This is a genomic window from Mesorhizobium sp. CU3 (assembly GCF_006442965.1).
Taxonomy (GTDB): Bacteria; Pseudomonadota; Alphaproteobacteria; order Rhizobiales; family Rhizobiaceae; genus Mesorhizobium.
Map to the genome: position 1 here is coordinate 55,933 of NZ_VFWX01000024.1, position 57,201 is coordinate 113,133.

At 64.6% G+C, this 57,201-nt stretch carries 52 protein-coding genes (1 of these 52 only partly in view); 33 read left to right on the forward strand and 19 right to left on the reverse strand.

Features of this window, described 5'->3' with window-relative positions; all coding sequences use genetic code 11:
- Positions 1–102: 102 nt before the first annotated feature.
- The 6 genes from FJ988_RS28220 (at position 103) to FJ988_RS28245 (ending at position 7,581) form a co-directional block, all read left to right on the forward strand.
- On the forward strand, positions 103–2,892 hold the full coding sequence (locus FJ988_RS28220; RefSeq protein ID WP_140822213.1) for a DUF2339 domain-containing protein: 2,790 nt from the start codon (positions 103–105) through the stop codon (positions 2,890–2,892).
- A gap of 140 nt (positions 2,893–3,032) precedes the next feature.
- Positions 3,033–3,551 (forward strand): RNA polymerase sigma factor, encoded by a 519-nt coding sequence (locus FJ988_RS28225; RefSeq protein WP_140822215.1) that lies wholly within the window; start codon positions 3,033–3,035, stop codon positions 3,549–3,551.
- Entirely contained in the window at positions 3,548–4,342 is a 795-nt protein-coding gene (locus FJ988_RS28230) for an anti-sigma factor (protein WP_140822217.1), read from the forward strand. The genes FJ988_RS28225 and FJ988_RS28230 overlap by 4 nt, the downstream gene beginning before the upstream one ends.
- Before the next feature lie 208 nt (positions 4,343–4,550).
- Complete coding sequence (locus tag FJ988_RS28235) at positions 4,551–5,648, forward strand: GNAT family N-acetyltransferase/peptidase C39 family protein (protein ID WP_140822219.1); 1,098 nt, start codon at positions 4,551–4,553, stop codon at positions 5,646–5,648.
- 4 nt (positions 5,649–5,652) lie between these two features.
- Complete coding sequence (locus tag FJ988_RS28240; protein WP_140822221.1) at positions 5,653–7,116, forward strand: RimK family protein; 1,464 nt, start codon at positions 5,653–5,655, stop codon at positions 7,114–7,116.
- A gap of 192 nt (positions 7,117–7,308) precedes the next feature.
- Positions 7,309–7,581, forward strand: coding sequence for a DUF3303 domain-containing protein (locus tag FJ988_RS28245; RefSeq protein ID WP_140822223.1), 273 nt, complete (start codon positions 7,309–7,311; stop codon positions 7,579–7,581).
- 34 nt (positions 7,582–7,615) lie between these two features.
- On the opposite strand, the gene FJ988_RS28250 is transcribed toward FJ988_RS28245, so the two are convergent.
- Positions 7,616–8,083: a RidA family protein gene (locus FJ988_RS28250; RefSeq protein WP_246688682.1), complete on the reverse strand. Its 468-nt coding sequence runs from the start codon at positions 8,081–8,083 to the stop codon at positions 7,616–7,618.
- Positions 8,076–8,996: a LysR substrate-binding domain-containing protein gene (locus tag FJ988_RS28255; RefSeq protein ID WP_140822225.1), complete on the reverse strand. Its 921-nt coding sequence runs from the start codon at positions 8,994–8,996 to the stop codon at positions 8,076–8,078. The genes FJ988_RS28250 and FJ988_RS28255 overlap by 8 nt, the downstream gene beginning before the upstream one ends.
- Before the next feature lie 85 nt (positions 8,997–9,081).
- On the opposite strand from FJ988_RS28255, the gene FJ988_RS28260 reads away from it, so the two are divergent.
- A complete protein-coding gene (locus FJ988_RS28260; RefSeq protein WP_140822227.1) occupies positions 9,082–9,999 on the forward strand; it encodes a fatty acid desaturase family protein in 918 nt (305 codons plus the stop codon).
- Between the two features lie 9 nt (positions 10,000–10,008).
- On the opposite strand, the gene FJ988_RS28265 is transcribed toward FJ988_RS28260, so the two are convergent.
- The 3 genes from FJ988_RS28265 to FJ988_RS28275 form a co-directional block, all read right to left on the reverse strand.
- A complete protein-coding gene (locus FJ988_RS28265) occupies positions 10,009–12,150 on the reverse strand; it encodes a bifunctional diguanylate cyclase/phosphodiesterase (RefSeq protein ID WP_140822229.1) in 2,142 nt (713 codons plus the stop codon).
- A gap of 65 nt (positions 12,151–12,215) precedes the next feature.
- Positions 12,216–12,854 (reverse strand): YfbR-like 5'-deoxynucleotidase, encoded by a 639-nt coding sequence (locus FJ988_RS28270; protein ID WP_140822231.1) that lies wholly within the window; start codon positions 12,852–12,854, stop codon positions 12,216–12,218.
- Positions 12,854–13,717 carry a folate-binding protein YgfZ gene (locus FJ988_RS28275; RefSeq protein WP_140822233.1) on the reverse strand — a complete coding sequence of 288 codons (864 nt, stop codon included), beginning with the start codon at positions 13,715–13,717 and terminating at the stop codon, positions 12,854–12,856. Before FJ988_RS28275 ends, FJ988_RS28270 begins: the two co-directional genes overlap by 1 nt.
- Before the next feature lie 77 nt (positions 13,718–13,794).
- Between FJ988_RS28275 and FJ988_RS28280 the strand changes: the two genes are divergently transcribed.
- Entirely contained in the window at positions 13,795–15,126 is a 1,332-nt protein-coding gene (locus FJ988_RS28280) for a dihydroorotase (protein ID WP_140822235.1), read from the forward strand.
- On the opposite strand, the gene FJ988_RS28285 is transcribed toward FJ988_RS28280, so the two are convergent.
- The 4 genes from FJ988_RS28285 to FJ988_RS28300 all read right to left on the reverse strand — a co-directional run bounded on the left by FJ988_RS28285 (position 15,123) and on the right by FJ988_RS28300 (position 17,556).
- On the reverse strand, positions 15,123–15,896 hold the full coding sequence (locus FJ988_RS28285; protein ID WP_181183702.1) for a hypothetical protein: 774 nt from the start codon (positions 15,894–15,896) through the stop codon (positions 15,123–15,125). The two genes, FJ988_RS28280 and FJ988_RS28285, sit on opposite strands and share 4 nt — an antisense overlap.
- Positions 15,897–16,097: 201 nt before the next feature.
- Complete coding sequence (locus FJ988_RS28290; RefSeq protein WP_040984202.1) at positions 16,098–16,355, reverse strand: hypothetical protein; 258 nt, start codon at positions 16,353–16,355, stop codon at positions 16,098–16,100.
- A gap of 359 nt (positions 16,356–16,714) precedes the next feature.
- Complete coding sequence (locus tag FJ988_RS28295) at positions 16,715–17,092, reverse strand: TIGR02301 family protein (RefSeq protein ID WP_140822239.1); 378 nt, start codon at positions 17,090–17,092, stop codon at positions 16,715–16,717.
- A 53-nt stretch (positions 17,093–17,145) separates the two neighbouring features.
- Positions 17,146–17,556 (reverse strand): NUDIX hydrolase, encoded by a 411-nt coding sequence (locus FJ988_RS28300; protein ID WP_140822241.1) that lies wholly within the window; start codon positions 17,554–17,556, stop codon positions 17,146–17,148.
- Positions 17,557–17,671: 115 nt separating this feature from the next.
- On the opposite strand from FJ988_RS28300, the gene FJ988_RS28305 reads away from it, so the two are divergent.
- On the forward strand, positions 17,672–18,433 hold the full coding sequence (locus FJ988_RS28305; RefSeq protein WP_140822243.1) for an SOS response-associated peptidase: 762 nt from the start codon (positions 17,672–17,674) through the stop codon (positions 18,431–18,433).
- A gap of 109 nt (positions 18,434–18,542) precedes the next feature.
- On the opposite strand, the gene FJ988_RS28310 is transcribed toward FJ988_RS28305, so the two are convergent.
- Entirely contained in the window at positions 18,543–18,698 is a 156-nt protein-coding gene (locus FJ988_RS28310) for a hypothetical protein (protein WP_140822245.1), read from the reverse strand.
- A 393-nt stretch (positions 18,699–19,091) separates the two neighbouring features.
- Between FJ988_RS28310 and cysS the strand changes: the two genes are divergently transcribed.
- The 7 genes from cysS to cimA all read left to right on the forward strand — a co-directional run bounded on the left by cysS (position 19,092) and on the right by cimA (position 25,297).
- Positions 19,092–20,543 carry a cysteine--tRNA ligase gene (gene cysS / locus FJ988_RS28315; protein ID WP_140822247.1) on the forward strand — a complete coding sequence of 484 codons (1,452 nt, stop codon included), beginning with the start codon at positions 19,092–19,094 and terminating at the stop codon, positions 20,541–20,543.
- A gap of 202 nt (positions 20,544–20,745) precedes the next feature.
- A complete protein-coding gene (locus FJ988_RS28325) occupies positions 20,746–21,138 on the forward strand; it encodes an endonuclease domain-containing protein (RefSeq protein WP_140822249.1) in 393 nt (130 codons plus the stop codon).
- Entirely contained in the window at positions 21,135–21,521 is a 387-nt protein-coding gene (locus FJ988_RS28330; RefSeq protein WP_140822251.1) for a VOC family protein, read from the forward strand. The genes FJ988_RS28325 and FJ988_RS28330 overlap by 4 nt, the downstream gene beginning before the upstream one ends.
- Positions 21,522–21,542: 21 nt before the next feature.
- Positions 21,543–22,028, forward strand: coding sequence for a GFA family protein (locus FJ988_RS28335; RefSeq protein ID WP_140822253.1), 486 nt, complete (start codon positions 21,543–21,545; stop codon positions 22,026–22,028).
- A gap of 2 nt (positions 22,029–22,030) precedes the next feature.
- On the forward strand, positions 22,031–22,507 hold the full coding sequence (locus FJ988_RS28340) for a GFA family protein (RefSeq protein ID WP_140822255.1): 477 nt from the start codon (positions 22,031–22,033) through the stop codon (positions 22,505–22,507).
- Positions 22,504–23,469, forward strand: a complete 966-nt coding sequence (pip, locus tag FJ988_RS28345) for a prolyl aminopeptidase (protein WP_140822256.1) — start codon at positions 22,504–22,506, stop codon at positions 23,467–23,469. Before FJ988_RS28340 ends, pip begins: the two co-directional genes overlap by 4 nt.
- A 211-nt stretch (positions 23,470–23,680) precedes the next feature.
- The gene (gene cimA / locus FJ988_RS28350; protein ID WP_140822258.1) at positions 23,681–25,297 is read left to right on the forward strand and encodes a citramalate synthase; all 1,617 of its coding nucleotides are present in this window, start codon (positions 23,681–23,683) and stop codon (positions 25,295–25,297) included.
- 13 nt (positions 25,298–25,310) lie between these two features.
- On the opposite strand, the gene FJ988_RS28355 is transcribed toward cimA, so the two are convergent.
- Positions 25,311–26,144: a sulfotransferase family 2 domain-containing protein gene (locus tag FJ988_RS28355; protein ID WP_140822260.1), complete on the reverse strand. Its 834-nt coding sequence runs from the start codon at positions 26,142–26,144 to the stop codon at positions 25,311–25,313.
- Positions 26,145–26,376: 232 nt separating this feature from the next.
- Here FJ988_RS28355 and rarD point away from each other — a divergent pair, with 232 nt between their 5' ends.
- Together rarD and FJ988_RS28365 are read left to right on the forward strand one after the other, a co-directional pair.
- Positions 26,377–27,318 carry an EamA family transporter RarD gene (rarD, locus tag FJ988_RS28360; protein WP_140822262.1) on the forward strand — a complete coding sequence of 314 codons (942 nt, stop codon included), beginning with the start codon at positions 26,377–26,379 and terminating at the stop codon, positions 27,316–27,318.
- Positions 27,319–27,374: 56 nt separating this feature from the next.
- On the forward strand, positions 27,375–28,061 hold the full coding sequence (locus FJ988_RS28365; RefSeq protein ID WP_140822264.1) for a glutathione S-transferase: 687 nt from the start codon (positions 27,375–27,377) through the stop codon (positions 28,059–28,061).
- 12 nt (positions 28,062–28,073) lie between these two features.
- Here FJ988_RS28365 and FJ988_RS31525 read toward each other — a convergent pair whose 3' ends face one another.
- The 3 genes from FJ988_RS31525 to FJ988_RS28380 form a co-directional block, all read right to left on the reverse strand.
- Positions 28,074–28,673: a CatB-related O-acetyltransferase gene (locus tag FJ988_RS31525; RefSeq protein ID WP_140822266.1), complete on the reverse strand. Its 600-nt coding sequence runs from the start codon at positions 28,671–28,673 to the stop codon at positions 28,074–28,076.
- A gap of 243 nt (positions 28,674–28,916) precedes the next feature.
- Positions 28,917–29,912 carry a transporter gene (locus FJ988_RS28375; RefSeq protein ID WP_140822268.1) on the reverse strand — a complete coding sequence of 332 codons (996 nt, stop codon included), beginning with the start codon at positions 29,910–29,912 and terminating at the stop codon, positions 28,917–28,919.
- A 136-nt stretch (positions 29,913–30,048) separates the two neighbouring features.
- On the reverse strand, positions 30,049–32,652 hold the full coding sequence (locus FJ988_RS28380) for an EAL domain-containing protein (RefSeq protein ID WP_181183704.1): 2,604 nt from the start codon (positions 32,650–32,652) through the stop codon (positions 30,049–30,051).
- Between the two features lie 328 nt (positions 32,653–32,980).
- Between FJ988_RS28380 and FJ988_RS28385 the strand changes: the two genes are divergently transcribed.
- The 4 genes from FJ988_RS28385 to FJ988_RS28400 all read left to right on the forward strand — a co-directional run bounded on the left by FJ988_RS28385 (position 32,981) and on the right by FJ988_RS28400 (position 35,637).
- A complete protein-coding gene (locus FJ988_RS28385) occupies positions 32,981–33,205 on the forward strand; it encodes a DUF680 domain-containing protein (protein WP_140822272.1) in 225 nt (74 codons plus the stop codon).
- Between the two features lie 216 nt (positions 33,206–33,421).
- Positions 33,422–34,393 carry an MBL fold metallo-hydrolase gene (locus tag FJ988_RS28390; RefSeq protein WP_140822274.1) on the forward strand — a complete coding sequence of 324 codons (972 nt, stop codon included), beginning with the start codon at positions 33,422–33,424 and terminating at the stop codon, positions 34,391–34,393.
- Between the two features lie 37 nt (positions 34,394–34,430).
- Positions 34,431–34,892, forward strand: a complete 462-nt coding sequence (locus tag FJ988_RS28395) for a tetratricopeptide repeat protein (protein ID WP_140822276.1) — start codon at positions 34,431–34,433, stop codon at positions 34,890–34,892.
- A gap of 238 nt (positions 34,893–35,130) precedes the next feature.
- On the forward strand, positions 35,131–35,637 hold the full coding sequence (locus tag FJ988_RS28400) for a DoxX family protein (protein WP_140822278.1): 507 nt from the start codon (positions 35,131–35,133) through the stop codon (positions 35,635–35,637).
- Positions 35,638–35,661: 24 nt separating this feature from the next.
- On the opposite strand, the gene FJ988_RS28405 is transcribed toward FJ988_RS28400, so the two are convergent.
- On the reverse strand, positions 35,662–36,912 hold the full coding sequence (locus FJ988_RS28405) for an ROK family transcriptional regulator (RefSeq protein WP_140822280.1): 1,251 nt from the start codon (positions 36,910–36,912) through the stop codon (positions 35,662–35,664).
- A gap of 188 nt (positions 36,913–37,100) precedes the next feature.
- On the opposite strand from FJ988_RS28405, the gene FJ988_RS28410 reads away from it, so the two are divergent.
- From FJ988_RS28410 to FJ988_RS28425, 4 genes are read left to right on the forward strand one after another with little or no spacing between them, the layout of a single operon-like run.
- Positions 37,101–39,665, forward strand: coding sequence for an ATP-binding cassette domain-containing protein (locus tag FJ988_RS28410; RefSeq protein WP_140822282.1), 2,565 nt, complete (start codon positions 37,101–37,103; stop codon positions 39,663–39,665).
- Positions 39,662–40,651 carry an ABC transporter permease gene (locus FJ988_RS28415; protein WP_140822284.1) on the forward strand — a complete coding sequence of 330 codons (990 nt, stop codon included), beginning with the start codon at positions 39,662–39,664 and terminating at the stop codon, positions 40,649–40,651. Before FJ988_RS28410 ends, FJ988_RS28415 begins: the two co-directional genes overlap by 4 nt.
- Positions 40,652–40,696: 45 nt before the next feature.
- Positions 40,697–41,698 (forward strand): rhamnose ABC transporter substrate-binding protein, encoded by a 1,002-nt coding sequence (locus FJ988_RS28420; RefSeq protein WP_140822286.1) that lies wholly within the window; start codon positions 40,697–40,699, stop codon positions 41,696–41,698.
- Positions 41,699–41,710: 12 nt separating this feature from the next.
- Positions 41,711–42,457: a glutamine amidotransferase gene (locus FJ988_RS28425; RefSeq protein ID WP_140822288.1), complete on the forward strand. Its 747-nt coding sequence runs from the start codon at positions 41,711–41,713 to the stop codon at positions 42,455–42,457.
- A 38-nt stretch (positions 42,458–42,495) separates the two neighbouring features.
- Here FJ988_RS28425 and FJ988_RS28430 read toward each other — a convergent pair whose 3' ends face one another.
- Complete coding sequence (locus FJ988_RS28430) at positions 42,496–43,431, reverse strand: AEC family transporter (RefSeq protein ID WP_140822290.1); 936 nt, start codon at positions 43,429–43,431, stop codon at positions 42,496–42,498.
- 116 nt (positions 43,432–43,547) lie between these two features.
- Between FJ988_RS28430 and FJ988_RS28435 the strand changes: the two genes are divergently transcribed.
- From FJ988_RS28435 to FJ988_RS28450, 4 genes are all read left to right on the forward strand, one after another.
- Positions 43,548–44,426 carry a LysR family transcriptional regulator gene (locus tag FJ988_RS28435; RefSeq protein WP_281407761.1) on the forward strand — a complete coding sequence of 293 codons (879 nt, stop codon included), beginning with the start codon at positions 43,548–43,550 and terminating at the stop codon, positions 44,424–44,426.
- Between the two features lie 573 nt (positions 44,427–44,999).
- Positions 45,000–46,520 (forward strand): efflux RND transporter periplasmic adaptor subunit, encoded by a 1,521-nt coding sequence (locus tag FJ988_RS28440; protein WP_246688685.1) that lies wholly within the window; start codon positions 45,000–45,002, stop codon positions 46,518–46,520.
- Positions 46,521–46,549: 29 nt separating this feature from the next.
- On the forward strand, positions 46,550–49,651 hold the full coding sequence (locus FJ988_RS28445) for a multidrug efflux RND transporter permease subunit (RefSeq protein ID WP_140822326.1): 3,102 nt from the start codon (positions 46,550–46,552) through the stop codon (positions 49,649–49,651).
- Positions 49,648–52,866, forward strand: coding sequence for an efflux RND transporter permease subunit (locus FJ988_RS28450; protein ID WP_140822296.1), 3,219 nt, complete (start codon positions 49,648–49,650; stop codon positions 52,864–52,866). Before FJ988_RS28445 ends, FJ988_RS28450 begins: the two co-directional genes overlap by 4 nt.
- Here FJ988_RS28450 and FJ988_RS28455 read toward each other — a convergent pair whose 3' ends face one another.
- Positions 52,867–53,637, reverse strand: a complete 771-nt coding sequence (locus FJ988_RS28455) for a pyrroline-5-carboxylate reductase (protein ID WP_140822298.1) — start codon at positions 53,635–53,637, stop codon at positions 52,867–52,869.
- Here FJ988_RS28455 and FJ988_RS28460 point away from each other — a divergent pair.
- Positions 53,588–54,181 carry a hypothetical protein gene (locus tag FJ988_RS28460; RefSeq protein ID WP_140822300.1) on the forward strand — a complete coding sequence of 198 codons (594 nt, stop codon included), beginning with the start codon at positions 53,588–53,590 and terminating at the stop codon, positions 54,179–54,181. The genes FJ988_RS28455 and FJ988_RS28460 overlap by 50 nt on opposite strands.
- A 40-nt stretch (positions 54,182–54,221) precedes the next feature.
- On the opposite strand, the gene FJ988_RS28465 is transcribed toward FJ988_RS28460, so the two are convergent.
- Positions 54,222–54,512: a muconolactone Delta-isomerase family protein gene (locus FJ988_RS28465; RefSeq protein WP_140822302.1), complete on the reverse strand. Its 291-nt coding sequence runs from the start codon at positions 54,510–54,512 to the stop codon at positions 54,222–54,224.
- A 112-nt stretch (positions 54,513–54,624) separates the two neighbouring features.
- Between FJ988_RS28465 and FJ988_RS28470 the strand changes: the two genes are divergently transcribed.
- A complete protein-coding gene (locus FJ988_RS28470; protein WP_140822304.1) occupies positions 54,625–55,521 on the forward strand; it encodes a LysR substrate-binding domain-containing protein in 897 nt (298 codons plus the stop codon).
- 77 nt (positions 55,522–55,598) lie between these two features.
- Here the strand turns inward: FJ988_RS28470 and FJ988_RS28475 are convergent, their stop codons facing one another.
- Positions 55,599–56,210, reverse strand: a complete 612-nt coding sequence (locus tag FJ988_RS28475; RefSeq protein ID WP_140822306.1) for a TIGR00730 family Rossman fold protein — start codon at positions 56,208–56,210, stop codon at positions 55,599–55,601.
- Positions 56,211–56,329: 119 nt separating this feature from the next.
- Here FJ988_RS28475 and FJ988_RS28480 point away from each other — a divergent pair, with 119 nt between their 5' ends.
- On the forward strand, positions 56,330–57,201 hold the 5' portion of the coding sequence (locus tag FJ988_RS28480; RefSeq protein WP_140822308.1) for a LysM peptidoglycan-binding domain-containing protein. The gene runs 820 nt beyond the window's last position; the window shows 872 of its 1,692 coding nt (coding positions 1–872); the start codon lies at positions 56,330–56,332; its stop codon lies beyond the right edge, outside the window.

Sequence of the window (57,201 nt, forward strand, 5' to 3'; positions counted from 1 at the left end):
AAACATGCTCGATCTTACCAGCCGGCAAAGCGCTGATTTGGATAGCCGTCTCATTGCCGTATTTGCCGGCGACAACTGGTTCGGTTTTGAGGGGAAACCGCCATGTTTTTCAGCCTGATCGCGATTGCCGCCGTCATCGCCTTGTTCGTCATCGTCTCGCGCCAGCAGAACCGCATTGCGCTGGTCGAGCGCGAGCTGGGCGCGTTGCGCAGCCTGGTGCTTTCCGGCGCAGCACTGCCCGCACCCAAGCCGGATGCGATCGCCGAGGGCGTGTCGAAGGACGCGGGAGAAGCCGTGGCGATCGCCGCCGCGCCAGCGACTCAGGCGATCGCGTCCGAGCCGGAGGCGGCAACGGCCGCCGAAGCCGAGATCGTAGCCGGACCCTGGAAAAAAGGCGAGGCGGCAGCGGCAGGCGCCGCTGAGCCCGGCAAAGCCGAGCCGGTGCCGGAACTTTCAGCCGAGGCCAAAGCGGCGTTCACCCGATCCGAGGCCGCCGAGAAAGCCGCAAGCCGGTCCGACGTCGAAACGGCGCTGGGCACGCGCTGGGCGGTCTGGGTCGGCGGCATCGCGCTGGCGCTGGGCGGCCTGTTCCTGATCCGTTACACCATCGAAGCCGGCATTTTCGGTCCCGGCGTGCGGCTCACTATGGCCGCTATCCTCGGCCTTGTGCTGATTGCCGGCGCCGAATTCATCCGCCGCACCGGCTTCAAGGTGCCGGTCCAGGGCGCCGCCGGCGCCTATATCCCGGCGATCCTGACTGGGGCCGGCGCTTTCATCCTGTTCGGCACTGTCTATGCCGCGCATGGCATCTACGGCTTCATCGGCCCGGCGCTAGCGTTTGGTCTGCTCGGAGCCATAGGCGTGGCGGCCATTGCCGCGTCCCTCGTGCATGGCTTGGCGCTAGCCGGCATCGGCCTTGTCGGCGCCATGGTCACGCCGGCGCTGGTTTCCTCCGAGGCGCCAAACCCATGGGCGCTGTTCGTCTATCTGGCCATAGTACTTGCCGCGACGGCCGCCGTCGCGCGCATCCGCGACTGGAAGGTGCTGGTCGCGGTGGCTTTCGCCGGCTGCGGCATCTGGACTATCCTTTACATGAGCGATGCGCCGGCCGCGAACCTCGCCGCCATCCTGTTCATCAGCCTGGCCACGCTCGCCGTGCTGGCCTTCCTCTGGCTCGCCGGACGCGACGATGCCGAGCCCGGTTTCGACTGGCCCTCGATCGTACCTGGTCTTTTCATTGCGTTGTGCGCGCTTGGCCTGTCGGTCGATCCGGTCTTTGCCCCGGCAGGCGATGGCTTGCACGGCGCGGTGCTGCTGGTTGCGCTGGTCGCCGTTGCGCTCTACCGGCCGCGCGCAATGCCCGTAGTCTTCGCTGCCGGCCTGGCAACGGCGATGATCTATCTCGGCATCATCCCGCCCACCACCGTCGGTGCCGATGCGCTGGATGTCGGCCTCGACGCCCACTCGCTGGCTTCGCCCGGCGCGCTGACGTTCCGCATCGGCATCGTGCTCGCCTTGGTCTTCCTTGCGGCCGGCTTCTGGGCGGCGCGCCGTTTTGTTGTCCTTGCCCCGATGCGCGCGGCCTGCTGGACGGCCTGGGGCGTGGTCGTGCCGCTGGTTGTGCTGACGGCGCTGTGGCTCACCTTCGGCGATATCGACCGCGACCTCGGCTATGCGCTGCCGGCACTGCTCCTGCTGCTCGCATTCGCGGCCGGCGGCGAATGGATTGCGCGCGGCGAAGAACCGCCGCTCGGCGGCGGGCCGGCCGTGTCCTTCGCGCTTGCCGGCGCCGGCCTTGCCGGCCTCCTGATGCTGCACATGGCCTTCGGCTCCGGCTGGACCACCGTGCTGCTCGGCGCCGCGGCCGTCGTCCCGGCGCTGGCGACGCGTTGGCGCTCCTATCCGATACTAGGCTGGATCGCGGTGGGTGCCGCTGTCGCCGTGATCGGCCGCGTCGCCTTCGACCCGACCATTGTCGGCGCGGCGGCGCTGTCGAAAACGCCGGTGTTCAACTGGCTGCTGCTGGGTTACGGCGTGCCGGCGCTGGCCTTCGGCTTCGCCGGCTGGCAACTCGCCCGCACCACCGACGGCAGGCCGCGCCTCGCCATGGAGGCGGCATCGGCGCTGTTCGCGCTGCTCACCATTGCCATGCTGGTGCGTCACGCCATGCATGGCGGCGTCATCGATACCGGCACGGTGACGCTTGCCGAACAGGCGATCTACACGCTGATCGCGCTCGGCGCCGGCGCCATCCTGGTCGCCCTCGACAGGCGCTCACCGAGCTCGGTGCTGCGCTATGGCTCAATGGCGGCCGGTGTCGCCTCGGCCGGCTTCATCGCCGTCCAGCATTTCGTGGTGCTGAACCCGCTGCTGACGGATGAATCGACCGGCACGATCCCGGTCTTCAACCTTCTGTTCCTGGCCTATCTGCTGCCGGCGATTGCCGCCGGCGCGCTGGCGCTCTATGTCCGCGACAAGCGCCCGAAATGGTATGCCGCGATGCTGGCGCTGGTCGCCGCGCTGCTTGCCTTCGCCTATGCCACGCTGTCGGTGCGCCGCCTGTTCAAGGGCGAGTTCATCGCGCTGTGGAGCGGGCTTGGCCAACTGGAGACCTACACCTATTCGGCGCTCTGGCTGGTCATCGGCGTCGCATTGCTCACCGCCGGCGTCTGGCTGAAATCGCAGGTGCTGCGCATCGCCTCGGCCGCGCTGATCGCCACCGCGGTGCTGAAAGTCTTCCTCTTCGACATGTCGGAGCTGGAAGGCGTGCTGCGCGCGCTCTCCTTCATCGGCCTCGGCGCCGTGCTGATCGGCATCGGTCTGTTCTACCAGCGGCTGCTGACGCGGGCGGCGAGGGAAAAAGTCGAAACCCCGCAGGAAACAACTGGATAGCCGGGAATAAATCCCCATCGGCTGGCGTTATCTCATCGCTTGGGCAACCGGAGCGGATGCGCCGCTTCGCGCTGACTGCTTGCGCCGCGCCGGCAACGCGCGTTTTATCGGGACGGAAAGCGACCTCGAAACAAGCGGTCATGGACGACAAGAAGGCAGCGATCCTGAGCGAAATACCGCGGTTGCGGCGCTACGCGCGCTCGCTGTTGCGCGACCGCGATTCCGCCGACGACCTTGTCCAGGACTGTCTGGAACGGGCGCTGATGCGGCTCGACAACTGGCAGACGGGAGAAAGCCCCCGGAGGTGGCTGTTTACGATTATGCATCACTTGTTCATCGACCAGATGCGCAAGGTCAACCGGCGCGGCGAGGCGGCGATCCTGCCTCTCGAAGCCGGTGAAGCCCAAGCCGCACCCGCCGATCAGGTCGAGACCATCGCCTCGCGCGAGATCATGGATGCCTTGCAGGCGATCAGCCCCGATCGCCGCGCGGCATTGGTGATGGTCGCCATCGAGGGCTTTTCCTACGCCGAGGCCGCCAACATTCTTGGCGTGCCGGCCGGCACGCTGATGTCGCGCATCGCGCGCGGCCGCGAGGAACTGCGTGGATTGCTCGACGATTCGGCGCGCCGACGCTCGATCAGGATTGTTGAGAAATGACCCGCCGCGATTTCTCCGAACGCGATATCCACATGGCCCTCGACGGCGAATTGCCGGGCGAGGAACGCATGGCCTACGACGCCTGGCTGGAAGCCAATGCCGAGATGAAGGCCAAGGCCGCGCGCTACACCGCCGATCGGGCAGCGCTTCGCTCGGCCTTTGCCGGCGTGCTGGACGAGCCCGTGCCGGCCAGGCTGCGCCAAGCGCTCCTCGGCGAGACGTCGGTCAAGGCAACTGCCTGGCGCTCGCGCTGGTGGCTGTCGGCCGCCGCTGCCGTGGTGTTGGCGGTCGGCGGGTTGAGCGGCTATGTCGCCGGCATCGACGGCATCGGCAAAACGGATAATGACGACGACCAGATCGCCGAGCAGGCGATCGCCGCCCATGTCATCTATGCCGCGGAGAAGCGCCACGCTGTCGAAGTGCCGGCAAGCGACAAGGATCATCTGCAGACCTGGCTGTCGAACCGCGTGGGGCTGAAGCTGGTGGCGCCGGATCTGGCGTCCGAGGGCTTTGAACTTGTCGGCGGCCGGCTGCTGCCGGCGGGCAGCCAGGGCAAGGCGGCGATGCTGCTCTACGAAGACGCCAAGGGCGAGCGTATCTCGCTCTTCGTCACCGCCGAATCTGCCGAGACAGCGAAGGGCACCTATATGGCCGAGACCGGCGGACCGGAGGCGGTCTACTGGCTCGACAAGGGCTATGCCTGCGCCGTCGTCGGCTCGCTGCCGCCCGAGCGCCTGTCGGCGGTCGCCAAGAGCGCATACGGCCAGCTTCTGGCCGGCATATCGAGCTGAACCGGCTGCGCTTTTTGCGCTGCCGGCTTCGCCTCGAAACCGCAATCCTGTTCAAACATTTCACGCTTTCTCGCCGTGGCGGAACCTGTCACAATTCGGCCCTATTCAAGGAGCGATAGCGCTTGATGGGATAGTGGTGTTTCGGTCGCTATCCGCTTTTGACCGGGGCCGTTTTCCGCAAATCCAATCGAGGTTCTCCCAAGCCCGCATGCCTGCCGAGATCCGCAAGGCCCGCGCGTCAGACGTCGATGACCTCGCCGCCATCGAGAAGGCTGTTTTCACCAGCGATCGCCTGTCGCGCCGTTCCTTTCGTCAGTTGATCGAGCGCGAGACGGCCAAGATGCTGGTGGCCGAAAACGACGGCCGCGTCGCCGGCTACGCGGTGGTGCTGTTTCGCAAGGGCAGCGGCGTGGCGCGGCTCTATTCCATCGCAGTCAGTCCGTTCTTCGGCCGGCTTGGCATCGGTCGCCAATTGCTGGACGCCGCCGAGGAGGCGGCTTTCGAGCACGACCGGCTGCTGCTGCGTCTCGAAGTGCGCGAGGACAATGACCGCGCCATCCGCATCTATGAACAGGCCGGCTATCGCAAGATCGGTCGCGAGCCCGACTACTACGAGGATGGCGCCACCGCGCTGCGCTACGAAAAGACGCTGCGCGGCGACACGCCGACGGCGACCGAGGTGCCGTTCTACCAGCAGACCTGCGAGTTCACCTGCGGCCCGTGCTGCCTTATGATGGCGATGGCCAATTTCGATTCTGGCTTCGTCCCCGATCCGGTGATGGAAATCCGCCTGTGGCGCGAGGCGACCACCGTCTTCATGATGTCGGGCCCAGGCGGCTGCGAACCTTTCGGCCTTGCCGTCGCCGGCTACGAGAGCGGGCTCGGGGCGGAGATCTTCGTTTCCTTCTACGGCGCGCTGTTCCTGCAATCGGTCAGGAGCGAGGACAAGCGCAGGGTGATGGAACTCGCCCAGGTCGATTTCCGCCGCCGCGCCGAGCTCTACGGCATCCCCGTCAACTATCGCCCCTTCGGCATCGACGACATCCGCTCAGCCTTGGGTGAGGGCAAGCTGGTCGTGGTACTGGTCAGCGGCTTCCTGATGTTCGGCAAGAAAGTGCCGCATTGGGTGCTGGCCATCGGCGACGACGGCGACCATATCCTGATCCACGACCCATGGGTCGAGGATGAGAGGCAGGAAACAATTCTCGATGCCGCGAACATTCCAGTGCCCTACGACATTTTCATGAATATGGCGCAGTTCGGCCGCGACGGGTTGCGGGCCGCCATCACTCTGGGAAAACGCTGAGACAATGACCTGGGTTATCCTCACGGGCAGGCAGAACGACATCGATCAGGTGGCCACGCCCCACAAGATCATCACCAACCGCGACTATCTCGCCCATCCGGCGCTATTCAGCGGCCAGCGGCCGAAGGTGATCAACCTGTCGAACAATTACGGCTATCAGAGCCGGGGCTACTATGCCTCGCTGCTTGCCGGCTCGCGCGGCCACAGGGTGATCCCCACGGTCGAGACGATGATCGACCTGTCGGAGCGCAAGCTCTACGAGCATGCGCTGCCCGAGCTCGAGCTCGCCCTGAACAAGTGCCGCAAGGATCTAGGCGGTGTTTTCCCGGGGAAGGTCGCCATCTTCTTCGGCATCGGCCCCTCGAAGGTCTGGGATCGTTTCGCCAGGCTGCTCTTCGACTGGTTCCGGGCGCCGGCGCTCGAGGTCCACATCAAGGACAGCGCCGAATGGGCTTCGATCCGCAAGATCGGTTTCCTGCCGCTGGCGCGCATGAGCGAGGAAGAAGAAAAATTCTTCCTGCAGTGCCTCGACACCTACACAAACCGCGAATGGCGCGACACCAAGGGCCGCACGCCGGCGCGCTATACCTTCGCGACGCTGGTCGATCCGCATGAGGAATTGCCGCCCTCGGAAATCTCATCCCTGCGCTACTGGGCAAGGATCGCCGAGAAGATGGGCGTCGAGGTCGAGCCGATCACCAGGAAGGATCTGGCCAAGCTCGCCAATTACGACGCGCTGTTCATCCGCGAAACGACCTCGATCTCCAACCACACCTACCGCTTCGCGCGCCGCGCCCAGCAGGAAGGCATGCCGGTGATCGACGACCCGCTGTCGATGATCCGCTGCACCAACAAGGTCTATCTGAACGAGCTGATGACCTACAACAAGGTGCCGGTGCCGCCGACGGTGATGATCGCCGGCACCTCCGACTTCGAGCTGGCGGCGCAGACGCTGGGCTTCCCGCTGGTGCTGAAGATCCCGGATTCCTCCTTCTCGCGCGGCGTCAAGAAATGCGAGAGCCTGGCCGAGCTGACCAAGCTCGCGACCGAGTGGCTGGAGGATTCCGATCTTCTGATCGCTCAGAAATTCATCCCCACCGAATATGACTGGCGTGTCGGCGTGCTGGGCGGCCAGCCGCTGTTTGCCGTGCACTATCTGATGGCGAAAAAGCACTGGCAGATCGTCAACCACAAGGCCAACGGCAAGCCGGACCAGGGCGGCATAAAGACCTTCACGCTGAAGCAGACGCCGCCGCATGTCGTCGAGACGGCGGTCAAGGCAGCCAAGTGCATCGGCGACGGTCTTTACGGCGTCGACCTCAAGGAGACCAAGGATGGCGTTTTCGTCATCGAGGTCAACGACAACCCCAATCTCGACCATGGCTGGGAGGATTCCGGCGAGAAGGACGAGCTGTGGGTGCGGCTGACGCAGTGGTTCCTGAATCGCCTGGAGCGGCCGGACAAGTAGCGGGCGGATAGGGGAACTGGAGAACTGGGGAATTGAGGAACTGAAGAATTGAGGAAGGATATGAGGATGTGAGGATGTGAGGATGTGAGAATGGATGGCTCCCCTAGCCGCTCCATTCTCCAGTTCTTCAGTTCCTCAATTCCTCAATTCCCCAATTCCCCAATTCCACAGTTCCCAAACCGAGGGAACAGAATGCTGTTTTTCGTAATCGAGGATTACCGTGGCTGCGATCGTAAGGAGATCTACCGACGCTTTAACGACAAGGGGCGATTGAAGCCCGACGAACTCGTCGTCCATCATAGCTGGATCGCCGGTGACATGAGCCGCTGCTTCCTTCTGGTCGAGACCGATGACGTCACGATCCTGCAGCGCTGGGCGATCGAGTGGAACGACCTGGTCGAGTTCGAGATCGTCCCGGTGGCGACCAACAAGGACATGGTCGCGGCGCTGGCCAGGCATCTTTGAAGAAATTCATGGCGCGTAGGGTCGGTGCTCCGCCTTAAATGACCGCCATCGCATCGACCTCAATCAGGTAGCCTGGGGACATTACGGCTACCCCGATTATCACATTCGCCGGTTTGTGATCTCCAAACACCGAAATCTGCGCGTCTTCGAGAATCGGAAGGTGTTTATCGCGGTCATAGTCCACGATGTAGATCGTGATCTTGCAGACTTGGTCCGGCCGTGCGCCTGCCGCCCTGAGCGCTCGGCCGAGATTGCCGAATGCAAGGCGGGCTTGCGCCGCAAAATCTCCCTGCCCGACCAGCTTGCCGTGTATGTCTTCGGGCTGCTGACCTGAGATGAAGACCAGCTTGGATCCCGTCGCGACGACAACCTGCGTGTACATCTCCGGAACCGGCAGATCGTCTGGGTTGATGAGCTCAAGCGACATAAAAATCTCCTGCTTGTTCGACTGAAATAGACCTTTGTGGTCGCCGCGCTGGCGATCACCGGTCTTGTCAGGCACCGAGCGCCGGCGACCTGATTGCGCTCCGGCATTCCTCGATCAGCCATTCGCGGAAGGCCGCCACAACGTCGCGTCTTGCGCTGCGTTCGGGGATAGTCAGGCAATAGGGTTGGCGCAGCACCACGGATCGGGCCACGGGCCGGACCAGCCTGCCATCCTCGAGTGTCTGCGCGCAATAGATGCCTTGCGCCAGCGCCACGCCCAGACCTGAAACGGCGAGATCTAGCGCTGCCCGCGACGAGTTGGCCGACAGGCCGCGCTGCGCCGTCCGGCCTGGCTCGGTGCCCGCCGCTTCGAACCAGTTGCGCCAGGACGGGAAGGACGCGCCGGTCGGACCCCAGTCGGTGTGGATCAGTGGCAGGCCAACGAGCGGTTCGCTTCCAGGCTTGATCTTCCCGGCGAGCTTCGGAGCGCAGACCGGATAGACGGCGTCCCGAACGATCTCCTCGGTCGGATGTTCGCGATAATGCGGACCGTAGGAGAGCCGGATGTCGATCAGCTCGCGGTCGAACGGCACCGGATCGTCGTCGCCCCTGAGCGAAATGTCGGCGGCGCCGTGGCCGGCGACGAAGCCGGCGAGCCGCTCGGAAAGCCAGCCCATCGCCATGGAGGGCGGCACCGAGATGACGAGGCGCGGGCGGAAGGCGTCGCCGCCGACATCGCGTGCGACGCTGCCGATCTCCTGGAAGGCCATGGTGAGCCTGGGCAGCATCTCGACACCGGCCTCGGTCAGCACCACGCGCCGGTTGACGCGGTGGAACAGCTTGCGGTCGAGCTGCTCCTCGACGGTGCGGATGAGCTGGCTCACCGCCGCCGCCGACACCGACAGCTCGTCCGCCGCCGCGGCAAAGCTGCCGGTGCGCGCGGCAGCCTCGAAGGCTTGAAGTCCGCGTAAGGAGGGAAGGGCGGCCATGTGATGCCAATAGATAAGTTCAGCTTATCTATTTTGCAGAAATACTCGTTTTCCGAAAGGTTTATTTTCGCAGTACGGTCGCGCCATGAGCACAATCGATCACGCCGAATCCGTCGACCACCGCCAAATCATCGCCTCGCTGACCAATGAGCAGCGCAGCCGACTGACCGGCAAGTCCGATGCGCCGGGCCTCATCCAGTTCGGCCTGGATTTCGGCGCGATCATCTTTCTCGGCGCGCTGATTGCGGCCAAAGTGCCTTACTGGCCGGTGCTGATGCTGCCGCAGGGCATCCTCATCGTCTTCCTGTTCACGCTGCTGCATGAGACGGTGCACCGGACCGCCTTCGAAACCCAGTGGCTGAACGATGCCGTCGCGCGGCTTTGTAGCCTGGCGATCGCGCTGCCGGCGGACTGGTTCCGCTATTTCCACTTTGCCCATCACCGCTTCACCCAGGACCCTGACAACGATCCGGAGCTCGCCTTCCCAAAGCCGGAGACGGTGCGGCAATACATCGTCCATGTCTCCGGCCTGCCGGTTTGGCGCGGGCATTTCTTAACGCTCTACACTAACGCGATGGGGCGCTGCCGCGACAGCTACGTGCCGCCAAAGGGACTGCCGAAAGTAAAGGCCGAGGCGCGCGCGATGATCGCTTTCTATCTGGTCTTGCTGGCGCTCGCCGTCTGGTTCAAGGCGACGGTGCTGCTCACCGTCTGGATCGTGCCGGCGCTGCTCGGCCAGCCCTTCCTACGGCTTTATCTGCTCGCCGAGCACGGCCGCTGCCCCTTCGTCGCGAACATGCTGGAAAACACCCGCACGACGCTGACCAACTGGTTCGTGCGCAAGCTCGCCTGGAACATGCCCTACCACGCCGAGCATCACGCCTATCCCGGTGTGCCGTTCCATCAACTGCCTGAGTTCCACAAGCTGGTCGAGCGCCATCTCAAAGTGGTCGAGCCCGGCTATGTCAGCTTCCACGAGAAGTACATCGAGACGCTTCACTGACCGGCGACGTCAGGCCGACTGGCGCAGCAGCGCCTGCGAATGCAGCAGCCGGGTGACGTCCGCCGCTTTTGCCGGCATGCCGATCAGATAGCCCTGCGCCTCGCCGCAGCCGGCCTTGCGCAGCATGTCGAGCTGCGCCTCGGTCTCTACGCCTTCAGCGGTGACGGTGATGCCGAGTTCGACGCCGAGCCCGATCACCGTGCGCACGATCGCCGCCGTGTCGCGCCTGTCGAGATCGTGGATGAAGGAGCGGTCGATCTTGATCTTGTCGACCGGGAAGCGTCGCAGATAGCCGAGCGAGGAATAGCCGGTACCGAAATCGTCGAGCGCGATGCGCACGCCGAGCCCGCGCAACTGGCTGAGCGTCTTCAGCACAGTGTCGCTTTCATCCATCATCACCGTCTCGGTGATTTCCAGCTCCAGCCGGGCGGCAGGCAGGCCGGAATGAGCCAGCGCCGAGATCACGCTGCGCGCGAAGCCGCCGCTCTTGACCTGCGCCGCCGAGACGTTGACGGCGATGCGGATGTCCCGGGGCCAGCCCGCCGCGGCGCTGCAGGCCTTGCGCAAAGCCCAGTCGCCGAGTTGCACGATCAGCCCCGTCTCTTCGGCCACGGGAATGAAGTTCTCCGGCGACACCAGGCCGCGCGCCGGCGAGCGCCAGCGCATCAAGGCCTCGGCGCCGACGACCTCGCCCGAGGCGATGTCGAGGATCGGCTGGAAGTCGAGCTCGAACTCGCGTTTCGACAGGGCGACATCGAGGTCGGCCTCCAGCGCGCGGCGCTCGCGTGCCGTCGCATCCATGTCCGGCTCGAAGAAGCGGTAGACATTGCGCCCTTCGCTCTTGCCCCGGTAGAGCGCAAGGTCGGCATTGGTGAGCAGCGTGTCGGCATCCGCGCCGTCGCCGGGATAGAGCGCGATGCCCAGACTGACGCCGACATGCATCTCGCGGCCCTTGTCGCGATAGGGCTTGCCGACCACCTCAACGATGCGTTTGGCGAGCTTTTCGGCATCGGCCGTGCATTTTATGTCGAACTGCGCGATGGCGAATTCGTCGCCGCCGAAGCGCGCCACGACATCGTTTTCGCTGCGCAGACAGAGCTGCAAACGCTCGGCCACGCATTTCAACAGCCAGTCTCCGGCCGGATGCCCAAACGTATCGTTCACGGCCTTGAAGCGGTCGAGGTCGACCGAGAAGATCGCCATCGGCGCGACCCTTGGTCCAGTCAGAGCCTGGTCGAGACGCTCGCGGAACATCGAGCGGTTGGGCAGGTTGGTCAGCGTGTCGTGATGCGCAAGATGCGTCATGCGCTCTTCGGTGCGCCGGCGCTCCGTGACGTCCTCGAAGGTCGCCACCCAGCCGCCGCCGGCAAGCGGCTGGCGCGAAACGAAAAGCGTGCGGCCGTCGATCAGTTCGCGATGGCTCGATCGGGATTGGCCGGCTTCCAGCGTCGCCTTGGTCTTTGCCACCTCTGCATCGATATCGATGGGCACGAAGATGCCAAGGCGGACCAGCGTCTCCAGCATCTGGCGATGCGTCATGCCAAGCGCGAAATCCGACGCCTTGCCGTTGCACAGGTCGAGAAAGCGCTGGTTGCGCACGATCAGCCGGCCTTCGGAGCTGTACATCAACAGGCCTTGCGACATGTTGGCTAAAGCCGCGTCGAACAGCCTGTGCTGTTCCTTCAGCTCCACCTCGGCGCGCCGCTGCGCGGTCTCGTCTTCATAGATCGAAACCCAGCCGCCGACAGCCAGTGGCCGGTGCGAAATGACGATGACGCGGCCGTCCGACAAAGTCTCCTCATAGGTCGAGGGTCTTGCGCCATCAATGTATGGCTTGCGGATGGCGTAGAGTTCCTCCGCACTTTGCGAGGCGATTTGAATATCGACGCTGTGCTGAAGGATATCGAAGAAGCGTATACCCGGCTTCACGACCTTGGCGTCGAGGCAGAAGATATCGAGATAGTTGCGGTTGCAGATGATCATGCGCTCGTCGGCGTCGAACATGCACAGCCCATGCGACATGTTCTCTACCGCGGCGGAAAACCGCTCGTTCTGGGCGCGCAATTCTTCGGCTATGAGGCGCGCGGGACCGGTGCCGGAAGCTTTTCGCCTGCCGGCAGCCGAACCAGCCTTGAGATGAGAGACGGGCATGAGCGCGCCTGCCGACCGTGACCGAACGCGATACTGTCACGGTCGCAGGTTAATTTAGCGTTCTTTTACAACAAACTATTCACGGCCAGAAACGACTTGCGCTTGCTTTCGAGCGTCTTGAACCGCCTGAGGAACGCCGCTTGCGCCCAGGTTACCGAGCGCGGCGTGAAGTCGAAGCGGTCGGCGGAAAAGCCGCGCGGGCGGCCGAAATACTCGGTCGCCTCCGCCGCCGAGAAGCCGGCGAGCAGCGTCGCCTCGTAATAGGCGGCGATCTGGTCGGCACGCTTGATGTCCTTGCGAAGGGCGGCGGCGAGCTCGGCCGGTAGCGAGAAGCGCAGATGGATGGCGCGCTGCAGTCTGAGTTCGCAATCCTTGTAGGAACCGCCCATCACCGATTTGAACGGCGAGATCATGTCGCCGATGACATATTCCGGCGCGTCGTGCAGCAGCGCCGCTAGGCGCGCCTCGGCCGAAGCTTGGGGCGCCAGTTCGCCATAGAGCGCCTCGACCAGCAGCGAATGCTGCGCGACGGAAAAGGCATGGTCGCCGCTGGTCTGGCCGTTCCAGCGGGCGACGCGGGCAAGCCCGTGCGCGATGTCGGCGATCTCGATGTCGAGCGGCGAGGGGTCGAGCAGATCGAGCCGCCGTCCCGACAGCATGCGTTGCCAGGCGCGCGGCGGCGCCCCGGCGCGGTCGGCCGCCATCAGGCCTCCTCCGCGCTGACCGCGTCCTGCGGGAAGGAGAACTTCGCCCAGGCCGGAATGGCGAGAGTCACCGGAACTCCGTTCGCCAAGATTGCCTCGCCGGCATCGAGCGCCGCCTTGACGCGGTCGATGCGGGCGATGGCGAGGCCGGTCCTGCCATTGACCGAGCCCAGTGTGCCGACCGGCCGTCCGGCGACGGTCAACTCGGTTCCCGGAGCGGGCAGGGGGCCATCGGCCGAAACGATCAGCACGCGCCGCCTCGCGGTGCCGCGATGTTGCATGCGCGAGACCACTTCCTGGCCGATATAGCAGCCCTTCTTGAAGCCGACGCCGCCCGTCTCGTCGAGCAGCACGTCATGCGGGAAGGCGTCGCCATGCTGGTAATCGGAACCGCTTTCGGCAATGCCATTGGCGATGCGCAGAGCCAACCAGCTATCAGTGTCACTCCCGACCTTTGCCGCAATGTCATAAGAACGCTTGACCGCGATATCGCGAAAGCGCAGGTCGGCAAGCGCGGTTGAATCAGGAAGTGAAGCGCTTGAATCATCATCCCATGCGATGGTGACAAGCACCTGATCCTGCTTGGCAATCTCCGCCTTTGCCCTTAGTCGGTAAAGCATCAGCCGGCGCACGAAATCGTCGGCGATGTCGGCCCGGCATTCGAGCTGAAAACCATTCTCGCCGGCGCGGGAAATGAGGAAATCGAACAGGATCTTGCCCTGCGGCGAAAGCAGCGCGCCGGGTTTGGCCTCGCCCTGCCCGAGCGCGTCGAGATCGGTGGTGAGGATGTTCTGCAAAAAATGCTCGGCATCCGGGCCGGAGACGGAAATGAGCGCGCGGTCGTCGAGCTGGGCAAAGGGCATGGGCGGCCTGATCTTGCAAAATGGTCGGTCATTACGTAAGCCGGCCACACTCCCCCCGCAAGAGATTGGACCTGCCCATGGCAACCACCTTCGACCTCATCCTGACAGGCGGCACGGTGGTCAACCATGACGGCGAGGGTTTTCGCGACATTGGCGTCAGGGGAGCCCGCGTTGCGGCCATCGGCGATCTCGGCCAGGCTTCGGCCGGCGAGACCATCGACTGCAAGGGCCTGCACATCCTGCCGGGCGTGGTCGACAGCCAGGTGCATTTCCGCGAGCCGGGGCTGGAGCATAAGGAAGACCTGGAGACGGGCTCGCGCGCCGCGGTGCTGGGCGGCGTCACCGCCGTCTTCGAAATGCCCAACACCAACCCGCTGACCACCAGCGAGGCCGCGCTTGCCGATAAGGTGCGGCGCGCCACCGGACGCATGCATTGCGACTTCGCCTTCTGGGTCGGCGGCACGCGCGACAATGCCGGCGATGTCGGCGAGTTGGAACGCCTGCCAGGCGCGGCCGGCATCAAGGTTTTCATGGGCTCTTCGACGGGCGACCTGCTGGTCGAGGACGACGAGGGCGTCGCCTCGATCCTGCGCAACACCCGCCGCCGCTCGGCTTTCCATTCGGAAGACGAGTTCCGCCTGCGCGAGCGGCTTGGCGAACGCGTCGAGGGCGATCCGTCGTCACACCCGGTCTGGCGCGACGAGATCGCGGCACTGCGCTGCACCGAACGCCTTGTGCGCATCGCCAGGCAGACCCGCGCGCGCATCCATGTCCTGCACATCTCGACAGCCGAGGAGATCACCTTCCTCGAGCAGCACAAGGATGTCGCCACCTGCGAGGCGACGCCGCACCATCTGACGCTGACGGCCGACGACTATGCGAGGCTCGGTACGCTGATCCAGATGAACCCGCCGGTGCGCGCCCCGCGCCACCGCGACGGCGTGTGGCACGGCATCTCGCAAGGCATCGTCGATGTGCTCGGCTCCGACCACGCGCCGCACACGCTGGCCGAGAAGGCAAAACCCTATCCAGCCTCGCCGTCGGGCATGACCGGCGTGCAGACGCTGGTGCCGATCATGCTCGACCATGTGAATGCCGGCCGGCTGACGCTGCAGCGCTTCGTCGACCTGTCCAGCCATGGCCCGCAGCGCATCTTCGGCATGGCCAGGAAAGGCCGCATCGCCGCCGGCTACGACGCCGATTTCACGATCGTCGACATGAAGCGCCGCGAGACCATCACCAACGCCCAGGCCGGCTCCAAGGCCGGCTGGACGCCCTATGACGGCAAGCCAGTCACCGGATGGCCGGTCGGCACCATCGTGCGCGGCACGCGCGTCATGTGGGAAGGCGAGATCGTCACGCCCGGACAGGGCAGGGCAGTGGAGTTTTCCGAGGCGCTGCCGGTCTAATCCCCAGCCACAAAAAACAGCCACTGCCCCGTCGGCGTGATGCCGACGCGGTAGAAGATGTAGGCGCCGAACTGCTTCATATCGTCGTAGTCGCTGGCGGTCACCAGCTTGAACAGCTCGACGCGCTGCCTGGCGTCGAGCTTGTCGAGCGGCAGCGCGAAGAAATACGGCCAGACGTAAAGCTCCTGCGGCGTGCCGGTATCGACATGGACGTAGCCGGCCGACAGCACTTCTTCCAGGATGGCGAGGATTTCCTGGCCGTCGCCGTCGCCGGAGAGACCTTTCAGGAAGGTGATCGGGTCGCCGTCGATGTCGCCGAGCGACAATTGGGTCATGGCATCGCCGGTGCCGATCAGCGCCCGGAGCTTTTCGATATCACCGGTCTTGCAGGCCTCGATGAGCAGCCCATGCATGCGCTTGACCGGCTCGGGCAGCGTGTTGAGGTCGTAGACGACGGGCGGCGGCGGCACGTCCGGATCGGCGCGCGGGCTGGTGATGCCGCCATTGGGCGGCGCATCGGGCTCGCTCTTGTCGGTGTCGTCGGCCGGCTGGTCCGATGGCCTGCTGCCGGGCGCCTTCGGCATCGGCACGGTTGCTCCCGGCGCGGTCGTGGCGGGAGGGGTGGCCGGCGAGGGCAGGTCCTGCCGCTGGATCTCGCTCAATGCGTAGCTGGGCGTGCTGACAAGACACAGAGGCAACGCAAGGCAGCAGGCGGCGGTCAAGATGTTGAGGGCCAGCCCGCGTGGCCGGCCTGACATCGAAAATTTCACCGCTTGCCTCTCAATCGTTATCGGGCCCGGCGCTTCGAACGGTTCAAGCGCACCGGCATGATGCCCAAATGGCGGGCCTTCGTCAAAAGATAGCTATCGAAACAGGTGGTAGAGCAATTCCAGGACAAGTATGAGCGGTTTTCCGTCCGGAATTGCGTAAAAACAAAGAGATAGGGCGTTTCACCGTTTCCGTGAAACGCACTAGTGCTTCAGCCGCTCCGGCTCGAAGGCGCCGGCGATCACCTTTTCCCGCATCCGGTCGAGGAGCGCGAGCGCCGAAGTCTCGCCATTGGCGCGCAGCATCTCGCCGAAAGCGGTTTCAAGCGCTGCCTCGGCGATGATTTCCGGTTCGATGCCGGCGGACAGGCCTTCGGCCCAGGCTTCGCTGTGGCTTTCCACGGCGGTCAGGCGCTTTTCTTCCCTGACCAACGCGTCGATGTCGCTGACACCATGTTCCATTGCGATTTCCACCTTTTGTCAGCTTCGATCCGGGGAGGATGGATCGGGCTCGACCTGTCAGTTCCGTCCGCAGTCTCGATTAAGTTATTGTAAATACGACATTTTTAGGGTCAATACCTACGAAGTGAGTGAGACTGCTCTCAATTGGTTTCGAGCTTAGACCATTAGACCGGCTTGCGGCATCAAAACCTTCAGTTTGAGTTAATTCCACAATTGCGTGCTAACGTTTCATTAATACTGTTGCGTAAGTGCAACACATGATTGCACCATAGCGGGACAAGAGACAATAAGGCACGTCACACAGGCACCGATTATCGCCAGAAAATAGTCGTAGATGCCGAGACTGCCGGAGTCCGGCGTCAATTGCCGTAGCGGGAGGCGATGTCGCGCGACAGCGTTTCGCCTTCCCGCATATAGCGGGCAATGGCTTCCGTCGCCGAAGGCGTGCATTGCGTGTAGGTGCCGCTGAAGGAACGATAGCCGCGATTGAACGAAGCGATGAAGCGGGCGCGCCGCTCGGGATCGGGGTTCTCCGATTCGAGCAGCTTTTCCATCTCGCCCCGCCACTGGTCGCCCTTTTCGCCGCAGAGGTTGCGCAGGAAATGCAGCGACCCCAGCACTTCGGCGAGCCGCATCAAACCGGGCTCGAACGGCGCCTCGGCGGTGAGCGCCGGGCGCGCCGAAACAGCGATGCTGATGGCAAGGAACGCAGCAAGGACTGGGTAGGCGCGGTTCATGGGGGCTTTGTGACCAAACATTCTGTTGCCCGCAAGGCGATTCTTGCGGGCGCTTAGCCAGGCCCCAGCAATTCCTCCGCCACCGAAAACACGTCGCCGGCAAGCGGCATGTCGGCCATATCCGCCAGCGTGTAGAAAGCGGCCGTCTCGGCGTCGTCGCTGGCCACCGGCTCGCCGCCGGCATAGGCGGCGCCGAACACCGTCAGCAGATAGTCGACAGCGTGGTTCTCGCCACTGCCGTCGATATGGATGTCGCGCAGGGGGCGGTATCCCGTCGCTTCGAGCCCGGTTTCTTCCAGCAATTCCCGGGCGGCAGCCTGTTCCAACGTTTCGCCCGGTTCGACCTTGCCGCCGGGATAGGCATAAAGGCCTTGCGACGGCGCCCGCGCCCGCTTGACCAGAAGCACCGTCTTGCCGCGCACGACGGCGACGGAAACGGCGGGGACGATCTTGCGCGGTTCCATGGACGGATGTTTCCTGCAGCCTGTTGTGGACCGATCGGCCCGATCAAGCTTTAGCCGTTGCGGTGCCGCGCTTCCATCGCCACTTTCACCGGGCGACAACCGAAGAGCCCGATCCATGTGCGGACGCTTTGCCCTGACCGCCACGCCGGACCAGACCGCCGCCTTCCTCGGCTTGGCCGAGCTGGAGGAATTCCCAGCCCGCTACAACATCGCGCCGACGCAGCCGGTGCTGATGGCGCTTGCCGGTCCGCCACGCGAGCCGGGCTCCAATCTGCCCGACCGCCAGGCGATGTTGCTGCGCTGGGGGCTGATCCCGGCCTGGGTCAAGGACACGCGGGAATTTCCGCTGCTGATCAACGCCCGCTCGGAAGGCGTGCTGGAAAAGGCCTCGTTCAAGACCGCCATGCGCCATCGCCGCGCGCTTGTACCGGCCTCCGGCTTCTACGAATGGCAGCAAGGTGGCGGCGGCAAAGCCCATCCTTACTGGATCCGGCCGCGGCGCGGCGGCATGGTCGCCTTCGCTGGCCTGATCGAGACTTTCTCCGAGCCGGGCGGCTCCGAGATGGACACCGGCGCCATCATCACGACACGGGCCAATACCGCCATCGCCCATATCCATGACCGCATGCCGGTGGTGATCGACGAGCGCGATTTCGCCCGCTGGCTGGATTGCCGCACGCAGGAGCCGCGCGATGTGCTCGATCTCTTGAAGCCGGCCGAGCCCGATTTCTTCGAGGCGATCCCGGTTTCCGACCTCGTCAACAAAGTCGCCAACACCGGGCCGGAGATTCAGGAACGCGGCATAGTCGAGCCGCAAGCCGAAAAGCCCAGGCGCCAGAGACCCGGCGCGGACGACAACCAGATGAGCTTGTTCTAGCGAAGGCTGCTAGCCTCGAAAGGCTGCTTAGGGGCCGTCATCTCCAGGGCGCTCACAGGCGCCCTCATCGCCGGCGTCCCCATTGGGGACCGGTGCCGGCCGTGCTCTGTCAGGCAGCGCGCGGCGAAACGATCTTCTGCGCCGGCTTCTTCTTCTTCGCGGTGTGAAGAAGGGCAGCGACGATGGCCGCCGGGCCGATCGCGCGGTAGTGGTTGGCCAGTGCGGGCTGCGTTTGTCGGGCCTGTTCTTGTTTGCTTCGTGACATCTTTCTCTTCCCTGGTAACGGTTTCGTGTTCAGCGTTTGCCGGTCGATTCGGACCAAATCGTGACGTGGTGGCGGTCTAGCCGGCGAATGTTTCATCACTGTGCCGACATGTTTAATAAAATGTTTCGTCCCGTCTTTACCTGTGATCCAGCGACATCTTTCCTGACGTGAGCGACTTGACGGCAACACCGTCGAAGGCGATAAAGCCGCCCATGAAAACGTCTTTCGCCATTTGTGGCATCTGCATTATTGGCTAGCCTCGCGCTGGTCCGGACGTTTTCGCCTCATCTTTCCCCAGATCGGAAAAAACGCCCCGGCCAGCAGGCTGGAGCCTGATTTGCGCCTTCGGCGCGGACCCGGTTCCAGTGAACCCAAACCAAGGACCGGGACCGCATGTCTGACGCATCGAAGGGCCTCAGCCTCTACAACACGCTGACGCGGGCGAAGGAACCGTTCGTTCCGATCGATCCGTTGAATGTGCGCATGTATGTCTGCGGCCCGACCGTCTACGACTTTGCCCATATCGGCAATGCGCGTCCGGCGATCGTCTTCGACGTGCTTTTCCGTCTGTTGCGCCAAGTGTACGGGCAAACGCATGTCACGTATGTGCGCAACATCACGGATGTCGACGACAAGATAAACGCGCGCGCGCTGCGTGACTTCGGCGACGACATCGCGGCCGGAAAACTGTCGCTCAACGACGCCATCCGCAAGGTCACCGAAAAGACCGCCGACCAGTACCACCGGGATGTCGCCGCCCTCGGCTGCCTCGAGCCGACCTACGAGCCGCGCGCCACCGAGTTCGTCGCGCCCCGCGCCGACGGCAAGGCCGACATGCTGACGCTGATTGCGCAATTGATCGCGCGCCGCCACGCCTATGTCGCCGGCGGCGAGGTGCTGTTCGACACCGCCTCGATGCCCGACTATGGCGAATTGTCGAAGCGCAATCTCGACGAACAGCAGGCCGGCGCCCGCATCGCCGTCGACGCGCACAAGAAGAACCCCGGCGACTTCGTGCTGTGGAAACTGTCCTCGCCCGAGGAACCCGGCTGGGAAAGCCCTTGGGGCAGGGGCCGTCCCGGCTGGCATATCGAATGCTCGGCCATGTCTGCCGCCTATCTCGGCGAGGTCTTCGACATCCATGGCGGCGGCCTCGACCTGATCTTCCCGCACCACGAGAACGAGATCGCCCAGTCGCGCTGCGCTCACGGCACCAAGGTGATGGCCAACATCTGGATGCACAACGGCTTCCTGCAGGTCGAGGGCCAGAAGATGTCGAAGAGCCTCGGCAATTTCTACTCGATCCACGAACTGCTGGAGACGAAGACCTTTGGCGGCCGCACCTGGCCGGGCGAGGTGCTCAGGCTGGCAATGCTGATGACGCATTACCGCGAGCCGATCGATTTCTCCGTGCGCAAGCTGGAGGAAGCGGAAAACACCCTGCGCAAATGGAAGCGCGCCGCCGACCTTGCGCCCGCGGCGGCGAAGGAACCGCCGGCCGAAGTGGTGGAGGCGCTGTCCGACGACCTCGCCACCTACACGGCGTTCCAACGCCTGACGCAGCTCGCCGGCGAAGCGGGCGAGTTCGGTGGTGCCGGCGAGAATGCACCTGCCGCGTCACTGAAGGCGGCGCTCGCGTTCCTTGGCTTCGACGTCGGCGCGACGGCCGTGGACGAGGAAGCGGTTGGCAAGGCGATCGCGGATCGGCTTGCGCTGATCGCGGCCAAGAACTGGGCCGAGGCGGATCGGGTTCGCGATGAGTTGCTGGCGCAGGGCGTGCAGTTGAAAGACGGGAAGGACGCGGTCACGGGTGAGCGCGTGACGACCTGGGAGATAAAGCGGTGAGGCTGGATGCTCTCATGATGGAGAGGTTTGAGCGAGGCCCCCCTCTCTGTCCTGCCGGACATCTCCCCCTCAAGGGGGGAGATTGGATGCCACGCGGGCTTTCGCCAATCGCCGACGTTGAAGATTGGGCGCCGTCGGCGAAGCTGCTGATCTCCCCCCTTGAGGGGGAGATGCCCGGCAGGGCAGAGAGGGGGGCCTCGCGATGACCCATCATCGTGTATCTCCGGCCAATCGCGGCAATGCGCGCAAGATGCGCAAAGCGATGACCGATGCCGAGCTGAAACTTTGGAATGAGGTGCGTGCTGATAGGCTGATGGGAATGGCGTTCAGGCGTCAGATGCCGATAGCGGGCTACATCGTCGATTTTGCCTGCCCCAGCAAGAAGTTGATCGTCGAACTGGACGGATCGCAACATGCTTCGCCTGAGATATCGGCGTCTGACGCCGCGCGAACTGCGCAGCTTGAAGCGCTAGGCTGGACCATCCTGCGCTTCTGGAACGACGACGTCATCCGCGATATCGACAATGTCTGCCAGCACATCGTCATCGTGGCCGGGCTGGCCGATGCGCCACCACTGGAGGAGCTTGTCCCATGATCGACCATCTCGGCATCAACGTCGCCGACTTCGAAGCCTCGAAAGCTTTCTACGACAAGGTGATGGCGCCGCTCGGCGCCTCGCTGCTCTATATGGTGCCGGAAGAATACACCGGCGGCGCCAAGGTCGGCGGTTATGGCCGCGACCGGCCGGTGTTCTGGCTGCAGGCGAGCACCGAGGAGCCGAGGACCCAACAGCATGTCGCCTTCACCGCGCGCAGCCGCGCCGAGGTCGACGCTTTTCATGCCGCAGCCCTTGCCGCCGGCGGCAAAGACAATGGCGGGCCGGGCCTGCGCCCGCACTACCACCCCAACTATTACGGCGCCTTCGTCTTCGATCCCGACGGCAACAATGTCGAGGCGGTCTGCCATGACCCTGAGTGAACACATGATCCGGAGCGCGCCATGAGCCTAGACAACCGGCCGATTTATACCGGCGGCTGCCAGTGCGGCGCCGTGCGCTTTCGCGTCGAGGGCACGCTCGGCGATGCCTCGATCTGCCATTGCCGCATGTGCCAGAAGGCGAGCGGCAATTTCTATCTGCCGCTGGTTTCGGTGCGTGGCGCCAGGCTGGACTGGACGCGAGGCGAGCCGAAGCGCTTCCGCTCCTCCAGCGCGGCTTGGCGCGGCTTCTGCGCCGAATGCGGCACGCCGCTGACCTTTGAAGCGCCGGACGGCATGGCGCTGGCCATTGCCGCTTTCGACGATCCGACCGGCATCGCCCCGACTGTGCAATGGGGCACGGAAGCAAAACTGCCATACGTCGATTCCATTCCGCGATTGCCGGGCGAGGACACGATGGCCGATGTCGGCTCGGCGCCTTATCTGGCCGAGCTCGTCTCCTATCAGCATCCAGATCACGACACTGAACAATGGCCGCCGGAGAAATGACCATGACCGAAGACATAAGGACCGGCGGCTGCCAGTGCGGCGCTGTGCGCTTTCGCGTGCACGGCAAGCTCGGGCGCCCCTCGATCTGCCATTGCCGCATGTGCCAGAAACAGTTCGGCTCCTTCTTCGGCGCGCTGGTGACGGTGCCGAAGGACGGCGTCGAATGGACCCATGAGGAGCCGAGCTATTTCCAGTCCTCGGTCAACATCGATCGCGGCTTCTGTGCCCGTTGCGGCACGCCGTTGACCTACCGACAGCCGGGGTCGCTCGAGATCGCCATCGGCGCTTTCGACGACCGCTCGGACCTTGCGCCGCAGATACAGGTCAACTACGCGGTGCGGCTGCCCTGGGTGGAGAAGATTTTCGTGGCGCCGGTCCATGACGACCCCGACTATTACCGTAAGCAGGAGCAGATCATCTCCTTCCAGCATCCCGATCACGAGACGGCCAACTGGCCGCAACAGGGCCTGAAACTATGACTGTCCACAGCACTTCCTTGCGCACGCTCTATCCCGAGATCGAGCCTTTCGAGTCGGGCACGCTCGATGTCGGTGACGGCCACACCATCTACTGGGAACGCTCCGGCACCAGGGGCGCCAAGCCGGCGGTCTTCCTGCATGGCGGCCCGGGCGGCACCATCTCACCGAAACACCGGCGGCTGTTCGACCCGAAGCTTTACGACGTCATCCTGTTCGACCAGCGCGGCTGCGGCAAGTCCACTCCCAACGCCTCGCTCGAGGCCAACACCACCTGGCACCTCGTCGCCGATATCGAGCGGCTGCGCGAGATGGCGGGCTTCGAAAAGTGGCTGGTCTTCGGCGGCTCCTGGGGCTCGACCCTGGCGCTCGCCTATGCCGAGACGCATCCCGAACGCGTCAGCGAACTGGTCGTGCGCGGCATCTACACGCTGACCCGCGCCGAGCTCGAATGGTACTATCAGTTCGGCGTCTCCGAGATGTTCCCCGACAAGTGGGAGCGGTTCCTGGCGCCGATCCCCGAGGCCGAGCGCGGCGACATGATGGCCGCCTATCGCAAGCGGCTGGTCGGCTCCGACCGCAAGGCGCAGCTCGAGGCGGCGCTCGCCTGGAGCTTGTGGGAAGGCGAGACGATCACGCTGCTGCCGGAACCCGAGACCAGCACGCCCTTCGGCCAGGACGACTATGCCGTCGCTTTCGCCCGCATCGAAAACCATTATTTCGTCCATGCCGGTTGGCTGGAGGAGGGGCAACTGCTGCGCGATGCTTGGAAGCTGAAGGACATCCCCGGCACCATCGTTCACGGCCGCTACGACATGCCGTGCCCGGCGCACTACGCCTGGGCGCTGCACAAGGCCTGGCCGAAGGCGGATTTCCACCTGATCGAAGGCGCCGGGCACGCCTATTCGGAGCCTGGGATTCTCGATCAGTTGATCCGGGCAACGGACAGGTTCGCGGGTAAATGACCATGCAGGTTCGTGCTCTACGGCGCCCCCCTCTGTCCTGCCGGACATCTCCCCCACAAGGGGGGAGATTGGCAGCTTCGGCCCTGCCGCTTCTCCTGCAACGCTGGAGATTGGCGAAAGCGGAAGCGCGGTCTGATCTCCCCCCTTGTGGGGTAGATGCCCGGCAGGGCAGAGGGGGGCGCGAAGGATCGCGGCTTTTCGAGCTACAGCCATGAAAAAACAAAGAATATACCTCTTCGACACCACGCTTCGCGACGGCCAGCAGACGCCGGGCATCGACTTTTCCGTCGAGGACAAGATCGCGATCGCCAAGCTTCTGGACGAGTTCGGCATGGACTATGTCGAGGGCGGCTATCCCGGCGCCAACCCGACCGACACCGCCTTCTTCCAGAAGAAGCGGACGCAGCGCGCGAAATTCGTCGCCTTCGGCATGACCAAGCGGGCCGGCGTGTCTGCCTCCAACGATCCGGGGCTGGCGGCGCTGGTGCAGTCGAAGTCGGATGCCATCTGCTTCGTCGCCAAGAGCTGGGACTATCACGTGCGCGTGGCGCTCGGCTGCACCAATGAGGAGAACCTGGAATCGATCAAGGCCTCGGTCGAAACAGCGGTCGCTTCGGGCAAGGAAGCGATGGTCGATTGCGAGCATTTCTTCGATGGCTTCAAGGCCAATCCGGACTACGCCCTGGCCTGCGCCAAGACCGCCTATGATGCCGGCGCGCGCTGGGTGGTGCTTTGCGACACCAATGGCGGCACGCAGCCTTCGGAAGTCCGCGCCATCGTCGAGAAGGTCATCGCCGGCGGCATCCCAGGCGACCATCTCGGCATCCACGCCCATGACGATACTGGACAGGCGGTGGCCAATTCGCTTGCCGCGGTCGAAGCCGGCGTGCGCCAGATCCAGGGCACGCTGAACGGCATAGGCGAGCGCTGCGGCAACGCCAACCTGATCTCCATAGTGCCGACGCTGTCGCTGAAGCCGGCCTTCGCCGATCGCTTCGAAACCGGCATTTCGGCCGAAGCGCTGACCGGCATATCAAGGCTGTCGCGCGCCTTCGACGAATTGCTCAATCGCGCGCCGGAAGCGCAGGCACCCTATGTCGGCGCCTCCGCCTTCGCCACCAAGGCCGGCATCCATGCCTCGGCTCTGGCCAAGGAACCGGCGACCTATGAGCATGTGCCGCCGGAAACGGTCGGCAACCGCCGCCGCGTCATGGTCTCCGACCAGGGCGGCAAGGCCAATTTCCTCGCCGAGCTGAAGCGTCGCGGCATCGAAGTGCCGAAGGACGATCATCGGCTTGATGCCCTGATCGCGGTGGTCAAGGAACGCGAGGCCGAAGGCTATGCCTATGAAGGCGCCGACGCCTCCTTCGAGCTGCTGGCGCGAAAAATGCTGCACGGCCTGCCGGAATTCTTCAACGTCACCTCTTTCCGCTGCATGGTCGAGCGCCGCTTCGACGCCAACGGCAATCTGAAGACGGTTTCGGAGGCGATCGTGAAGGTCGAGGTCGACGGCGAGGAGAAGATGTCGGTTGCCGAAGGGCACGGCCCGGTCAACGCGCTCGACATCGCGCTGCGCAAGGACCTAGGCAAATACCAGAACGAGATCGTCGATCTGGAACTGGCGGACTTCAAGGTGCGTATCCTCAATGGCGGTACCGAGGCCATCACCCGCGTGCTGGTCGAATCGCACGATTCCACCGGTGCCCGCTGGTGGACGGTCGGCGTCTCGGAAAACATCATCGACGCCTCCTTCCAGGCGCTGATGGATTCGATCATCTACAAGCTGATGAAGAACCGCGAGATGGCGGGGCTGGTGGCGGCGGAGTAGAGGGCGTGGATCGTCAGGCGGCTCGATAGTCTGAGTCGTAACCGAACCGTCTGAAATCCTCCGCATAGGCTCGCCGTACCGCCTCAGCCAGCGGTCGCGTCCACTTGATTCCCGGCTTCGGGGCAGACTGGTTGAGCGGTTTTGCCAGCGAGCTTCGAATTTCCTCCGAAGCGCCTAATCGGGCCAATACAGGATCCAAACCCTCGGCCAGAGATTCGAGCTTTATGATCTCGATCCTGAGGTCGCTTGAGTCCGGAATTATGGCCGACATCAGGCTCCAATGGCCGTTCTTGCCGAGAGCAGCCGTTGTGCAGGCGCCTTTGACGAAGCTGTCGAAAGACAGTTGATCTCGGTCGATGTCAGACGAGGGCAAAGATTGTATGTCGCCCATCAACTGCTCGATCAGTCCAGTATTTCCCGGGTCGGATAGTTTGAGGTCGTAGAATTTGTTGAGATAACACGACCGCAATCTGGAAAATGGATTTCTCACGACGGAGAAAATCAGCGTCTCCGGGTCGCGCAGCAGCGATTCGAACAGTCTTACGCCGACGTCGCTCGGTGCGAGCAGTCCGGATTGTCGACGTGAATGATATGCCTCGGGATCGTCATCATGATTGATTCCATAGGCGCAGACCGAGAGCAGTCGCTTGATTGTGGTGCAGCCGGCCTTGGGCACCTCCACATAGATCAACTTTCGGTCCGGGAACACATGGAAGAAGTAGTTGATGTCCGTCGTTGCGCGATAAACGCGATAGGCGACTGATTCGCCAAGATGGCCTCTGAGGCTAAGCTGTGCTCGGAAGAAAGTGTATTTTCTATTCTTTATCGCACTTTTCAGGCGTGACATGAGGGATCCTGGAGTTATTTCATATTAGAGCTCCCTCAAGCGCTAAAATAAGGCTATTGCCACCAGCGGCTCATGGCAAACGGAAAGTTCTATGATGGGGTTGCCGGATCGGCGAAGCGATCCGGCGCCAGGGGAAGGGGGCGCGCCCCGCTTGAACCATCACCGGAACTCCATTGATCCATCATAATTTTATGATGGTCTTGACCGACTGGCTGGGCCATAGCGTTGGGCCATGGCCAGCGAAATCGTCCAGCCCCATCAAGACCCACGCGATCAAGACGCAAAGGCTCGCTGCGGCTTCATCCTGGCACTCGGCGCCTATTTCCTGTGGGGGTTGTTGCCATTCTATATGAAGGCGGTCGCGCATCTGCCGCTTGCCGAGGTAATCGCCAACCGCATTCTCTGGTCGGTGCCGATTGCGGCCGGCGTGCTCGTCTGGGCCGGCCGCACCGCCGACTTCAAGGCCGCGATCCGCTCGCCGAAGAGCCTGGCCATGGCGGCGCTGACGGCGACGCTGATCTCGGCCAATTGGGGCATCTATGTCTGGGCGATCTCGGTCGACCGCACTGTCGAGACCGCGCTCGGCTACTACATCAATCCGCTGGTCAGCGTCGTCGTCGGCGCGCTTCTGCTCGGCGAACGGCTCGACCGCCTGCAGATCGCGGCGGTGGCGCTGGCGACTATTGCCGTCGCGGTGCTGACCATCGATGCCGGCAAGCTGCCATGGGTGTCGCTGGCGCTCGCCTTTTCCTTCGCCGCCTACGGCTTTTTCCGCAAGACGCTGCCGATCGGTCCGAGCCAGGGTTTCCTGCTCGAAGTGCTGCTGCTCTCGGCGCCGGCGCTCTGTTACATCGTCTACCTGATCGCCACCGGCCAGGACCATTTCATATCGAGCACGCCGGGCGATACCGCGCTGCTGCTCGGCTGTGGTCCGGTCACCGCGATACCGCTGCTGCTCTTTGCCTTCGGCGCCAAGCTGTTGCGCCTCTCCACCATCGGCATCATGCAATATATCGCGCCGACCATGGTGTTCCTCATCGCCGTGCTGATCTTCGACGAGCCTTTCGGCGCCACCGAGGCGGTCGCCTTCGCGCTCATCTGGGCGGCCCTGGCGATGTACAGCTGGTCTATGTTCAAGGGCCGCGACATCCGCCAGCCGGCGCCCGCGAGATAAACAATAGCGCCAGACGGCTCTCCGTCCGGAATTGCGTTAGATAAAGGGGACGGCCAATGTATGTTCTGCACATCGGCAACAAGAACTATTCGTCCTGGTCGCTGCGCCCCTGGGTCCTCATGCGCGCCCTGGGCATCCCCTTCGAGGAGCGGCTGACGCCGTTCCCGGGCGGGCCGAGCTTCGATTTCTACAGGGCGTTCTCGCCCAACGGCCGCGTGCCTTGCCTGGTCGATGACGGCTGGACGGTCTGGGATTCGCTCGGCATCGTCGAATACCTCGCCGAGCGGCATCAGGGCGTTTGGCCGACCGATGCGAGGGCGCGCGCCTGGGCGCGTTCGGCCGCGGCCGAAATGCATTCGAGCTTCACGGCGCTGCGCAACGACTGCCCGATGTGCTGCGGCGTGCGCGTCGCGCTGTCGCGCATGTCCGCTGCGCTCAAACACGATGTTTTTCGTCTCGGTGACCTTTGGAACGACGGCCTTGGTCGTTTCGGCGGGCCGTTCCTGGCGGGTGATCGTTTCACCGCGGTCGATGCGTTCTTTGCTCCGGTCGCCTTCCGGGCGCAGTCCTTTGGGCTGGTGTTCGAAGGCGCCGCTGCCTCCTATCCGAAGCGGCTGCTCGACCTGCCGGCGATGGTTGAGTGGTACGCGGCCGGCCTCGCCGAGGCCTGGCGCGAGCCGGGTCACGAGGCGGAGGTCGCTGCTGCCGGCGCCCTCGTCGAGGACCTGCGGGCGACAGCTTAGGGTCGCACACTGTCATTCGGGTGACCGCTGGGTCGAGTGACGCTTTATGAACTCGTCGATGGGATCAAAGAAGGCAGGCTGTTCGGAGCGGATCTTGTCGTCGCTCCAGTCCCACCAACGGATCGCAAGCAGGCTTTCAATCTGGTCCGGGTCGAACCGGTAGCGGATAAGCCTTGCCGGATTGCCCGCGACGATCGCATAAGGCGCCACGTCCTTGGTAACGATTGCACCCGCGCCGACGACGGCGCCGTCTCCTATGTGAACGCCAGGCATGATGATGGCGCGTCGGCCGATCCACACGTCATTGCCGATTTCGAGAGGCCCGGCCTTGAGCAGGTCGGCTCCGTCGGGCTCCTCTTTCGTCATAACAACCTTGAACGGGAAAGTGGAAACGAAAGAGGTCGGATGGTTCGCGCAACATAGGAAGACCACCTCCTTGGCGATCGAACAGAAGGCACCGATCCGCAGCGGGGAGTGTTCTTCGCAGCGGTAGATCATGCCCGGCAAGACTTCGAAGGTCCAACGGCCGACTGAAGCAAATTGCGGCAACTTTGGTGTCTCTCTGTCCTGGCGAAGCCCAAGCTTGGTCCGAAGTTTTCTGGCGAATCCCATGGCACCCTTTCGTCCGGACCAACGAATCTCTGCCCCGGATCCGGCTTTGTGCATTGCGTACCACATTGGAATAGTCGTGAAGCATAATTGGTTGCCGGACCGCATCGGCCGAGCAACGCGCGGGCTGCATTGCCGGCAGCGCCGGTTTGATTACTGGATCTCTACGATGGCTCTGCGCGCCGGAATCCTGTGGCTCAGGTTTGCCGATCACCGCGGCATCGAGGTTGCAGAGGCTTGCTTCGCTTAAACACGTCCCAAGCGCCGCACGATCTTATAGACGATGCCGGCGACGACGACCGAAATCGCCGTCACCGTCCAGAAGCCGAACGGCGTGTCGACAAGCGGCAGGCCGCCGACATTCATGCCGAACAGGCCGGAGATGATGGTCATAGGCAGCAGCACCGCCGTCATCACCGAGAGAATGTAGAGCAGGTGGTTCGACTGCTCGGTCAGCTTCGCCATCAGCTCGTCCTGCAGCAGCCTCGTGCGCGCCTGCAACTGCTCGCCGTCATGATGCAGCGTATGCGCCCGGTGCGACAGGCGTGCGGCCATGTCGTTGATCGGGTCCGGCAGGTCGTTGCGATGCGAATGGTCGAGATGGCGGAAGAGGTTTGTCAGCGTCGCCATCTGCCGGTGGATGAGCACCAGCTGCCGGCGCGCGTCGACCAGCGCCTGGCGCTCACTGTGCCAGGCATCGCACACGATGCGATCCTCGATGCCGTCCAGCGCGTCGCCCATCTTGTCGAGCTCGGCCGCCATGCCGTCGAGCGACTGGCCCATCACCGCCTCGATCAGCTCGGACGGCGAGCGGAATTTGCGCGTGCCGCTCTCCACCAGCTTGCGGATCTTGTCGACCGATTCCAGCGGCTGCTTGCGCGCACCGACCAGCATCCTGTCGTTGAAGGCGAAGCGGAAATGGATGAGCCCGCGGGCCTCGGCATAGTCGTGCCTCAAGTCGGGCAGGTCGCCATAGAGGAAGTCGTCTTCGAAATCGATCTGGCAGCCATGGCTGGGCGACAGGAAAGCGTCGCGCACCGGCGCCGGCATCGCCTGCTCGGCACCGATCTCCTGGCGCGCGCGCATGTCGGTGATCTGATAGCTGCGCCAGGTCCAATGCGCTTCGGCCGGGTCATTGGTGCGTGAACCGTCGGCCTTGAAATGATAGATGAAGAACAGCCCGTGCTCGTCGGGCAGATAGGGCGACAGGTCGGTGCCTTCGGAAGGGAGGGCGATGTTCATGATGGCTTCGCCGGTCTTTAAGCGTTCGGGTCGCGGGAGCGCCGGGCAGTGTATCTAACACGCGGCCGCTGCCTTCGTGTGACAGTTCAGTAACCTCTGGTCGGAAAGGCGGCGTTGCGCTTCCTGATGTCGGCGCCTATCCGGCGGCCAGCCATTTGCGGGATTGCGCGAATGTCCTGAAGGTCTTTGCATCCATCGGACGGCCGAAAGCATAGCCCTGCAGGATATCGCAGCCCAACTCCTTCAGGATGCGGGCATGTTCCATCGTCTCGACGCCTTCCGCCACCACCTCGATGCCGAGCGACTTGCCGATCTCGATGATCGACGACACAAGCCTGCGCTGCGCCTTCGATCCGGTGATCGGCGTCACCAGCTGGCGGTCGATCTTGAGGCGGCGCGGCTGCAGCTTGAGCAGGCTGACGACCGAAGCGTAACCGGTGCCGAAATCGTCGATTTCGATGTCGATGCCGAGTTCCTTGATGTGTTCGATGTTCCAGCTCACGAGGTCGTCGTTTTCATCCAGGAAGATGGATTCCACCAGTTCGAAGGAGACGGTGCCGGCCTTGATGTCGAGCTTGCGCAGGCTGCCGATGAGATCCTTGTCCTCAAGACGCCTTGCCGAGACATTGACCGATATCCGCGGAATGGCGAGACCGTCGCTGTTCCACTGCTCGAAGTTCTCCAGCGCCTGTTCGAGGACTGCGCGATCGATCAGCGAGACGACGTTGAGTTCCTCGGCTACCTTCAGGTAGATATCGGGCGCAAGGATGCCGCGCCGCGGATGGCGCCAGCGCGAAAGCGCCTCAACACCGACGATCTGAAGCGTCTTGGCGTCGAATTGCGGCTGGTAGTAGGCGATAAACGCGTTGCGCTCCAATCCGCTGAGGATCTCGTCGGCGGTCTGCTTGGTCCTTATGATCTCGCTCTGCAGGTCTTCGTTGAAGAATTCGTAGCGATTGCGTCCCCGACTCTTTGCTCGGTAGAGCGCAAGATCGGCATTGATCAGCAACTGCTTGGCATCGGCATCGCTGTTGGCCGCGATCCCGATGCTGACGCCGAAGCGGCATTGGTGACCCTGATAGTCGACGGGCTGCCGCATTTCCTCGATGATCTGGTCCGCGAGCCTCGCGAGTTCATCGTCGCTTCGCCCGTGAACCACCACCACGAATTCGTCGCCGCCGATGCGCGCCACGAAATCGGATGCGCCGACCTTGGCCTTTATGGCGTTGGACGCATGGATGAGCATGGCATCGCCCGCGGCATGGCCGAGCGTGTCGTTGATATGCTTGAATCGGTCGAGATCGAGATGCAGCAGCGCCATCCGATTGTCCGAGGCGCCGCTCGCGGCCAGCATCTCGTCGAGATAGCGGCGGTTGGGCAGGCTCGTCAGCGAATCGTGCAGCGCCACATGTTCGATGCGCGCCTTGGCGGCTTGCAACTCGGCATTCTTCGATTCCGACAGAAGTCGCTCGCGCATCAGGTTTTCATTGAGAAGCACGTCGCTGGTGACGTCCCACTCAGCGCCGATCATTTTCGGGGTGTCGCCGATGTCTTGCAGGAATTTCGCACGTGCCCGCACGTGGCGGATCGAACCGTCCGGAAGCAGCAGCCGGTACTGCGAGGAATAGGGGCCCTTGGTCGCGGCCGCCGCATTGAAGTCGTCCCTTGCCTTTTCGATGTCGTCCGGATGGATGGTGCCTGCCCAGTCGTGGTAACCGCGCGGCCCGCCGTCCGCTACCTTGCCGTAGATTTCGTTGACGCGTTCGTCCCAGATCAATTGGTCGGTGGTGAGGTCGTGCTCCCACACGCCGATGCTCGAAGCATCGAGCGCAAGTTCGAGGCGCTGCGAAAGTCGCCTGAGCTCGGCGTAGTTCTTCTGCCTTTCGCCGAACAGCCAGCCAGCGATCACGATGGGCAGCACTACCATCGTGCCCGCCAGCGCCATCGTGGCCAACAGGACGGCCTCGTTCTTCGGCGTGGTCGGCCAGCCGCCTTTTGGAACCGCCGATATCTGCCAGGAGCCAAGCGGCAATTGCACCACGGCCGTCACCGGATTGCCGTTGACGATGTCTTCGCTGCCGAAGAAACGCTGGCCGCCGCCGCCCAACGCATCCTTGCCGGTGAGGGCGACCTCGATATCGAGCTCCGGGTCGGTGAGCCCGCTCGCGGCGTATAGCCGGTCGACGTCGATGACCGCCGAGATGATGCCCCAGAAACGATCGCCGCCGCCCGCGGTCGGCACGAAGACGGGTATCCGCCCGATGAAACCGCGGCCGCCCTGCGCTAGGTCGACGGGACCGGCAAGCACCAGCGCGCGCTGGTCGCGTGCGCGCAGTGCGGCCAGACGCTGCGCCTCGTTCTTGCGGTAGTCGAGCCCTATCGCCTTCTCGTTGCCTTCCACCGGATACATCAGCGAGATGACCAGGTCGGGCGCGCCGGCAATGTTGTGCAACTGCGAATTCTGCTTGAACAGATTGGCGGCAAGCGCGGCAAATCTCTGCTGTCCCAGATAGGGCTCGGTCGTGACGGCGGAAGCGAGGCCCTGCACCAGTTGCAGGTTGCCGTTTACGTTGCCTTCCAGCTTGGCGCGGATGATGTTGACCTTGGCCAGCACATCGGCGCGCGCCAGTTGATCGGAGACGTTCCTGTTCTGCTGATCCGCAAACAGCGCGCAAATCAGCAGCACGACGACGGCTATCGCCGCCGGCAAGTTGGCGGGTGAGAAAATGGCCTGCCTAATTCGGCCTATATTGAATCTCGTTCCGGTCAATTCGATCCGATCGCCTTTAGTGGAAGTCGGTACATCGAACGAGTCTAGTAGAAAGTGCTTAAGTTAAAGCTTCCACAGGGGGTGAAAGTTTCGGCGTCGGCAAGTCCGCAACCTGCATTTCGGGCCGCAAACTGAAACCATGCTTAATGCCGGCTAACCGCTGCAATCGCAGGTTTCTTGATATTTTCGAAAAAAATCTTCCGAGCCCCGGGAATAAAGCCCCGGACTTCCGGGTCTTGATGTTCAGCGAGGCCATCCTCCCAAGGCACGCATCAACCAACCCGGAAGGAATACTCACATGAACAAGGCCATCTTCGCCGCGATCGCCATCCTCGTCGCCACCGGCGGCGCTTTCGCCGGTAGCGAGCACTTCGACCCCAACAATGCCGGTCAGCAGGCCGCTGCCGTCGACACCACCGCCACCGCTTCCACCGTGATGCCGGGCATGGCCCGTCACGACATGAAGCCGGCGGGCAAGATTGCTGCGGATGAGCCCGGCCAGGGCATTTGGGGTCGCCACTAGGCTCGGAGACGGACCGAAGGTCCGGATCCCGGCGGGGAAGGCACGCCTCGACCGGAATCCATGACCCGAGGTTCGGCTCCCCGGCGCCGGTCGGTCTTCAGTCGGACCGGCCGGCTCCGGTTCCGCAGCTGGCGGAGGGCCGCACCGGGCCCTCCGCCATTTCCTCCCGCATAGCCTGAACCTGCAGCCACTCGCACCCACAAGAGGAGATTCCTGATGTTCAACATGACGCGTCGCATGGTGCTCGGATCGGCCGCCGCAGCTGCCGCTTTCGGCATCGCCGGCAAGCTGGAGTTCGCGCCGGCGGCTCACGCCGAAACCCCGGTGGAGCCGCTCGTCGGCTTCTACAAATACAAGGTCGGCTCGCTCGAGGTCACCGCCATCTATGACGGCATCTGGCGCAAGCCCCACGACCCGGCCTTCATCAAGGACGTGTCGGTAGACGACACCAAGGCAGCGCTCGCCAAGGCGGGGCAGACCACCGAGTTCATGCCGATCCCGCTCACCGTCGTCGTGCTCAAGATGAACGGCCGCACCATCATGATGGATGCCGGCTCCGGCGTCGGCCAGTGGCAGGCCAACGCCACGCATCTGCCGGCCAACATGAAGGCCGCCGGCATCGACTATAAGGCGATCGACACCATCATGATCTCGCATTTCCATCCGGACCACGTCTGGGGCCTGATGGAGAAGGGCACCAACAACCCGGTGTTCCCGAATGCCGAGCTGATCGTCAACGCCACCGAATACAATTGGTGGACCGATCCCAGTCGTCTCGCCAAGCTTCCCGAAGGCCGCAAGCCGGCGGGCAAGCGCATCGCCGAAAACTTCCCGAAATGGAAGAACTGGAAGCTGGTCGACGACGGCACGGAAGTGGTGCCCGGCATCCGCATCATGGCGGCGCCTGGCCACACGCCCGGACACTCGGTCTACCATGTCGATGCCGGCTCCGAGCAGTTCCTCGTCTCGGCAGACACCATGTACGTGCCGGCGCTGCTTGCCCCGCATCCCGAATGGCAGGGCAGCTACGACCAGGACGGGCCGATGGCGATCACCACGCGCCACCGGATTATCGACCGGGTGATCGCCGACAATGTCCGTATCTGCGGCTCGCACTTCCCGTTCCCCGGCACCGGCAGCTTTGTCAAGGACGGCAACGCCTACGCCTTCACCCCGACCCAGATCTGATTTTGAATCGGATCCTGAACAGAAAGCGACAACTCCCATGAAACACGCACTTTTCGCGGTGCTCGGCGCTGTTGCGGTGCTGACCGCGGCGCCTCTCGCCATCGCCGTTCCGGCCTATGCCGTCGACGACATCGAAGGCGCCGACGCGCCCGACCTGACGGCCGTCAAGGCCAAGATCGACGCCAAGGATTACAAGGGCGCGCTGGCCGATCTGCGCGACCTGGCGCAGGACAACCAGCAGGCCGACGTCTACAATCTGCTCGGCTTCACGCTGCGCAAGACCGGCGACTACCAGACCTCGCTGACCTACTACAACAAGGCGCTGGAGCTGCAGCCCGACCACAAGGCCGCTCATGAATATCTGGGCGAGCTCTATGTCGAGACCGGCGAAATGGCCAAGGCCAACGAGCAACTTGCCTCGCTGCAAAAACTCTGCCCGGCCGGCTGCGAGGAGCTTTCCGACCTCAAGCGGGCGATCGACACCAAGGTGACCAAATAGGGCGCTGGCGGGTGTCCTGAAGCGGAGCCGGCGTCTTCTTCCCCCGCGCCGGCTCCGCGCTCCCAACAACAAAGCCCGCAATGGGCCGACTTTTGGGCGCCACGGCGGTAGCGCCCGAAAACCGGAGCCGGCGTTCACTCTCCCTCGCGCCGGCTCCGACCTTTTCAACCTCAGGCAATGCAAAACGCGCCAGTCAGGATGCGTGGCTTCTGCCTGTTCCCAAAGACTGGAACCGACCATGACACCGATCGAACTCGCCGAGAAACTTCACGCCAGGGATATCGTCCTGCTTGCCGGCCGCCTGCTTCTGGCGCTGATCTTCGTGCATGAGGGCGTCGTGCTGGCGACCCATTTCGAAGGCGCGCAGAAAGCGATGGCCGCGCAGGGCGTCGGCACGCCGCTGCTTCTCGCCGTCATCGCGCTGCAACTCGGCGCTGGCCTGTCGGTCGCGCTCGGCATCCTTACGAGGCTCGGTGCGCTTGGGCTCGGCTTGTTCTGCCTGATGACGGCAAGCATGTTTCACACCAACTTCGCCAGCCAGAACGAACTCCTGCATTTCGAGAAGGATCTCGCCATTGCCGGGGGCATGTTCATCCTGGCGCTGAGCGGCGCGGGACGATTGGCCGTCGACCGCGTGTTGGGCGCTGTGCTGAAGGGCAGGGGTGGCGCGAGCGCTAAGGCCGACGCTGCGACCGCTCCGGTCGAGCCGCATCTGTCGACGGGTGTCACAAGCCTGCCGGTGTGAGCGTCGACGAACCGCTGCTGCGGTTCACCCCTGGCCGGCGAGCGCCGAAAGGCTGCTCAACAGCTTCGGCCGGTCCTTGCCGATCATCAGCACCGAGCTGTCGGGCGCCAGCAGCGCCGAGAAGGGCAGCATGGCGGCGCCGATCGGCGAGGCTTCCGGGCCGAACTGTCCGGGTATTATTTCCGGCGCGACGATGCCGATGGCGCTGACCCGGTTGAACTGGTTCTGCACCTTCGCCAGCAATTCGAGATGGATCGAGCGCGGCAGGATCGAGTCCAGCACGATCGCCTCGATGTCGATCACCGAGGTGATGGCGATGATCGCCTCGACCAGCGCGCTGGCGCAATCCTCGATCCATTCGAACAGCGGCTCGCGCGCGCCGGGCGGCATCGGGTCGAGCTCGCGCACCCGCACGATCTCGATGCCGCGCGACTTGAGATGATTGACCAGCACATAGATCGAGGCGCGGTGCAGCAGGCTCTGGTAGCGCGCCGGTTTCGCCGCCACCGAATCGAGGCTTGACGGCGACACCGGCAGCGGGCCGAGCGCGGCGCTGTTGCCGTGCGGCCCCGTATGCACCTTGCCGCTCTGCACCAGGCCGCCGCCGACAAATGTGTCGATCGAGATATGCATGAAATCGCGGAAGCGCGCGCCGGCGCCTTGCACCAGCTCGGCCAGCGCCGCGGAGGTCGCGTCGTTCTCGATGAACACCGGCGCCTTCGCCGGCGTGGCGAAGAAGGTCACCAGGTCGATGGCTTCCCAGCGGTCGCCGAGATCGTCGGGGAAACCCAGTTCCTCGCTCCAGCCGCCGAGGAAATAGGGCGAAGCGATGCCGACGCCGACGATCGAGGCATCGTCGAGCCCGTCGACCAGCGCCTCGAAATTAGCGAGCGAGGTGTTGCCGGCCTTGCGCACCAGGTCCGGGTCCGGATAGCGGTACTCGTGCGAGGCGCGCGCCCGCACCTCGCCGGCGAAGTCGACCAGCACCGCCTCCAGCGCGCGCCGGCCGATCTTGATGCCGACGCTGTAGATGCGCTCCGGCGCCAGCCGATAAAGGATCGACGGCGATCCGCGCTGCCCGAACCTTTTTCCCACTTGCTTTACGAAACCGGCCTGCTCCAGCCCGTCGACGATGTCGGCGACCGCGGCTGGCGTAAGATGGGCGGCGCGCGCCAGGTCGGACTTGGACGCTTCCTTCAGGCGGCGGACGGCATCGAGCACGAAACGCTCGTTGTAGTGCCGAACCTTGACCGAATTGCTGCCTTTTCCCGACAAACGCCATCTCCCAGGTCTTGCCGCGGATGCGGCCGGCTCTATCTGCGATCGGAGTTGTGGGGCCGCCGGATCGCGACGAAGCGTGGCCGGACACTGCGCGTTGCGCGCCAGGAAGTCAATTTTCCAGTTGCGGCTTGGAGGCATTTAATATAGCAAACTGAAAAAATAACTACAACCAGGGAGGAAACGTGCTGCAGCAAGGCGCGCTTGGTGAAGCCGTCTCGACGGCGCAGGGGAAGGCTGCTCCGGTAGCGCTGGTTGGCGCCACCAAGGCCTTCGGCGGCACCGTTGCGCTGAAGGACGTTTCCTTCGAATTGCGTTCGGGCGAGGTGCTGGCGCTGCTCGGCGAGAACGGCGCCGGCAAGAGCACCTGCGTGAAGCTGCTCGCCGGCGTCTATTCGCCGACCGACGGCCATGTCGAGGTCGACGGCAAATCCGCCGCCTTCCGCTCCCCGCATGATGCCCAGGCCGCCGGCATCGCGGTCATGCACCAGCATCCCGGTCTGTTTCCCGATCTCTCGGTGGCGGAAAACATCTATCTCGGCCACATGCCGCGCGGCCGCTTCGGCGGCATCGACAACGCCGCCATGCTCGCCGGCGCGCGAAAAGTGCTGGTGACCGTCGGCCTTGCCGTGCCGGCCGACACCAGGCTTGGCGCCTTGCGCACCTCCGAACAGCAGCTGGTCGAGATCGCGCGTGCGCTGTCGCTCGACGCGCGCGTGCTGATCATGGACGAGCCGACCGCAGCACTCTCGCAGCGCGAGGTGGAGCGGCTCTTCACCGTCGTCGCCGATCTCAGGCAACACGGCGTCGCGATGATGTTCGTCGGCCACCGCATGGACGAGATCTTCCGCATCGCCGACCGCATTGCGGTGCTGCGTGACGGTCGCCTGGTCGGGGTCAAGCCAAAGGCCGAGCTCGGCCGCGCGGCGGCGATCTCCATGATGGTCGGCCGCGAGGTCAGCGACCTTTATCCCGACCGCCGCGAAAAGCCCGGCGCGCTGGTGCTGGAGGCGAGGGGCCTGTCGCGCGCCGGCGCCTTCGCCGATATCGACCTCAAGCTCAATGCCGGCGAGGTGGTGGGCTTAGGCGGCCTGGTCGGCAGCGGCCGCACCGAGATCGCGCGTGTCCTCTTTGGCATCGACCAGCCCGACGCCGGCGAGGTTCTGATCGACGGCAAGCCGGTGCGCTTCGCTTCCGCGCGCGACGCCATGGATGCCCGCATCGCCTATGTCTCGGAAGACCGCATGGGCCAGAGCCTGGTCATGGATTTCGGCGTTCTCGACAACGCCGTGCTCCCGGTGCTGGGCAAGGCCTCGCGCTTCGGCCTCTACGGCGCCGACCGCGCCATCGGCCTCGTTGCCGACTGGCTGAAGCGCATGAAGCTGCGCTTCGCCGGCTACGGCCAGCCGGTCAAGGAACTCTCCGGCGGCAACCAGCAGAAGGTGGTGCTGGCCAAATGGCTGCGCACCGAGCCGCGTGTGCTCATCCTCGACGAGCCGACGCAAGGCATCGATGTCGGCACCAAAGCCGAGGTCCATGCCATGATCGCCGACCTCGCCGCGCAAGGCATGGCGATCCTTCTGATCTCCTCCGAAATGCCGGAGCTGATCGGTATGTGTGACCGCGTCGTCGTGCTGCGCGAGGGCCATCGCACGGCCGAGTTTTCGAGTGGCGAGGCGACGCAGGAGAAGGTGCTCGAGGCCGCGACCCGCACGGTCGAGCAAGCCGGTGCGGCGACGGAGGCAGCGCAGGCCGCGCTCGAGGAAGCAAGCAAGGGGCCAGCGCATCTCCTGAAGCGCCGCGAGTTTGGCCTGCTTGCCGCGATGCTGGCGGTCGCCATTCCCGTCACCATCATCAACCCGCGCATGGTCAGCACCGCGAATGTGACGGCCGTCTCGATGGACGCTGCGCTGCTGGTGGTCGCGGCCCTTGCCCAGATGCTGGTGCTGATCACCCGCAACATTGATCTCTCGATTGCTTCGGTGATCGGCCTGTCGGCCTATATGGCGGCAAGCATGGTGCAGGCCTATCCGGGTCTCGACATCGCCATCGGCCTCGCAACCGCTTGCGCCGTCGGCACTGTCTGCGGGCTGATCAACGGCCTCGTCGTCACCCGGGGAAAAATCCCGGCGATCGTCGTCACCCTGGCCTCGATGTCGATCTTCCGCGGCTTCAACTCGATCTGGGCCGCCGGCGACCAGGTCAGCGCCGACGAGGTGACGCAGCGCTGGCTGGACATGACCGGCCTGAAGCTCGCCGGCGTGCCGTTGATCGTCGCCATCGCCGTTCTAATCCTTTGCGCCGGCTATGTGCTGCTCTACCGCACCGCGATCGGCCGCGAGCTCTTCGCCACTGGCTCCAATCCGGACGGCGCGCGCCTCATCGGCATCCCCGTCGACCGGCGTATCTTGATGGCCTTCGGTTTGGCCGGCCTGCTCGGCGGCCTCTGCGGCGCGCTCTGGGCCTCGCGCTACGCCACCATCGATGCCCGCGTCGCCCTCGGCTTCGAGCTGACGGTGATTGCGTCCGCCGTGGTCGGCGGCGTCGCCATCCGCGGCGGCTCCGGCACGCTGCTCGGCATCGTGCTCGGATCGCTGACGCTTTTGGTCATCAAGAACGGGCTGACCCTGGTGCGTGTCGATCCGCTCTGGCTGCAGGGCGTCTACGGCCTGGTGATCCTCGTCGCCATCGGCATCGACACCTTCATCGTGCGGCGCGCCGAGCAGGCGAGACAAGCGAGGATGAGATGACGAAACTCCTCCGCTCGATCGACTTCTGGGATCTGCTGCTCGCCGCCGCCTGTCTCGCCGTCTTCCTCTACGCCGCGATCTTCGTGCCGAACTTCGTCTCCGGCTTCAACCTCTCGCAGCTCGCCGCCAGCGCGTCGGAAAAGGCGCTGCTGATCTTGCCGATGACGCTGCTCATCATCTGCCGCGAGATCGACCTGTCGATCGCCTCGGTGCTGGCGCTGACCTCGGTGATCTTCGGCCTGGCCGTCCAGGCCGGCATGCCGACTTTGGCCGCGATCCCGCTGACGTTGCTCTTCGGCGCGCTGCTCGGCGCCTTCAACGGCTTCCTCGTATCTCGCCTCGGCCTGCAGTCGCTGGTGGTGACGCTGGGCACGATGGCGCTCTATCGCGGCATTGGCTACATCCTGCTCGGCACCGGTTCGGTGAACATCCTTCCGCCGGAAATCGTCGATTTCGGCATCGACAATCTGCCGGGAACGCAGGTCCCCTGGACCATCGTGCCGTTCCTCATACTGGCGCCGGTCTTCGCCGTCGTGCTGCAGAAGACCGCGACCGGCAAGCGCCTCTATGCGCTGGGCGGCAGTCCCGAAGTCGCGCGCTACTCCGGCATCGACACGCGCCGCATGGTGCTTTCGCTGTTCGTCGTCTCCGGCGTCGTCGCGGCCATCGCCGGCATCGTCTACACGGCGCGCCTTGCCAATGCGCGCGCCAACAACGCGCTCGGCATGGAGCTCGACGTCATCACCATCGTGCTGCTCGGCGGCGTGAGCGTCTTCGGCGGCAAGGGCAAGCTCACCGGCGTCATGCTGGCGCTGGTGCTGATCGCCATCATCCGCAACGTCTTGGCGCTCAACCAGATCGGCGGCGACGCCCAAGGCATGATCATCGGCCTGCTTCTGATCGGCTCGCTGCTCATCGGCAATTACTGGCGCTCCCTGGAGGAGCGCCTCTCAAGATCGCGCGCCTTGCGCGAAACCCAGGGGTGATCTCGGGCCCCTTCCTGCAAGCCCGAATTAACGGAGGAGTGTACAATGAAAGCGTTTGGACTAGCCCTGCTCGCATCGACCATTCTGCTTGCCCCTGCTTCGCTGGCCGTCGCCGACGAATGCGCCAAGGAGCCGGTGACGGTCGGCTTCCTGCCCAAGCTCGACACCGATCCCTATTTCAAGGTCGCCCAGCAGGGCGCCGAGGAGGCCGCCAAGGAGATCGGCGGCAAGGCGATCCAGGTCGCGCCGTCGCAGGCAACCGCGGAAGCGCAGATCGATTTCATCAACAGCCTGGTCACCCAGAAGGTCGGCGTCATCGCCATCTCGGCCAATGACGCCAATGCCGTCGCGCCGGCGCTGAAGCGCGCGGCGCAGCAGGGCGTGAAGGTGGTGTCCTACGATTCCGACGTCGCGGGCGACGCCCGCGCGGTCTTCGCCAACCAGGCCAAGGGCGACAGCCTGGCCGAGATGATGCTGGAAAGCGCCTACAATCTGATGGGCGGTGAGGGCGACTTTGCCATCCTGTCGTCGACGCCGACGGCCACCAACCAGAACGCCTGGATCGACTTCATGAAGAAGAAGATGGCGGCCGAGCCGAAATTTTCGAAGATGAAGCTGGTCCAGGTCGCCTATGGCGAGGAGAGCGAGCAGGTCAACCAGCAGCAGGCGCTGGCGCTGGTCCAGGCCTTCCCCGATCTCAAGGCGATCATCGTTCCGGCCGGCATCGGCCTGCCGGCCGCGGCGCGTGCGCTGGAGGAAGCCGGCCTGATGGGCAAGGTCAAGCTGACGGGCCTGGCGCCGGCGACGCTGATCTCGAAATACATCAAGGACGGCTCCGCCCAGGATATCTGGTGGAACGTCTCCGACCTCGGCTACCTGACCTATCAGGCGGCGCAGGCACTGGCGCAGTGCAAGATCACCGGCAAGGAAGGCGAAAAATTCAAGGCCGGCCGCCTCGGCGAATACACGATCGGCGCCGGCGGCGAGCTGGTGCTCGGCCCGGCCAAGATCGTGACGCCGGAGAACCTGGCCGAATTCAAATTCTGAGCCTCCCAAGGCCTGGCGGGCGAAACTTTTTCGGCGACGACTGCGGTGGCCTCCGGCGCCGACGTGCTGACCAGCGCCGCATACATCAACGGCGCTGCCGCCTTCAACGCCGCTCTGGCCGCCGAGGGCATCTCGGTCACCCAGATCGGCGGCGAGCGCTGCCCGGCCGAATTCCCCCACGATCTCGACGCGCTGGCGCCTTACAAGGCGGTCGTGATCTCCGATGTGGGCGCGCTGAGCTTGCTGGTCACGCCCGAAGCCCGCTCGGGTCGCGTCGGCGTCAACCGCCTCGATGTGCTGAGAGCCTATGTCGAGGCAGGCGGCGGGCTGATGCTGGCCGGCGGCTATATGGGTTTCCAGGGCATGTTCGGCACGGCGCGCTTCCACGACACGCCGGTCGAGGATGTGCTGCCGGTGCGCTGCATGCCCTTCAGCGACGGGCTGGAGGTACCGCAGGGCCTGCAGGCCTCCATCCTGCAATTCTCGCATCCGGTCTTTGCCGGCATCGAAGGCCCGCTGCCGCCGGTCCTCGGCATGAACAAGACCGACTTCCGCCGCGACGGCTCTTCGCGCCTGCTCGCCTCCTGCCACTATCGCGGCGCCGACTGGCCGCTGCTTTCGGTGCGCGAGCACGGCAGGGGCCGCACCGCCGCCTGGACGACCGACATCGGTCCGCACTGGCTGTCGCAGGATTTCCTGGCATGGCCACTCTACGGCCGGCTGATGGCCAACATCATCCGCTGGATATCGGGCGGATAAATTCCCAGCTTTTAACGTGCTGACGCTGACCTTCGCCGCTACAGCGCGACAGTCAGATACGCGCTGATGGTCGCGATCGACACCACGGTCGAGGCAAGCACGACATTGGACGTGATGGCGGCCTCGCGGCGATAGAACTCGGCTAGCATGAAAGGGCCGGTGCCGGTCGGCAGTGCGGCAAGCAGCACGGCCGTGTGGGTGAGCAGGGGAGTGAGGCCGAAGACGCTTGTCGCCAGCACCCAGGTGACCGCCGGCTGGAGGATGAGCTTCAGGCTGACCAGAAGTGCGGCTGCCCCGGTATCCTTCGCGCTGTTTTGTCCTTCGCTGGCGAGGAAAAGACCGAGCGCCACCAGCGCGCAGGGCGATGCCGCTCCGCCCAGCAGCTTCAGGAACGTGTCGGCGGCAGCCGGCACGGTCAGGCCGCAGAGCGGGAAGACCGCCCCAAGCGCCGGCGCGACGACCAGCGGGTTGCGCAGCAGGGACGCGCCGACCTTGATGACGAGCGAGCGTCGCCGCGCCTCGGCCTGCAACCCTATTTCGATCAGGACGATCGCGATGGCAAACTGCACGCAGACGGTGAGCAGCGTTGCGACCAGGGTCGGCGCCATGGCGTCGCCGCCCAGGGCAACGAGAGCCAGCGGAAAGCCGATGAAACCGGCATTGGCATAGCTGGCGTTCAGGCCGTCGATCGCGGCGTCTGCCAAATGGCGGGATCCGCTGAGGCGGATCGCCAGTGTGAGAGCGAAGACGACGGCGATGCCCAGGCCGAACACGGCGATGAAAGCCGGCTGCCAGATGTCGGAGAGACGGGCCTTGGCGACGATGCCGAACAGCAGCGCCGGCAAGGCGAGATAGACCACGAAGCGATTGAGCTCCGTCGTTGCGTGCGCCCCGAGCACGCCGATGCGCCGGGCAAGCCAGCCGGCGAAGATCAGCGCGAAAATCGGCAGGACGACGGTCAGCGTCGAGAGCATGATGAGCCAGACAGCAAGGTTTCGATCTGGCTTAGCTCTCGCGATTGATATATTCCAATGCCGATTTGCGAGGCTATCAATACCTTTTCGGTATCATGACGATCGATCTTCGCCAGATGCGTTATTTCGTGGCGCTCGCCGAAACGCTGCATTTCGGCCGCGCCGCCGAGCGCCTGCACATTAGCCAGCCGCCGCTGACCCGGCAGATCGCGGCGCTGGAACGCGAGCTCGGCGTGCGGCTGCTGGAGCGCAACTCCCGCCATGCCGGACTGACCCATGCCGGCCGCCGCTTCCTGGAAGATTCCCGTTTGGCGATGGCGACCTTCGAGCAGGCCTGCCGCAACGCGCAATTGGCCGAAAGGGGAGAACTGGGCACGCTTACCGTCGGCTTCATGATGCATGCCGCCCATACGGTGCTGCCGCGTCTGACGCGGCAATTTATGAACGACCACCCGGATGTCCATGTCGAACTGCGCGAAATGGTCCCCGACCTTTTGCCGGATGCCATCCTGACGGGCCGCTTCGACGCCGCTGTCACCTTCGATCCCGGCGCCATCAGGGGCCTCTCCACGGACCGGATCCATGAAGAGCAGCTTTGTCTCGTCGCGCACTCAAGCCATCGCCTGGCGGCACTGCCGATCGTCCGCGCCGAGCAACTCGCCGGCGAGCCGCTGATCGCGACGCCGCCGGACGTGGCACCGACATTGCGCGACGCGATCCTGCGCTATCTCCGTTCTGCCGGCATCGTGCCTGTCTTCAGGCTCGAAGCGCAGTTGCAGCAGACGATCGTGAGCCTTGTCGCGGAGAATTTGGGCGTTGCGCTGGTGCCCGCCTCGATGGGGAAACTCGGGCTCTCCGGCCTGGCGTTCCGCCCCTTGGAGCAAGCACCGACCGTCGCGCATGTGGTTGCCTGGCGCGACGGCAATATGAACCCGACTCTACGCCCGTTTCTGGCGTCGGCCGGGGTGCCCGAATCCTCCGCGTCCGACAGCTAGTGCAAATAGCCCAGCAGCCACAGAATGAGAATGACGGGCAAAGGAATCCCGATAAGCCAAAGCAATCCGCCTCGCAGCATGACGATCTCCAAAATCTGGTTATGTGAGGCAACGCCAACAGGCGGGCTTTGTTCCCACTTTCGCAAGCGTTCACATCTTCGCGAGCGGAGTTAACCTGCCGGCGGCCGTCGGCGACGCCTCGCATCGGCCGTGACGGCCTCTTGGGGCAACGCGCCTGCGGTTAGCTCCGCGAGGGCCCGCCGAGCAGCGTAAAGCCTTGTCGGCATTCGCCTAAAGGTAGCAATGCATCGTCGAATCCGTGGGCGGATTTCACTGCGGATCGGGGGCGTTTCGGGTTGCGATCAGATATGCGAATTCTTGCCTAACTTATTCAATTTCTTACGGGAATTTAATGTGCCCCGGAATTGCGCGTCAAAATCCGCGCTCCTATGCTTTCGTCAAGATCGCGGCCTCTGTGCCTGCCTTGGCAGGTCGTTCGGCGCGATCGGCGACGGTTCGGCGGTTTCGTGCTGCGAGCCTTCGTGGATGCGGTTCGAAGAGCAGGTGAGAGAAGTGGACGACGAAGTCGCCAGCCGGCGCAAGCGCCGCCGCGAGTCCGAGGCCCGCGGCGAGCCAGTGCCCCCGAGCGAGCCTGTGATCGAGGTCCGGTCACCGGTCGCGCGCCGCTCCCGGCGCGGCTGGATCGTCGTGCTGCTCCTCGTCGTGGCGGCGGCCGGCGCGGCCTACTGGCTGCACCCCGTTCAACTGCAGCAGCAAGGCGGCCATCGCGGTGGCGGCCGTTTCGGCGGCGGCGGTCAGGCGCAGCCGGTCGCGGTGGCGCCGGTGACGCAAGCCGATATCCCGATCGTGCTTGAAGCGCTGGGCACCGTCACCTCGCTGTCGACTGTTACTGTGCGCGCGCAGGTCAGCGGCCAGATCACCCAAATCGGGTTCACCGAGGGCCAGAACGTCAAGAAGGGCGATTTCCTCGCCCAGATCGACGACCGCACGCTGAACGCCTCGCTGCATCAGTGGCAGGGTCAGCTTGAGCACGACCAGGCGCTGCTCGCCGACGCCAAGCTCGACCTCGACCGCGACCTCAAGCTCACCTCAAACGCCATCACCCAGCAGGCGGTCGACCTGCAGCGCGCCACCGTCCAGTCCGAGGAAGGCACGGTGATGTCCGACCAGGCGCAGATCGAGTCCGTCCAGGTCAACATCGCCAACAGCCACATCACCGCGCCGGCCGACGGCCGCATCGGCCTGCGTCTCGTCGACCAGGGCAACTACGTCACGCCGGGCGATGCCACCGGCATCGCGGTGATCGCGCAGATGCAGCCGATCTCGGTGCTGTTCTCGCTGCCCGAGGACAGCCTGGCCGAGGTGCTGGAACAGACGCACGGCAACGCCACGCTCAAGGCCACCTTGTTCGACCGCGACGACACCAAGCAGGTGGCCGAAGGCACGCTGCAGACGATCGACAACCAGATCGACCCGACCACCGGCACGGTGAAGCTGCGCGCCGTCTTCCCCAATGCCGACGGCGCGCTCTATCCCAACCAGTTCGTCAATGTGCACCTGCTGGTGCGTACGCTGACCGGCGTCGCCGTGCTGCCCAACGCCGCCATCCAGCATGGCGCGCCGGGCACCTTCGTCTATCAGCTCAACGACGACAACACCGTCTCGGTGAAGACCGTTTCGCTCGGACCGGGCAATGCCACCGTGACGCAGCTCATTTCCGGCCTGCCGCAAGGGGCCAGGGTGGTGATCGACGGCGTCGACCGGCTGAAGGACGGCGCCAAGGTCACGGTGCCCGACAATGCAGCACCGGCCGCGGGCACTGCCACCCCAGCGCAGCCGCAAGCGGGCTCGGGCAGCACGCCTGCCGGCGCTGCGGCCGCCAATACGGCCAATGCGCCCGCCAATCGCGGCAACGCGCCCGCAGCATCGAGCGGCCAGAACGATGGCTCGGCAGGGCAGGGCGCGGACGCGTCGGGCGACGCCTCGGGCAAAAAGCACCATCGCCACCACCGCCGTGACGGCAGCGGCAATGCCGGCGGCGGCAACGGCAGCGATTCCGGCGACAGCCAATGAGCACGCCGAGCGGCCTGGTTTCCAGCTGGCTGAACCCGTCGCGGCCGTTCATCCTGCGGCCGGTGGCCACCACGCTGATCATGGCGACGATCCTGATCGTCGGCATGATCGCCTATCTCTTCCTGCCGCTGTCGGCGCTGCCTGAGGTCGATTACCCGACGATCCAGGTGCAGACCTTCTATCCCGGCGCCAGCCCGGACGTGATGACCACCTCGGTGACGGCGCCGCTCGAGCGCCAGTTCGGCGAGATGCCTGGGCTTGAGCAGATGTCGTCGGGCTCCTCCGCCGGCGCTTCGGTGATCACGCTGCGCTTCAGCCTCGACGTCAGTCTCGACATCGCCGAGCAGGAGGTGCAGGCGGCGATCAATGCCGCCGGCAATCTGATGCCCGCCGACCTGCCGGCGCCGCCGATCTACGCCAAGGTCAATCCAGCCGACGCGCCGATCCTGACGCTGGCGATCACCTCCAAGACGCTGCCGCTCACGCAAGTCGAGAACTATGCCGAGACGCGGCTGGCGCAGAAGATCTCGCAGCTTCCCGGCGTCGGCCTGGTCTCGATCAGCGGCGGCGAGCGGCCGGCCGTGCGCGTGCAGGTCAAGCTCAAGGCGCTCGCCGCCATGGGCCTCAACATCGACGATCTGCGCACCACCATCGGCACGCTCAACGTCAACACGCCGAAGGGCAGTTTCGACGGCCCGGCGCGCTCCTACACCATCAACGCCAACGACCAGGTCAGCGACGCCAAGACCTATGCAGACATGGTCGTCGCCTATCGCAACGGCGCGCCGGTCAGGCTGGGCGAGGTGGCCGACATCATCCAGGGGCCGGAGAATTCGAAGCTGGGCGCCTGGGAAAACCGCACGCCGGCGATCATCCTCAACATCCAGCGCCAGCCGGGCGCCAATGTCATCCGTGTCGTCGATTCGGTGAAGGCGCTTCTGCCGCAACTGCGCGCCGGCCTGCCGGCGGCGCTCAGCGTCGAGCCGCTGACCGACCGCACCACCACCATCCGCGCCTCGGTCGACGACGTCGAGTTCGAGCTGGCGATTGCGGCACTTCTGGTCGTGCTCGTCACCTTCCTGTTCCTGCGCAACATCCCGGCGACGATCATCCCCAGCCTGTCGGTGCCGTTGTCCTTGGTCGGCACTTTCGCGGTCATGTATCTGTGGGGCTTCAGCCTCGACAATCTGTCCTTGATGGCGCTCACCATCGCGTCGGGCTTCGTCATCGACGACGCCATCGTCATGATCGAGAACATCTCGCGCTTCATCGAGCATGGCGACGATCCGGTGACCGCCGCGCTCGAAGGCTCGGCCCAGATCGGCTTCACCATCATCTCGCTCACCGTCTCGCTGATCGCGGTGCTGATCCCGCTCCTCTTCATGGGCGATGTGGTCGGCCGCCTGTTCCACGAATTCGCCATTACGCTCGCCATCGCCATCGTGATTTCGGCAATCGTTTCGCTGACCCTGGTGCCGATGCTATGCGCCCGGCTGCTGAAGCCACCGGCCGAGCGCCAGCCGGGCGCGCTGTCGCGCTGGAGCGAGGGCGCGTTCGAGGCGGTCGCCAATGGCTATGGCGCGGCGCTGCGCTGGGTGCTCGACCGCCAGGCGCTGACCTTGCTGGTCGCGGTCGCGACGCTGGGGCTCACCGTCTATCTCTACATTGTCGTGCCGAAAGGCTTCTTCCCGGTGCAGGACACCGGCGCGATCTCGGCCATCACCGAGGCTGCGGGGTCTTCCTCCTATGCCGACATGGCGGCGCACCAGCAGGCGCTGGCCGACGCGATCCTGAAGGATCCCGATGTCGCCAGCCTGTCGTCCTTCATCGGCGTCGACGGCCAGAACATGACCGCCAACAGCGGCCACATGCTGATCAATCTGAAGCCGCGCGACGAGCGCAGCGACGACGCCAGCACCATCATCCGCAGGCTGGCGCAGGAGACGGCGCAAGTCACCGGGATTGCGCTGCACATGCAGCCGGTGCAGGACCTCACCGTCGATTCCACGATCAGCGCCGGGCAATACCAGTATGTGCTGCAGGATTCCGATCCGGTCGAGTTGGCGGCCTGGACGACGAAGCTGACCGACCGGCTCGCGGCGCTGCCCGAGCTTGCCGATGTGGCGAGCGACGCCGAGCAGAGCGGGCTTGCCGTCGACGTCACCATCGACCGCGCCACCGCCGCGCGCTTCGGCATCACGCCGGCGACCGTCGACAACGCGCTCTACGACGCGTTCGGCCAGCGCATCATCTCGACCATCTTCACCCAGTCGAACGAGTACCGCGTCATCCTCGAGGCCGATCCGTCGGTCGGTCAGACGCCGGCCTCGCTCGGTTCGATCTACCTGCCGTCGTCGAGCGCCGGCCAGGTGCCGCTGTCCTCCATCGCCACGATCACGGTGCGGCAGGCCCCGCTGCTGGTGAACCATCTGGCACAGTTTCCGGCCGCGACCATCTCCTTCAATCTCGCGCCCGGCGCTTCGCTCGGCGACGCCACCGCGGCCATCGCCAAGGCCGAGCAGGACATGCAGCCGCCGGACAGCCTGACGACCGGCTTCGAGGGCGCCGCCCTTGCCCTGCAGAGCTCGCTCTCCAACGAGCTGCTCCTAGTGCTGGCGGCGGTCGCCACTGTCTACGTCGTGCTCGGTGTTCTCTATGAGAGCTTCATCCATCCGCTGACCATTCTCTCGACGCTGCCTTCGGCAACGGTCGGCGCGCTGGTCGCGCTGATGCTGGCCGGCCACGACCTCGATATCATCGGCATCATCGGCATCGTGCTGCTCGTCGGCATCGTCAAGAAGAACGCCATCATGATGATCGACTTCGCGCTGCAGGCCGAGCGCCTGCAAGGCCTGTCGCCGCGCGAGGCGATCTACGAAGCGAGCCTGCTGAGGCTCCGCCCGATCCTGATGACGACGTTTGCCGCGCTCTTCGGCGCGGTGCCGTTGCTGGTCGGCGGCCTCGCCGGCTCGGAACTGCACCAGCCGCTCGGCATCACCATCGTCGGCGGGCTGATCGTCAGCCAGGTGCTGACGCTGTTCACCACGCCGGTGATCTACCTTGCCTTCGACCGTCTGACGCGGCGCGATATGGGCGAAATCGAGCCGCGCCCGAGCAGGCTTCTCCCGTGAACCTCTCGGCGCCGTTCATCGCGCGTCCGGTCGCCACCACGCTTCTGGCGATCGGCCTCGCCGCGGCCGGTTTGATAGGCTATTTCAACCTGCCCGTCGCGCCGCTGCCCAAGGTCGACTTTCCCACTATCTCGGTGCAGGCCTCGATGGCGGGCGCCAGCCCGGACACGATGGCGACCGATGTCGCCGCACCCCTCGAACGCCATCTCGGCCAGATCGCCGGCGTCTCCGAGATGACCTCGCGCTCCAGCACCGGCTCGACAAATGTCGTACTGCAATTCGACCTTGACCGCGATATCAACGGCGCCGCGCGCGACGTGCAGGCGGCGATCAACGCCGCGCGCGCCGACCTGCCGTCGGACCTGCGCAGCAACCCGACCTACCGCAAATACAATCCCGCCGACGCGCCGGTGATGATCCTGGCGCTGACCTCGCGCACGCTCACCCCCGGCCAGCTTTATGACGCCGCCGCCACCGTGCTGCAGCAGCGGCTGTCACAGGTCGAGGGTGTCGGCAATGTCGATCTCGGCGGCTCCTCGCTGCCCGCCGTGCGCGTCGAACTCAACCCCGGCGCGCTGTTCCACTACGGCATCGGCCTGGAGGATGTGCGCGCCGCCCTTGCCTCGGCCAATGCGCGCAGCCCGAAAGGTTTTCAGGAAGACGGCGCACTGCGCTACCAGCTCTACACCAACGACCAGGCAAGCCATGCCGCCGATTTCCGCGACCTGGTCATCGCCTGGCGCAACAATGCGGCGGTCAAGCTGCGCGACATCGCCGATGTCGAGGACTCAATCGAGGACGTGCGCAATCTCGGCCTCGCCAATGGCGTGCCGGCGGTGCTGCTCGTGCTCTACCGCGAGCCCAACGCCAACATCATCGACACGGTCGACCGCATCCGCGCGCTGATCCCCACGCTGCAGGCTTCGGTCCCGGCCGATGCGCAGTTGAGCATCGCGACCGACGGCTCCACCACCATTCGCGGCTCGCTGCACGACACCGAGCTGACGCTGGTGCTGGCGGTGCTTTTGGTCGTGGCGGTGGTGTTCTGCTTCCTGCGTGACTGGCGCGCCGCACTGATCCCCAGCGTCGCGCTGGTGGTGTCGATACTCGGCACCTTCGGCGCGATGTACCTGCTCGGCTTCACGCTCGACAATCTGTCGCTGATGGCGCTCACCATCGCCACCGGCTTCGTCGTCGACGACGCCATCGTGGTGCTGGAAAACATCATGCGCCACATCGAGGATGGCATGCCGCGCGGCAAGGCGGCACTGGTCGGCGCGCAGGAGGTCGGCTTCACGGTGTTGTCGATGAGCGCCTCGCTGGTCGCCGTCTTCCTGCCGATCCTGTTGATGGGCGGCATACTCGGCCGCCTGTTCCAGGAGTTCGCCCTGACGCTCTCGCTGTCGATCGCGATCTCGCTGGTGCTGTCGCTGACGGTGACGCCGATGATGTGCGCGCATTTCCTGCGCAAGGGCGCCGCCGCTTCGCCAAGCCGCTCCGTCCTGGCCCGCTTCGGCGAAAGCGTCTTCGAACGTGTTCGCGCGGCATATGGCCGTTCGCTCGCCTGGTCGCTGGACAATGGCGGCATCATGCTTGTCGTGCTTCTCGCCACTGTCGTCTTCAATGTCTATCTCTATACCATCGTGCCGAAAGGCTTCTTCCCGCAGCAGGACACCGGCGAGCTGATCGGCGGCTTGCGCGCCGACCAGGCGATCTCCTTCCAGCTGATGCGGCAGAAATTCGAGCAGCTGGAAGCGATCCTGAAGGCCGATCCGGCGGTGCAGAATGTCGTCGGCTATATTGGCGGCCGGCAGACCAATTCCGGCTTCGTCCAGGTCGCGCTGAAGCCGAAGGGCGAGCGCGCGCCGCTGCAGGTCGTGCTGACCAGGCTGCGCGCGCAGCTTGGGCAATTGCCGGGCGCCCAGCTCTTCCTCAACCCGCGTCAGGAAATCAGGGTTGGCGGACGCCAGAGCCTCGCCACCTATCAGTATACGCTGCAGGCCGACGCCGTCGCCGACCTCGACGCGTGGGTGCCAAAGCTGGTTGATCTCTTGAAGCAGGCGCCGGAGCTCACCGACGTCAATTCGGACCGCGACGAGGCCGGGCTCGAGACCAACATCACCGTCGACCGCGAAAGCGCCGCAAGGCTCGGCCTGACGCCCGCCAGCATCGACGCCACGCTCTACGACGCCTTCGGTCAGCGCCAGGTGTCGACGATCTTCAACGCCCGCAACCAGTACCATGTCGTGATGGAGGTGGCGCCGCGCTATCTGCAGGACCCGAGCGCGCTCAACGGCATCTATGTCAGCACCGCGGGCGCCACGGCGAGCGGCACGCAGCAGACCAACGCGCTGGCCGGCAGCCTGAACAGTTCGCTGCAGAACCAGGCGAACAATGCCATTGCCGTCACCGGCCATGGCAGCGCCTCCAGCGGCGCCGCCGTCAGCACGTCATCCGAGACGATGGTGCCGCTCTCCGCCTTCAGCACCTACGGCCCGGCGACCATGCCTTTGTCGGTCAACCACCAGGGCCATTTCGTCGCCACGACGATCTCCTTCAACCTCGCCGACGGCGCGACGCTCGGCGACGCTTCGGCCGCGATCGACCGCGCCATGGCCGAGTTGAAGATGCCGGTGACGATCCACGGCGCGCTGGCCGGCACCGCGCTCGCCTTCCGTGCCAACCTGCTCAACGAATTGCTTTTGATCGCCGCGGCTTTAGCCACGATCTATGTCGTGCTCGGCGTGCTCTACGAAAGCTATGTGCATCCGATCACCATCCTGTCGACATTGCCTTCCGCCGGCATCGGTGCGCTGCTCGCGCTCATCGTCACCGGCATGGAGTTTGACGTAATCTCGCTGATCGGCATCATCCTGTTGATCGGCATCGTCAAGAAGAACGCCATCATGATGATCGACATGGCGCTGCAGGCCGAACGCCAGGAGGGGCTCTCGGCCCGCGCGGCCATCCACAAGGCGAGCGTCCAGCGCTTCCGGCCGATCATGATGACGACCTTTGCCGCATTGCTCGGCGCGTTGCCGCTGGCGATCGAGACCGGCACCGGCGCTGAACTGCGCCAGCCGCTCGGCGCGGCAATCGTCGGCGGCCTGATCGTGTCGCAACTGCTGACGCTCTACACCACGCCGGTCGTCTACCTCTATCTCGACCGGCTGAGCGTCCGCAAACCCTCGCTGCGGCTCGCGCCGGCAGAATAGCTACCCGCCAGCGATGCGCCGGTGCACCCGGCCGAGGCTCTCGGCGAAGGCTTCGAACGCGCCGCGCTCGGTCAGTTCGCGCAGCACCTGCTCGTTGATGCCGCCGCGCGTCGCATAATCCTGCGCAAGATGCATGAAGTCGGCGTTCGGCATAGTGTCCGGCGCATTGGCCAGCGCCTTGTAGATGCTGGTGATGTAGTCGCGGGCCTTGTCGCCAGCCACGCCTTGGCTGCGCACCCAGGCATGGATCGTATCGAGATATTTGAAATAGCTGGCGTAGGTCGCGGTGACGACGGTGAGTGCGTCGAACTCGCTCTGATCCTCGACCTCGATCACGCCGCCCAGCCGGCTGAAGAAAGCCGCCACGATCGGGTCCGGCGGGCAGACAAGCGTCGCGCCCTGCAGGCGCGCGATCATCGGCATAGGCAGCGCCTTGCCGACACGCGCCGCCGGCGCGACCAGGGAGGCGATCTCCTCGCGCGAGATGGTGGCGATCAGGCTGACGACGTGATGGCCCGGCCGGAACCGCAATTCCCCCAGCACCTCGCGCGCGATCTGCGGCCGCACCGCCAGCATGACGGTGTCGCATTGGTCGAGCACGGCCTGGTTGTCGGCGGCGACGCGCACATCGGGAAAGCGCTGGGCGAGGTCGGCGGCGATCTCTTCGTTGCGCGGTGAGACCGCCACCGGCGTCGTCTCGCCCGGCAGCGATTTCAGCCCGGTGACGATCGCCGAGCTCAACGCGCCCGTGCCGACAAAGCCAAGTCTCATGGAAGTTTCGCCCCTGTTTCGAATTGCCGCCGACAATAGCGACGGTTCCGTTGCCGGCAAGGGGAGGGTAGGTCTCGACCCGGATCGCGCCTCGAAGGCCGCCACGTCGTTACGTGCAGTTAAGGACGGGCCGATACATTACGCCGCGTCCGACTGGGGGAATGTGGCCGTGAGCCAGCGCGCCTTCATCGCTTTGCTCGTCCTGCTGGCAGTGCTTGTCGCACTGTCGGCGACGCCTTTTCCAGGCGCGCTGATCGGCTTCCTGTTCGGCATCACCATCGCCTTCTTCGTCGCCGGGCCGGTCATGCTGATCGGCAAGCTGCTTGAAAATGCCGGCGTTCCGGTATCCGGCGAGGCGGCCTTGTGGATGCTGGGCGGGCTTTATGCGTTGCTCGTCGTCTTTGCGGCGTTCCAGATCTGGCGTCGGCTTCAACGCCAGGAACCCGACCAGGCGCGCTCCGCGGGACTGCGGCTGGCGCTGCTGATTGCATTGCCCTCGATCGCCTGGCTATCCGTCAACGCGATGCAGGATGCCTGGCCATAAGGCCGTCGCGACGCCTGCCACGACGGCCTCGCTTCAGGCTTCAGTGCTTCGGCCCGAAGCCCGGATAGGGGCTGAGCGGCACGACCGCGGCTATGTCCATCATGCCGGCCTCGATCAACGGCAGGGTGGCGAGATGGCCGCGCACTTCCTTCTCATCGGCCGCCTCGAGCATCATGCCGCTGCCGGGAATGTCGCCGCGGTTCCAGATCTGGCGCACCGCGCCTTGCGCATAGAGCGTCTTGCGCTGCTCGGCTTCGTTGGGCAGCAGCGGCGCGAAATCGGCGTCGCTGAACTTCTGGGTGTTGCGGGTGAGAAGAGCAAAGAACTGCATGGCGGTCTCCTGTTTTGGCCGGGTTGATGCCCGAGATATCGCGCCGTCTGGCCAGACTGTCCAAGACTGATTAGGCTATAGTTGAGACCTATCGAGACTGATTGGGAAAAAGATGCTGGACCTGCGCCAAATCCGTTATTTCGTCGCCGTCGCCGAGGCAGGCAATGTCGGCCGCGCGGCCGAGCAGTTGCATATCTCGCAGTCGCCCTTGAGCCGGCAGATCATGCAGTTGGAGGAGCAGCTCGGCGTCACGCTGTTCGAGCGGGCGAAGCAGCGCGTCCATCTCAACGCCGAGGGCAGGGCCTTCCTTGCCGAAGCTCGTGACTTACTGGCCAACGCCGCGCGGCTGGAGGAACTCGGCCGCAACCTCGCCAGCGGCGCTGCCGGCAGCCTCGCCATCGGCTATGTCGAAGGCGCGGTGCATTCGGGGTTGGTCGCGCAGATGCTGCGCGATTTTCGCCGTGCGCGGCCGGATTTCCATCTGCAACTGCGCAGCCGCCGAACGGCGGCACAGTTCGAAGATTTGCGGCAGCGAGCCCTCGATCTCGGCTTCATCTATGCTTCGGTGCCGGAAGGCGACCCCGACCTTGAAAGCATGCTGGTGCGGCGCGAGCCGCTGGTGCTGGCGATGCCCGAGGCCGATCCGCTGGTCGATGTCGCCGAAATCGCGCCCGGCGACCTCGACGGTCGCGTCTGGATCACCGTCGTGCGCCAGCCCGGCGACACCAACCGCGCGCAGTTCCTGGCGGCCTGCGTCGAGTCCGGCTTCGTGCCCGACATCGCCTACGAGACCAACGACCCCTTGACCTCGCTCGGCCTGGTCAGCGCCGGCCTCGGCCTGGCAACGGTGCAGGAGAGCCTGCGCAGCGCGGCGCCCCCCGGCGTGGTCTTCCGCGACCTGCCCTGGTTCAAGCGCAGCGTGTCGATCCATCTGGCGTGGCGAAGGCAGGATCGGCGGGCGGTGATTGGGGATTTGCGGAGGGCGGTAAGTAGGGGAGTAGGGGAGTAGGGGAAAGCATTTCCAAGTGCTGTTTTACGGCTTCCCAAACATACTCCCTTACTCCCCTATTCCCTTACTCCCCTAATTCACATCTTATCGATCACCGCCCTGACCCCCTCCGTCGGCGCATCGACGGACGATCCCGCCACCATGATGGTGGCGACGATGGCTTCGGGGTCGTTGACCACCAGCGGTTTCACCCGCTGCGCGGTGTGGATGAAGCCCTCGGCCGACATGTGCTCGATCAGCGCCAGCATCGGATCCCAGAAACCCTTGACGTTGGCGAAGACCATCGGTTTGCGGTGGTGGCCGAGCTGTGCCCAGGTCATGATCTCGACGATCTCCTCGACTGTGCCGATGCCGCCCGGCAGCGCCACAAAGGCGTCGGATTTTTCGAACATGATGTGCTTGCGCTCATGCATGTTGTCGGTGATCAGCAACTCGTCGAGCTTGTCGAGCGCATTCTCGGTCGCTTCCTTGTTAATCAGGAAGCGCGGGATGATGCCGGTGACCTTGCCGCCGGCCTTGAGCGCGCCCTCGGCGACGGCGCCCATGATGCCCTTTGTGCCGCCGCCATAGACAAGGCGCAGTCCGGATTTGGCGAGAGAGCGGCCGAGGGTGTGGCCGGCCTTGATATAAGCCTCATCGCGGCCGGGAGACGAACCGCAATAGACGCAGACGGATCGAATCGTGTTCATGGCGATGATTGGTTATAGCGCTGGTTGGCGCGGTCAAGTACGGGCAAGGGCTTTTTCTTGTCGGACTCAGCAAAACACGCTAGACCGGCGTTAGGTGGCTAAGGGGGCAACACAGAATTATGGCTATCAATCCTTCTAAGGCGTTTTTGTTCGCGGCAGGCGGCGTTGTCGTCGTCGCGGCGGTCGCCTACGGGTCCGGCGCGCTCGATCCGTATATCAACCAGAGGCCGGCGCAGATCGCGGCACTTCCGCAAGGCGACACGAAACCGGCCCAGTCCGCCAGCACCTCGACCGAGGCGCGCCTGCCTCAGGCGCCGGCCAACACGATGGCGCCCGCGAACACGATGGCGCCGGCCAACAACACCATGGCGCCCGCAAACAACGCAATGGCCCCCGCAAACACCATGGCGCCGGCGAAACCCGCGGTGGCGCCGGCCAATGGCGAGACGGCTTCAGCCGCGCCGCCGCCTGCCGCTGCAGTCGGCCCAACGCTGCCGACCTTCGACGTGGTGCGTGTCGAAAGCAACGGTTCGATCGTGGTTGCAGGCACGGCCGCGCCCAACGCCAAGGTCGAGATCCTGAACGGCGGCACCGTGCTCGGCTCGACCGATTCCGGCCCCGACGGCGCCTTCGCCATCGTGCTCGACGATCCGCTGAAGCCCGGCGACTACACAATCACCTTGCGTCAGACGGTCGGGGGCACCGCCATCGCCTCGGCCCAGACCGCCGTCGTCTCGGTGCCGCAGAGCCCGACCGGTCAGGTGCTGGCCATGGTCGAGGAGCCGGGCAAGGCTTCGCAACTGATCACCGTCCCGCAGGCCGAGACCAAGCCCGCCGCGCCGGCTGCCACCGACCAGGCGGCCGCGCCGGCTGGCCAGGCTCCGGCAACGACAGCTCCGGCGACGACGACCCCGGTCGCATCGGGCACTGCAGCGGCGCCCGCAGCCACGGCAGCGCCGGCTGCAACCGCTCCGGCCGCGACTGCGCCCGC

Coding starts and splice junctions, on each gene's coding strand:
- FJ988_RS28220 (WP_140822213.1), top strand. CDS start 103: ATGTTTTTCAGCCTGATCGCGATTGCCGCCGTCATCGCCTTGTTCGTC.
- FJ988_RS28225 (WP_140822215.1), top strand. CDS start 3,033: ATGGACGACAAGAAGGCAGCGATCCTGAGCGAAATACCGCGGTTGCGG.
- FJ988_RS28230 (WP_140822217.1), top strand. CDS start 3,548: ATGACCCGCCGCGATTTCTCCGAACGCGATATCCACATGGCCCTCGAC.
- FJ988_RS28235 (WP_140822219.1), top strand. CDS start 4,551: ATGCCTGCCGAGATCCGCAAGGCCCGCGCGTCAGACGTCGATGACCTC.
- FJ988_RS28240 (WP_140822221.1), top strand. CDS start 5,653: ATGACCTGGGTTATCCTCACGGGCAGGCAGAACGACATCGATCAGGTG.
- FJ988_RS28245 (WP_140822223.1), top strand. CDS start 7,309: ATGCTGTTTTTCGTAATCGAGGATTACCGTGGCTGCGATCGTAAGGAG.
- FJ988_RS28255 (WP_140822225.1), bottom strand. CDS start 8,996: ATGGCCGCCCTTCCCTCCTTACGCGGACTTCAAGCCTTCGAGGCTGCC.
- FJ988_RS28260 (WP_140822227.1), top strand. CDS start 9,082: ATGAGCACAATCGATCACGCCGAATCCGTCGACCACCGCCAAATCATC.
- FJ988_RS28265 (WP_140822229.1), bottom strand. CDS start 12,150: ATGCCCGTCTCTCATCTCAAGGCTGGTTCGGCTGCCGGCAGGCGAAAA.
- FJ988_RS28270 (WP_140822231.1), bottom strand. CDS start 12,854: ATGGCGGCCGACCGCGCCGGGGCGCCGCCGCGCGCCTGGCAACGCATG.
- FJ988_RS28275 (WP_140822233.1), bottom strand. CDS start 13,717: ATGCCCTTTGCCCAGCTCGACGACCGCGCGCTCATTTCCGTCTCCGGC.
- FJ988_RS28280 (WP_140822235.1), top strand. CDS start 13,795: ATGGCAACCACCTTCGACCTCATCCTGACAGGCGGCACGGTGGTCAAC.
- FJ988_RS28290 (WP_040984202.1), bottom strand. CDS start 16,355: ATGGAACATGGTGTCAGCGACATCGACGCGTTGGTCAGGGAAGAAAAG.
- FJ988_RS28295 (WP_140822239.1), bottom strand. CDS start 17,092: ATGAACCGCGCCTACCCAGTCCTTGCTGCGTTCCTTGCCATCAGCATC.
- FJ988_RS28300 (WP_140822241.1), bottom strand. CDS start 17,556: ATGGAACCGCGCAAGATCGTCCCCGCCGTTTCCGTCGCCGTCGTGCGC.
- FJ988_RS28305 (WP_140822243.1), top strand. CDS start 17,672: ATGTGCGGACGCTTTGCCCTGACCGCCACGCCGGACCAGACCGCCGCC.
- FJ988_RS28310 (WP_140822245.1), bottom strand. CDS start 18,698: ATGTCACGAAGCAAACAAGAACAGGCCCGACAAACGCAGCCCGCACTG.
- cysS (WP_140822247.1), top strand. CDS start 19,092: ATGTCTGACGCATCGAAGGGCCTCAGCCTCTACAACACGCTGACGCGG.
- FJ988_RS28325 (WP_140822249.1), top strand. CDS start 20,746: ATGACCCATCATCGTGTATCTCCGGCCAATCGCGGCAATGCGCGCAAG.
- FJ988_RS28330 (WP_140822251.1), top strand. CDS start 21,135: ATGATCGACCATCTCGGCATCAACGTCGCCGACTTCGAAGCCTCGAAA.
- FJ988_RS28335 (WP_140822253.1), top strand. CDS start 21,543: ATGAGCCTAGACAACCGGCCGATTTATACCGGCGGCTGCCAGTGCGGC.
- FJ988_RS28340 (WP_140822255.1), top strand. CDS start 22,031: ATGACCGAAGACATAAGGACCGGCGGCTGCCAGTGCGGCGCTGTGCGC.
- pip (WP_140822256.1), top strand. CDS start 22,504: ATGACTGTCCACAGCACTTCCTTGCGCACGCTCTATCCCGAGATCGAG.
- cimA (WP_140822258.1), top strand. CDS start 23,681: ATGAAAAAACAAAGAATATACCTCTTCGACACCACGCTTCGCGACGGC.
- FJ988_RS28355 (WP_140822260.1), bottom strand. CDS start 26,144: ATGTCACGCCTGAAAAGTGCGATAAAGAATAGAAAATACACTTTCTTC.
- rarD (WP_140822262.1), top strand. CDS start 26,377: ATGGCCAGCGAAATCGTCCAGCCCCATCAAGACCCACGCGATCAAGAC.
- FJ988_RS28365 (WP_140822264.1), top strand. CDS start 27,375: ATGTATGTTCTGCACATCGGCAACAAGAACTATTCGTCCTGGTCGCTG.
- FJ988_RS31525 (WP_140822266.1), bottom strand. CDS start 28,673: ATGGGATTCGCCAGAAAACTTCGGACCAAGCTTGGGCTTCGCCAGGAC.
- FJ988_RS28375 (WP_140822268.1), bottom strand. CDS start 29,912: ATGAACATCGCCCTCCCTTCCGAAGGCACCGACCTGTCGCCCTATCTG.
- FJ988_RS28385 (WP_140822272.1), top strand. CDS start 32,981: ATGAACAAGGCCATCTTCGCCGCGATCGCCATCCTCGTCGCCACCGGC.
- FJ988_RS28390 (WP_140822274.1), top strand. CDS start 33,422: ATGTTCAACATGACGCGTCGCATGGTGCTCGGATCGGCCGCCGCAGCT.
- FJ988_RS28395 (WP_140822276.1), top strand. CDS start 34,431: ATGAAACACGCACTTTTCGCGGTGCTCGGCGCTGTTGCGGTGCTGACC.
- FJ988_RS28400 (WP_140822278.1), top strand. CDS start 35,131: ATGACACCGATCGAACTCGCCGAGAAACTTCACGCCAGGGATATCGTC.
- FJ988_RS28415 (WP_140822284.1), top strand. CDS start 39,662: ATGACGAAACTCCTCCGCTCGATCGACTTCTGGGATCTGCTGCTCGCC.
- FJ988_RS28420 (WP_140822286.1), top strand. CDS start 40,697: ATGAAAGCGTTTGGACTAGCCCTGCTCGCATCGACCATTCTGCTTGCC.
- FJ988_RS28430 (WP_140822290.1), bottom strand. CDS start 43,431: ATGCTCTCGACGCTGACCGTCGTCCTGCCGATTTTCGCGCTGATCTTC.
- FJ988_RS28435 (WP_281407761.1), top strand. CDS start 43,548: ATGCGTTATTTCGTGGCGCTCGCCGAAACGCTGCATTTCGGCCGCGCC.
- FJ988_RS28455 (WP_140822298.1), bottom strand. CDS start 53,637: ATGAGACTTGGCTTTGTCGGCACGGGCGCGTTGAGCTCGGCGATCGTC.
- FJ988_RS28465 (WP_140822302.1), bottom strand. CDS start 54,512: ATGCAGTTCTTTGCTCTTCTCACCCGCAACACCCAGAAGTTCAGCGAC.
- FJ988_RS28470 (WP_140822304.1), top strand. CDS start 54,625: ATGCTGGACCTGCGCCAAATCCGTTATTTCGTCGCCGTCGCCGAGGCA.
- FJ988_RS28475 (WP_140822306.1), bottom strand. CDS start 56,210: ATGAACACGATTCGATCCGTCTGCGTCTATTGCGGTTCGTCTCCCGGC.